We start from the raw sequence: 55,853 nt of genomic DNA, 5'->3' as shown, positions 1-55,853 counted from the left end.
CCCAGGCGCTGTTTAAACCGGCGATGAAGCAGAAAGCGCAGGGGGCGATCGATTCGGCCACCTGCACTATTGCCGCAAGTGCCGAAACCGGCTTTTCATGGGAGATAAGCACGACGGCGGCAAATCTACAGATACTGGATCCACTGCTCGCCCAGGCGGCCTACTTTTATACCCATCAGAATGAAGCCTATGAATATCTGCGATTTAAGCAGGCGGGCGAGTACAGATTCCGTCAGCATATTGAGCCGTGCCTGTTGAAACGAGAGCAGAACGATAAAATCAGCGGGCTGATCACTCTGTATGATAACTATATCCATGATTCCCGGGCCTGGTTTATGCACTCGGAAAGCGGCGTCAGAGAGCCTTTTGGCAGCTACTTTTTATCCAGAATGATCTATTTTGGCGATAAGTGGAGCAAGGCCGTCCAGCTGCGCTTTGATGGGCAAACGATGTCAGGTATTAGCGAGGCGCTGCAGGATAAGGCCATTTTTGCTCATGTGCCAACCTACGGTGTAAAGGTCTTTAACCGTGATACCGGGCAAGAAATTCCCGTTGACGAAAGCAGTCTGCCAGCGCCCACGCATGAGTTTATCGCGCAGCTTAAACCCCTGGTTAAACAGCGCCAGCAGGCAACGGAAACGGCCAGGCGCGAGCGCATCGCAAATGCGCTCAACGCCTTATGGGACTCCGAAATACTCCATTCACCTCAGGTGTAATTTGACAGAGGTGAGAGGTCAGTGGTGGCGTATTTGTTATCTGAACAGGTTCGGGGCAGCGTTTTTTCAGCTCCCCAGATATAGACCTGGCTGTCGGCGATGGAGCGCATGCTGACAGCCAGTAGCAGGAACAACGGTATTAAAGCATCATGGCGACAGTCCTTGTTGCCGCATTTTATCGTTAGTCTATTTTGAGGCGGGTTTCTTCTCCGCCTTCGCCAGCTCTTTCACCAGCGGCAGCATAACCCTCATCACATCGCGGCTGCGCTGAGCAATACGGCCCGGCAGGGCTTTATCAATATACTGCTGGTTATCCAGCTGAACGTTGTGCCAGCTGGTACCGTCCGGGAACGAACGAGATTTGGCGCGCTGCTGGTAGCCATCTTTGCGTCCCAGAGACCAGTTGGTGGCTTCGACGGTTAATACCGGGATCCCGGCTTCGTCAAATACGCTGGCATCATTACAGCAGCCGGTCCCTTTTGGATAGTCAGGATTCAGGCCAGGATTGCTGGCGGCGCTAATACCTTTACTACGAGCGATAGCCAGCGCCCGGTCGCGGGTGAGCTTGCGCACCGAGGATGGCGTGCTGCGGCCGCTATTAAAATAGAGCTTATCGCCCACCACCAGATTATCGAGGTTAATGACCAATAGGGTATTTTTCTTCTCCGCGTCGCTCATACGCTTAAGCATATTCTGCGCACCCAGACGACCCTCTTCTTCACCGCTGGTGGCGACGAAGCGAATACCATAACGCGTAGGGATATTCTTTAACTGCTCAGCAAGTTCCAGCATGACCCCCAGACCGAGGGCGTTATCATCGATGCCCTGCAGCGTCAGGCCGCCGAGGTTATTTTCTATGTCGGCATCGGTCTGCGGCGCGTAGGTATCTAGATGGGCCATGATGATGATTTGCTGGCGATCTTTCCCCTCATGCGCGGCGATAACCGTGCTGCCGGTGACGTTTTGCCAGTTTTTGCGATTATCGTTGTTGGTGTAAATGTATCGGGTATTAAAACTGCGAATATCGCTCTCGTAGCCCATTTGCGTGAACTGCTGACGCAAATAATCAGCCGACAGCATCTCGGCGGGCGAACCGGTCATTCTTCCGGGAAAAAAGGTAGCGATGTGACGAGCCTGAGCATTGGTGGTGTCGCCCAGAGCGCTTATTGCCGGGGCGGCGGTGAAGACAAAACCTGCGCTCAACGCCAGGGGAAGCAGGCGACGGCACAATGCGGAAAACATAGGGGGGGTCCTTTAGCACTTAAAACAATTTCACCCGCGTAGTATGAAACTGTGATCGGGGTTAAACAATTTCAATCGCTCTTAAATGGTGGAAAAACCGCGTGTTAAGCACTTTTTGATATTAGCTTTTCCAGGCCGTTATTCTTTTGAGTCACAACTCATTCCATTTCGTAATTTCATTTGCTCTAAACCGCACCCTATAGTCGCTCTATTGCTGATTGTAAGAGAGTTGTTGCGCAGTGGAATACTTGCCGATATTTGCCGAAGTGAAAGAGAGACCCGTACTGGTGATCGGCGGCGGCGAGATTGCCGCGCGCAAGATTACCTTTCTGCTGCGTGCTGAAGCGAAGGTACAGATTGTCGCCGACGCGCTAATTCCGGAACTTGCCGGCAAGGTTGAGCGTCAGGAAATTCAGTGGCGGGCCACCGAATTTGAAGAGCAGCAGCTTGATAACGTATTCCTGGTGATTGCCGCTACCGAAGATGACGCGCTGAACCTGCGCGTTTATGCCGCGGCCAACGCGCGCTACCGGCTGGTCAACGTGGTTGATAATCAGGCGCTGTGCTCGTTTGTTTTCCCGTCAATCGTCGATCGTTCTCCGCTGCTGGTGGCTATCTCTTCCAGCGGCAAAGCGCCGGTGCTGTCGCGAATTTTGCGCGAAAAAATCGAAGCGCTGCTGCCCACCAACCTGGGGCGGCTGGCCGAAACGGCGAGCTACTGGCGTCATCATATTAAAACCCATCTGAAAACCACTGCCGAACGCCGTCGTTTTTGGGAACGCGTGTTTACCGGCCGCTTTGCCAGCCTGATGCTGGCGGGCAATAAAGCCGAAGCGGAAAAGGCGCTGGAAGATGAGCTCCGACAGCCGGAAAAGCGGCTCGGTGAAATTATCCTCGTCGGCGCGGGGCCTGGCGATGCCGGACTGCTGACCCTGCGCGGCCTGCAGGCTATCCAGCAGGCGGATGTGGTGTTTTACGACAATCTGGTCACGCCGGAAGTCCGCGAGCTGGTGCGTCGCGACGCGGAGACAATCTGCGTGGGTAAAAGCGCCGCCGGCGTCTCCGTACCGCAGCAGGACATTAACCGCATGCTGGTAGAGGCGGCGAAAGCGGGCAATACGGTGATTCGCCTGAAAGGCGGCGACCCGTTTATTTTCGGGCGCGGCGGCGAAGAGCTGCAGGCTGCAGCTGAAGCCGGTATTCCGTTTCAGGTTGTCCCGGGCGTGACGGCAGCGGCTGGCGCCACGGCTTATGCCGGGATCCCGCTGACCCACCGCGATTACGCGCAAAGCGCAACTTTTATTACCGGGCACTTCGGTGCGGAAAACTCCCCGCTCAACTGGACTCGGCTGGCGCAAAGCGGCCAGACCCTGGCGATTTATATGGGCAGCCTGAAAGCGGCGGAAATCAGCGCTCAGCTGATCGCTAACGGTCGCGCGGGCGACACCCCGGTGGCGGTGATCTCGCGGGGTACTCGCGCCGATCAGCAAACCCGGACCGGCACATTACAACAACTCGAAAACCTGGCGAAAGATGCCCCGATGCCCGCGCTGCTGGTAGTGGGCGAAGTGGTGCGATTACATCATCAGCTTGCCTGGTTTCAACACACCTCATCCTCAGATGCCTTTAAGGCTTCTGTAGTAAATCTGGCTTAAGGAACGGTTATGGACCAAAAACGACTTACTCACCTGCGGCAACTGGAGGCGGAAAGCATCCATATTATTCGTGAGGTGGCCGCCGAATTCTCTAACCCGGTGATGATGTACTCCATCGGTAAAGACTCCAGCGTAATGCTGCATCTGGCGCGTAAAGCGTTTTATCCAGGAACTCTGCCGTTCCCGCTGCTGCACGTTGATACCGGCTGGAAATTCCGCGAAATGTACGAGTTCCGCGACCGTACCGCTAAAGCCTACGGCTGCGAACTGCTGGTGCATAAAAATCCGGAAGGGGTGGCGATGGGGATTAACCCGTTCGTTCACGGCAGCGCCAAACATACCGATATCATGAAAACCGAAGGCCTTAAGCAGGCGCTGAACAAATACGGCTTCGATGCCGCGTTCGGCGGCGCGCGTCGCGATGAAGAGAAATCTCGCGCCAAGGAGCGTATTTACTCCTTCCGCGACCGCTTCCATCGCTGGGACCCAAAAAACCAGCGCCCGGAACTGTGGCACAACTATAACGGCCAGATTAACAAAGGTGAAAGCATCCGCGTGTTCCCGCTCTCCAACTGGACCGAGCTGGATATCTGGCAGTACATCTATCTGGAAAATATTGAAATTGTTCCGCTGTACCTGGCGGCAGAGCGTCCGGTGCTGGAGCGCGACGGGATGCTGATGATGATCGATGACGATCGCATTAATCTGCAGCCCGGCGAGATGATCAAAAAACAGATGGTGCGCTTCCGTACCCTTGGCTGCTGGCCGCTGACCGGCGCGGTGGAGTCCAATGCGCAAACGCTGCCGGAGATCATCGAAGAGATGCTGGTGTCGACCACCAGCGAACGACAGGGGCGCGTGATTGACCGCGACCAGGCAGGCTCCATGGAGCTGAAGAAACGTCAGGGTTATTTCTAAGGAGCCGCCATGAACACTACGATTGCACAACAAATTGCTGATGAAGGCGGCGTAGAAGCCTATCTGCACGCCCAGCAGCACAAAAGCCTGCTGCGCTTTCTGACCTGCGGCAGCGTTGATGACGGTAAAAGCACGCTGATTGGTCGATTGCTGCACGATACCCGACAGATTTACGAAGATCAGCTCTCATCTCTGCATAATGACAGCAAACGTCACGGTACGCAGGGCGAAAAATTGGATCTGGCGCTGCTGGTGGATGGCCTGCAGGCCGAGCGCGAGCAGGGCATCACCATCGACGTCGCCTATCGCTATTTCTCTACCGAGAAGCGCAAGTTTATTATCGCCGATACGCCGGGGCACGAGCAGTACACCCGTAATATGGCGACCGGTGCATCAACCTGCGAACTGGCGATCCTGCTGATCGACGCCCGCAAAGGCGTGCTCGATCAAACCCGTCGTCACAGCTTTATTTCGACACTGCTGGGGATCAAACACCTGGTGGTGGCGGTGAACAAAATGGATCTCGTCGAGTTTAGCGAAGAGACTTTCAACACCATCCGCGAAGCGTATCTGACCTTTGCGGAGCAGCTGCCTGGCGATCTCGACATTCGCTTTGTTCCGCTTTCTGCCCTGGAAGGGGACAACGTCGCCAGCCAGAGTGAGAAAATGCCGTGGTACAGCGGTCCGACGCTGCTGGAAGTGCTGGAAACCGTTGAGATTCAGCGCGTGGTGGAAAGCCAGCCGCTGCGCTTCCCGGTACAGTACGTAAACCGCCCGAACCTCGACTTCCGCGGATTTTCCGGGACGGTGGCCTCCGGTAGCGTGAGGGTAGGGCAGCGTCTTAAGGTGCTCCCGTCCGGAGTGGAATCCACCGTTGCGCGCATCGTCACCTTCGACGGCGATCTGCCAGAAGCGGCGGCCGGGGAAGCGATCACCCTCGTGCTGAAGGATGAAATTGATATCAGCCGTGGCGATCTGCTGGTCGATGCGGCAGTTTCTCTGCCCGCAGTACAAAGCGCCAGCATTGATGTTGTATGGATGGCGGAGCAGGCGCTGACCCCGGGCCAAAGCTACGACATTAAAATCGCCGGTAAGAAAACTCGCGCCCGCGTTGATAGCGTTCGCTACCAGGTGGATATCAACAACCTGACCCAGCGCGAAGTGGAAACGCTGCCCCTGAACGGCATCGGGCTGATCGATCTCACTTTTGACGAGCCGCTGGTGCTGGATAAATACCAGGATAACCCGGTTACCGGGGGCCTGATCTTTATCGACCGTTTGACCAACGTCACCGTTGGCGCAGGTATGGTTCATGAACCCCATGAACGGGTTCAGGCGAGCGCTTCACAGTACAGCGCGTTTGAGCTTGAGCTGAACCAGCTTATTCGCAAGCACTTCCCGCACTGGGACGCTCGCGACCTGCTGGGAGGCAAGTAATGGCCCGACATGACGAAAACGTCGTCTGGCATGACCATAAGGTAACACGTAAAGATCGAGAAGCGCTGCATGGGCATAAAGGCGCAGTGGTCTGGTTTACGGGACTTTCCGGTTCGGGAAAATCAACCATTGCCGGCGCGCTGGAAGAGGAGCTGCATCGGCTCGGCGTGAGCACCTGGTTACTGGATGGCGATAATGTGCGTCACGGCCTGTGCAGCGATCTTGGCTTCAGCGACGACGACCGCAAAGAAAACATTCGCCGCGTGGGGGAAGTGGCGAAGCTGATGGTCGATGCCGGGCTGGTTGTATTGACGGCGTTTATATCTCCGCATCGCGCAGAGCGACAAATGGTGCGCGAACGTATAGGGGAAGGGCGCTTTATCGAAGTGTTTGTCGATACGCCGTTAGCGATCTGCGAAGCGCGGGATCCGAAGGGCCTGTACAAGAAGGCGCGGGCCGGGGAATTGCGCAACTTTACCGGGATCGATTCAGTGTATGAATCCCCGGAGAGGGCAGAAATTCACCTCGACGGTGAACAATTGGTAACAAATTTGGTGCACCAACTATTAGACCTGCTACGACAGAGCGATATTATCAGATCCTGAAACGGCGGCGGCATCAGCGAATGATGCCGGTCGCCAGGTCAACAGGATTCGATATGCGCAATACCCAGAACCTCAGTATTATTCGTTCAGAACCGCCGCCGGCCGCCAGCGACGAGACCACGTGGTCTCTGTCGGGTGCGGCCGTGGGCTTTATTTCATGGCTGCTGGCGCTGGGTATTCCCTTCCTGATCTATGGCAGTAACACGCTATTTTTTCTCCTCTACACCTGGCCGTTCTTCCTGGCGCTGATGCCGGTTGCCGTTGTGGTTGGCATCGCGCTGCATTCGCTGCTGGACGGCAAACTTCAGTACAGCGTCTGCGCGACGATTCTGACCGTCGGGCTGATGTTCGGTCTGCTGTTCCTCTGGCTACTGGGGTAGTCTTTTCACGAATGAATCTGGCCTGGGTATCAACGGTAAAAATGTGGTACAGTCCCCGCGTTACGCGGCGTCGTCCGCGCGCCAGAGTAGAGAACTCGGGCGAGTTATGGGATGATGATGCCGTTTTTCAGGGGGCAGGATGGGTAAACTAACGCTGCTGTTATTGGCTTTGCTGGTCTGGCTACAGTACTCGCTGTGGTTCGGCAAAAATGGTCTGCATGACTATAGCCGGGTTAATGACGATGTCTCCGCGCAGCAGGCAACTAACGCTAAATTAAAAGCACGCAACGATCAGCTGTTCGCCGAAATTGACGATCTCAACGGCGGCCAGGAAGCTATCGAAGAGCGCGCGCGCAATGAACTCAGTATGACCCGCCCGGGCGAAACGTTTTATCGTCTGGTGCCGGATGCGTCGAAACGCAACCAGGCCGCGGGGCAACAGCAGAATAATCGATAAACAGGCCCAGGATTACAACATGGCAGCCACTTTTCCGGGCGTTTGCGCCGTGGTGCCGGCAGCCGGTTTTGGCCGCCGCATGCAAACGGAATGCCCGAAACAATATCTCTCTATCGGTAACAAAACGATTCTCGAACACGCGGTCGCCGCGCTGTTGGCAAACTCGCGTATACAGCGGGTGGTGATTGCCGTCAGCCCGGGAGACGAGCGCTTTAGCCAGCTGTCGTTGGCGAATCATCCTCAGATCACCGTTGTTGATGGCGGTACAGAACGTGCGGACTCCGTCCTTGCGGGCCTGAAGGCTCTTAGCGAGGCCGATTGGGTGCTGGTACACGATGCCGCGCGCCCCTGCCTGCACCAGGACGATCTCAGCCGCCTGCTTCAACTCTGTGAGACCAGCCGAACGGGCGGCATTCTGGCCGCTCCGGTTCGCGATACCATGAAACGCGCGGAGCCGGGCAGGGCGGCTATTGCCCATACCGTCGAACGCAACGATTTATGGCATGCGCTGACGCCACAATTTTTTCCTCGCGAACTGCTTGTTGATTGCCTGACGCGGGCGCTTAATGAAGGGGCGAGCATCACCGATGAAGCCTCGGCGCTGGAGTACTGCGGCTTTCATCCTGAGCTGGTCGCCGGACGAGCTGATAATATTAAAGTGACGCGCCCGGAAGACCTGGCGCTGGCCGAATTTTACCTTACCCGTTCCCGACACCAGGAGAAGGCTTAATGCGAATTGGACACGGTTTTGACGTACACGCTTTTGGCGGTGAAGGCCCCATTATCATCGGCGGCGTGCGCGTACCTTATGAAAAAGGGCTGCTGGCGCATTCCGACGGCGACGTCGCGCTGCACGCGCTGACCGATGCGCTGTTGGGCGCGGCGGCACTGGGCGATATCGGCAAGCTGTTCCCGGATACCGACCCGGCCTTTAAGGGGGCCGATAGCCGCGAACTGCTGCGCGAAGCGTGGCGGCGCATCCAGGCAAAAGGCTTTACCCTTGGCAACGTTGACGTCACTATCATCGCCCAGGCGCCGAAAATGCTGCCGCATATTCCCCAGATGCGCATCTTTATTGCTGAAGACCTCGGCTGCCATATGGACGATGTAAACGTCAAAGCCACCACCACTGAAAAGCTGGGCTTTACCGGCCGTGGCGAAGGTATTGCCTGTGAAGCGGTGGCGCTGCTGCGTAAGGCGGAGAAATGATCGCTTTTGACGAACTCACTTATCTGCATGGAAAACCGCTGAGCCAGGGGCTGCTAAAAGCCAATCCGGAAGACTTTGTGGTGGTTGAGGATCTCGGCTTTGCGCCCGATGGCGAAGGCGAACATGTGCTGGTGCGTATTCTGAAAAACGGCTGCAATACCCGTTTTGTCGCTGACGCGTTGGCCAAATTCCTTAAAATTCATGCGCGCGAAGTGAGCTTTGCCGGGCAGAAAGACAAACATGCGGTGACTGAACAGTGGCTGTGCGCCCGAGTGCCGGGCAAAGAGATGCCCGACCTGAGCAAATTCCAGCTTGAAGGCTGTCAGGTACTGGAGTACGCGCGCCATAAGCGCAAGCTGCGCCTCGGGGCGCTGAAGGGGAACCAGTTTACGCTGGTGCTGCGCGAAATCAGCGATCGCGACGATGTCGAAACGCGTTTACAGGCGATTGCTGAGCATGGCGTACCCAACTATTTTGGCGCCCAGCGCTTCGGTATCGGCGGCAGTAACCTGCTGGGGGCGCTGCGCTGGGCCGAGAGCGGCGCGCCGGTGCGCGATCGCAATAAACGCAGTTTTTGGTTGTCGGCGGCCCGCAGCGCATTGTTTAATCAACAGGTTGGTATTAGATTAAAAAAACCGGAATTTAATCAGGTTGTTGATGGCGATGCGCTACAATTAGCGGGGCGCGGAAGCTGGTTCGTTGCGACTTCTGAAGAACTGACGGAGCTCCAGGCGCGGGTAAATAATCGCGAACTGATGATTACCGCTGCGCTTGTAGGCAGCGGCGACTGGGGCAGCCAGCGGGACGCGCTGGCCGCCGAACAGGCGGCCGTCGTTGAAGAGACGCAGCTACAGACGCTGCTGGTGCGTGAAAAAGTAGAGGCCGCCCGCCGGGCGATGCTGCTTTATCCCCAGCAGATGAGCTGGAACTGGTGGGATGACGTTACCGTTGAACTGCGTTTCTGGCTGCCCGCAGGCAGCTTCGCCACCAGCGTAGTAAGGGAGCTTATCAATACAACGGGTGACTATGCGAATATTGCTGAGTAACGATGACGGGATCCACGCGCCGGGCATTCAGATCCTGGCGAAGGCCTTACGGGAATTCGCTGAGGTTCAGATAGTTGCACCCGATCGTAACCGCAGCGGGGCGTCGAATTCCCTGACGCTGGAGTCTTCGCTACGCACTTTCACTTTCGACAACGGCGATATCGCCGTGCAAATGGGCACGCCAACGGACTGTGTCTACCTCGGCGTCAACGCCCTGATGCGGCCGCGTCCGGATATTGTGGTCTCTGGCATTAACGCCGGGCCCAACCTTGGCGACGACGTCATCTATTCCGGCACCGTTGCCGCCGCCATGGAAGGCCGTCATCTGGGCTTTCCGGCGCTGGCCGTTTCGCTAAACGGCTACCAACACTATGAGACCGCCGCTGCGGTCACCAGCTCGATTCTCCGGGCATTAAGCCGCGAACCGCTGCGTACCGGGCGCATTCTCAATATCAATGTGCCGGATCTTCCGCTTGATCAGATAAAAGGTATTCGCGTTACCCGCTGCGGCAGCCGCCATCCTTCCGATCAGGTCATTCCGCAGAAAGATCCGCGCGGCAATACGCTGTACTGGATCGGTCCTCCGGGGGAAAAGTACGACGCCGGTCCGGATACCGACTTTGCCGCGGTGGATGAAGGCTATGTCTCGGTCACGCCGCTCCATGTCGATTTAACCGCCCACAGCGCGCATGAGGTGGTTAGCGGCTGGCTCGATCGCGTTGGGGTTGATACACAATGGTAAGCAAACGTGTTGAAAGTCTTCTCAATCAGCTTCGCACTCAGGGCATTGTCGACGAGCGCGTGCTGGACGCTATCGCGCAGGTGCCGCGAGAAAAGTTTGTTGATGAAGCCTTTGAACATAAGGCGTGGGAAAACACGGCATTGCCGATTGGCCAGGGGCAAACTATTTCGCAGCCCTATATGGTGGCGAGGATGACCGAGCTTCTGACGCTTACGCCGGAGTCAAGGGTGCTGGAAATCGGCACCGGCTCTGGTTATCAGACGGCAATTCTGGCGCACCTCGTGCACCACGTTTGCTCGGTCGAGCGTATTAAGAGCCTGCAGTGGCACGCGCGCCGTCGTCTGAAACAACTTGATTTACATAATGTTTCAACCCGTCACGGTGATGGATGGCAGGGTTGGCAGGCACGCGCGCCGTTTGACGCGATTATCGTGACCGCAGCGCCGCCGGAAATCCCGGCCGCACTGCTGGCGCAATTAGACGATGGCGGCGTGCTGGTGCTGCCGGTAGGCGAAGAGCACCAGTTTTTAAAGCGCATCCGTCGACGCGGCAATGAGTTTGTCATTGACACCGTCGAGGCCGTGCGCTTTGTTCCCCTCGTTAAAGGGGAGCTGGCCTGAACCGGATTATTCCAGGTTTTTTTGCCTGCATTTAGGCATAGGGTGGACGCATTTTTCGTGTCCTGGCCGGGCACCGTCCGGTGAGCAAGATATTGGTAGTTAACATATTCCTGGGGGATAAATGAGCGCGGGAAGCCCAAAATTTACCTTAAGCCGCATTGCGGCTTTGTCACTGGTGTCACTCTGGCTGGCAGGCTGCAGCAGTTCCAACAATCCGCCTGCGCCGGTCAGCACGGCTGGCGGGGCTTCGTCTTCGGGCACCAATTCCGGGATGCTGATCACGCCTCCGACCAATACCGCGCCGCAGGCTCGTCCGGTACAAACTCAGCCGGTACAGACGCAGCCTGTGCAGATCCAGCCGATGGCTCAGGAGCCTGTGCAAACGGTAAACGGCAAAATCGTCTACAACCGTAAGTATGGGGATATTCCGAAAGGTAGCTATACCGGCGGCAGCACCTATACTGTTAAACGCGGCGACACGCTATTCTACATTGCGTGGGTTACCGGGAACGATTTCCGCGACCTGGCGCAGCGCAATAATATCCCGGCACCGTACGCTTTGAACGTCGGTCAGACGTTGCAGGTTGGCAATGCATCCGGCCAGCCGATTACCGGTGATAATCCTGTTGCCCAGGCGAGCGTGAAGGCCAGTAATGGTGGAATGTTGAGCGCAAATTCTGCACAAAAATCCACCGCGGTAGTTGCGTCACAACCAACTATTACGTATTCTGAATCTTCAGGTGAACAGAGTGCTAATAAGATGTTGCCGAACAACAAGCCCGCGACGACGACAACCGTCGCGCCAGTTACGGCTCCAGCTGTCAGCACCACCCAATCGACTGCAAGCAGTACGTCTACCAGTTCGCCGATCTCTTCATGGCGCTGGCCGACTGATGGCAAGGTTATCGAGAACTTTAGTGGGGCCGAAGGTGGCAATAAAGGTATTGATATTGCAGGCAGTAAAGGACAGGCTATTGTCGCGACCGCAGATGGGCGCGTCGTCTATGCCGGTAACGCACTGCGCGGTTACGGTAATCTTATTATCATCAAACATAACGATGATTACCTGAGCGCCTACGCCCATAACGATACGATGCTGGTAAAAGAGCAACAAGATATCAAGGCGGGGCAGAAGATCGCTACCATGGGTAGCACAGGTACTAGTTCGACACGATTGCATTTTGAAATTCGTTACAAGGGGAAATCCGTCAACCCGCTGCAGTATTTACCGCAGCGATAATTTGGCAAAGTACGGATAGCTCAGTATTGCTAAGAAAGGCGCCAGGGCGGCAACGATGTCTTCTTTAACGGGGCATAAAGGTTATCGTCCGGGCGTCCTTCGAGTGATATTTAGCCAAAGTGCTTTGCTCAGGGATCACGGGTAGGAGCCATCTTTATGAGTCAGAATACGCTGAAAGTTCATGATTTAAATGAAGACGCGGAATTTGATGAGAACGGAGTCGAGGTTTTTGACGAGAAAGCCTTAGTTGAAGAGGAACCCAGTGATAGCGATCTGGCTGAGGAAGAGCTTCTTTCGCAGGGAGCAACCCAACGGGTGCTTGATGCGACGCAGCTTTATCTCGGAGAGATTGGTTATTCCCCACTGCTGACTGCCGAAGAAGAGGTTTATTTTGCCCGTCGCGCGCTGCGTGGTGACGTTGCGTCACGCCGCCGGATGATCGAAAGTAACCTGCGTCTGGTTGTCAAGATTGCCCGCCGTTACGGCAATCGTGGTCTGGCTCTGCTGGACCTGATTGAAGAAGGTAACCTGGGGCTGATTCGCGCAGTTGAGAAGTTTGACCCGGAACGTGGGTTCCGTTTTTCAACTTACGCGACCTGGTGGATTCGCCAAACGATTGAGCGGGCAATTATGAACCAAACCCGTACCATTCGTTTACCTATCCACATCGTCAAAGAGCTGAACGTCTATCTGCGTACCGCGCGCGAGTTGTCCCACAAGCTGGACCATGAGCCGAGCGCCGAAGAGATAGCCGAACAGCTGGATAAGCCAGTTGATGACGTAAGCCGCATGCTGCGTCTGAACGAGCGCATTACCTCAGTGGATACTCCGCTGGGTGGCGACTCGGAAAAAGCGCTGCTGGACATCCTGGCCGATGAAAAAGACAACGGCCCGGAAGACACCACGCAGGACGATGATATGAAACAAAGCATCGTCAAATGGCTGTTCGAACTGAACGCCAAGCAGCGTGAAGTGCTGGCTCGTCGCTTTGGCCTGCTGGGCTATGAAGCCGCGACGCTTGAGGATGTTGGCCGTGAAATTGGCCTGACCCGCGAACGCGTGCGTCAGATCCAGGTTGAAGGTCTCCGCCGTCTGCGGGAGATTCTGCAAAGCCAGGGGCTGAACATCGAAGCGCTGTTCCGCGAGTAAGACACCTTTCGTTAAAAAGGCTCAATCGTTTTTCGATTGGGCCTTTTTCTTTTTCAGCGTCTGCTCTCTATATCCGGGCCGTTTCGTGGAGATGCAGCCAGCTTATCTGCCCCTCCTGCTGGCGGAAAAGCGCCGTTGACCAGCGCGCTGTATCCGCTTTGCCGGGTAAAACGTGCGTTTCCCGATATATCACCGCGGCCCCATCGTGCCATTCGGCAAGCATCGCGGCGCTATCAATGACGATTTTTAAGCCGGGGCGGCTGGCGCGTGACCCTTGAAAAAAAGCGCTGACCGCCTGCTGGTCCATGCGTGTCCCGTTAATCGGGATCATGGTAAATTCCGCGCTGAAGCGCTGCATTAACCCTTCGATGCTGCCAGTTCCCTGATTCAGCCAGGCTTCAATGGCCACATGGGCGGCAATGACTTCTTCAATATAGCGACTCATTTGTTCTCCGTTTTACCGTGCAGGCGCATGATTATCGCCCGGTTATCAAATCTAAGGCAGCGCAGCAGCGGCAGCAGCGTAAAAATAGCGGCGGCGATAAACACGCCACGCCAGGCCTGCGGTGCTGGCCAGTAAAGCAAAAATGCGCTCAATAACCCCGCCAGCAGCGCAGCGCCAATCAGGAAACTCAGCTGACGATTGAGGTTCCACAGCGCGCTGGCGTCCGGCATATCGCAGTTAGCCACATTAAGAAACGCGCTGCTTTGGGCCGTACTGCTGCACAGACTGCCGCCTGCGCCCATTAAGACAAATGCCGCGATCAGCGTGCTGCTGGCGGTTGGTGAATTAACGCTGGCCAGCGCGACGATCCCGGCGGCCTGAAGCAGGCAGCCGGCCGCAATCAGAGGGCGGGGGCCAAGACGATTAAAATAGCGACCGGTCGTGACGATCGCCACGAAAGAGGCCAGCGACCAGGGCAGCATCAGGGCGCCGATAGCGGAGGGCGACAACCCCGTTACGCTTTGCAAATAAAACATCCCGACGACGTTAATTCCGATAAACGTCCCCGGCACGCAGAGATACACCAGCATAGAAAAACGCAGCAGCGGGTCACGCAGTAAAGCGAGCGGTAATAAACCTCCCGCTCGCACAACGCTTCTCTCTTCTTTTAGCCACAACGCTGCCAGCGCTAACGTCAGAAGGGCTATCGGCAGGCTGGCAAGGAAGACCCAGCGCCAGCTAAATGATTGCACCAGAAGACCTCCCAGCGCCGGGGAGCACGCCGGCGCCAGCAGCCCGACCAGCATCACCGCGGCAGAGAGCTTTGCCCGCTCGTGAGGCTTAAACTGCTGCCAGGTTAATGCCTGACCTATTGGAATCAACAGTCCACCGCCCATTCCCTGCAGGACGCGCCACAGAACCAGATTTAGCAATGAGTCGGCCATCCCTGTTGCCAGCGCGCCGATGCTAAACAGGCTGAGCGAAAGCAGAAACACCCGTCGGGCGCCAAACCGCTGGCTGAGCCTGGCGCTAAACGGCAGCACCAGGGTGAGTCCTGCAATATAGCCATTGCTGACCCACGCCAGTTCGCCTGGCGACGCGTGCAGCGTCCGGCTCATCGCCGGAAAAGCGACGCTGGCGATAAACATATTGATTAAGTCGAGAAAGAAACCCAGCAGAAAAAGGGTTGCGACCTTGTTGCGATACGTCATTGAATACTCTCCCCATGAAGGCCGCTACTGTAAACCTCAGCATCAGGGCGAATAAACGCGACATTCGGATATATACTGTCTGAAATTTTTTGACAGTGAGCGATATGATGCTGAACCTGCAGCGGATGACCATGTTTGTGGCGGTGGTGGAGAGCGGCAGTTTTACCGCGGCGGCGGCGGCCCTCGGGCAAACCAAGGCCGTGGTCAGTTTTAACGTCAGGCAGCTGGAGAGCGAGCTGGGCGTTACGCTGCTGTTGCGATCGACCCGACGGCTTACGCTGACTGAAGCCGGGTCGCTGTTTTATCAGCGTGGCCTCGCGCTGCTGAAGGCAGCGGAAAATCTGCAGGACGACGTCCGGGGCAGCCATGTGGGATTGAGCGGCGAACTGCGGGTCGCGACCACGGCAGAATATGGTGCCCAGGTGATTGTTCCGGCGCTGGCGGCGTTCAGCCTGCCGCATCCAGCGCTCCGCGTGCGGCACGTTTCTTCTTCTCACCACGCGGATTTAATCTCAGATCGTGTTGATGTGGCGATTCGTCTCGGGACGCTGGCGGATTCACGTTACCGCGCGGCGCTGATCTCGCGCTTTGCTATCGTACCAGTCGCCTCTCCGGCGTGGCTGGCGCAGCATCCGGTGAAGACGCTAGAGGATCTGGCCCATGCCGCGTGGATTATTCATGAACGTTTGACGACGCCGCTGCGCTGGCAGCTCAGCGGGCCGCAGGAACGGTGTATCCCGTTTGAAATTAAAAAGGCGCCAAGGATATCGGCGGATAGCGCCAGCGCGCTGATGGCTTTTGCGTTGGCGGGGAGCGGCGTCGCGCTGCTCCCCGAATGGCTGGCGGCCGCTGCGCTGGCGGATAACGCCCTCGTGCGGATTATGCCAGAATTCCGCTTCCCGTCTCAGGGAGTGTATGCGGTTTATCCGGACGCGCAGCATGTTCCCGCCAGGGTTCGGGCGTTTATTGATTTTCTCCGCGAGCGTTTGGGTTAGCGCTCTTGCGCCATCAGCTTATGGATGAGTTGCGAAAACTGGCGGCGCTCTTCATCACTGAGACGGCCTAAAAACTCTTCATCAACGGCGTTACCCAACGGCATAGAGCTTGCCAGCAGCGCTTCGCCTTCGGCGGTTAAATAGACAAACCGCCGGCGTTTGTCCGCCGGATCGTGTTCGCGACGAACCAACCCCCGGCTTTCCATACGGCTCAGCATTTCCGCCAGCGTCGCTTTGGTGCTGACCGCCGCTTCCGTTAACGTCACCTGTTCGATGCCGGGATGCTCGGCAATTGAACGCATTACCGCATACTGCGGTTTGGTCAGGTCCGGCAGTTCGTGCTGCCAGCGAGCGGTGTGCTGCTGAAAAAGCTGGCGCAACAGGTGGAACGCCTCGTTTCTTAACTCCATGACAACTCCGTAATCAAACCGTCGATTCTATGATAGCCGTTCGCACGGGGATTTAGCATTTTTCCTTTTTTGATTAAAAATGCGGCCGTATACGAACGAACTTGCATGGATAGCCCTACAAGAGTAGCTTTAATAAAAACGTTCGTATACGAACAAAGTATGAGGCGATGATGAAGCTAATTGTTGGGATGACCGGAGCGACAGGCGCTCCGTTGGGGGTTGCGCTACTTAAAGCGCTGCGTGAGATGCCGGAAGTGGAAACGCATCTGGTGATGTCAAAGTGGGCCAAAACGACCATTGAGCTGGAAACGCCTTACAGCGCCCGTGAAGTCGCCGCACTGGCCGATTTCTCCCATAGCCCGGCGGATCAGGCTGCCGTCATCTCATCAGGTTCATTTCGCACCGACGGCATGATTGTTATTCCCTGCAGTATGAAAACGCTGGCGGGTATTCGTGCCGGTTATGCCGAGGGGCTGGTTGGCCGGGCCGCGGACGTGGTGCTGAAAGAGGGGCGTAAGCTGGTACTGGTACCGCGCGAAATGCCGTTAAGCACCATCCATCTGGAAAACATGCTGGCCCTGTCACGCATGGGGGTGGCAATGGTGCCGCCCATGCCCGCTTATTACAACCATCCTAAAACCATTGAGGACGTCACGGACCACGTTGTCACGCGAGTGCTGGATCAGTTCGGTCTGGAGTATCACAAAGCGCGCCGCTGGAGCGGGTTACGGGCGGTAGAGAATGTTTCACAGGAGAATGAATAATGGCTTTTGATGATTTGCGCAGCTTTTTGCAGGCGCTGGACGACCAGGGGCAACTGCTGAAAATTAGCGAAGAGGTTAACGCGGAACCGGATCTGGCCGCCGCGGCGAACGCCACCGGACGCATCGGCGATGGCGCGCCGGCGCTTTGGTTCGATAATATTCGCGGATTTACCGATGCTCGCGTAGCAATGAATACTATCGGTTCCTGGCAGAACCACGCTATCTCGCTGGGCTTGCCGCCGAATACGCCGGTGAAAAAGCAGATCGACGAGTTTATTCGCCGTTGGGATAAGTTTCCGGTAACGCCGGAGCGGCGGGCAAATCCGGCGTGGGCGGAAAATAGCGTCGACGGTGAAGACATTAATCTGTTTGATATTCTGCCCTTGTTCCGTCTTAACGACGGCGACGGTGGTTTTTATCTCGACAAAGCCTGCGTGGTTTCGCGCGATCCCCTCGACCCGGAGAATTTTGGCAAGCAAAACGTCGGCATTTACCGTATGGAGGTGAAGGGTAAACGTAAGCTCGGCCTCCAGCCGGTGCCTATGCATGATATCGCCTTACATCTGCACAAAGCGGAAGAGCGCGGTGAAGATCTGCCGATCGCCATTACCCTGGGCAACGATCCGATTATTACTCTGATGGGCGCTACGCCGTTGAAATACGATCAGTCGGAATATGAGATGGCGGGCGCGCTGCGGGAAAGCCCGTACCCTATCGCCACCGCGCCGCTGACCGGCTTTGACGTGCCGTGGGGCTCAGAGGTCATCCTCGAAGGGGTGATTGAGAGCCGCAAGCGTGAAATTGAAGGTCCGTTCGGTGAATTTACCGGCCACTATTCTGGCGGCCGTAATATGACGGTGGTGCGTATCGATAAGGTTTCATACCGTAGCAAACCGATTTTTGAGTCGCTCTATCTTGGTATGCCGTGGACCGAAATTGACTACCTGATGGGCCCGGCCACCTGCGTGCCGCTGTATCAGCAGCTGAAGGCCGAATTCCCCGAAGTGCAGGCGGTCAACGCAATGTACACCCACGGCCTGCTGGCGATTATCTCCACCAAAAAACGCTACGGCGGCTTTGCCCGCGCGGTTGGCCTGCGCGCGATGACCACCCCGCACGGCCTGGGCTACGTGAAGATGGTGATTATGGTTGATGAAGATGTGGATCCGTTCAACCTGCCGCAGGTGATGTGGGCGCTCTCTTCAAAGGTCAACCCGGCGGGGGACCTGGTGCAGTTACCGAATATGTCGGTACTTGAGCTTGATCCCGGCTCCAGCCCGGCGGGAATTACCGACAAATTAATTATCGACGCCACCACGCCGGTTGCGCCGGATCTCCGCGGCCACTACAGCCAGCCGGTACAGGATCTTCCTGAAACCAAAGCCTGGGCTGAAAAACTGACCGCCATGCTGGCCAACCGTAAATAAGGAGGAAAAGATGATTTGTCCACGTTGCGCCGATGAACATATTGAAGTGCTGGCAAAATCGCCGGTAAAAGATGTCTGGACGGTATTTCAGTGCCAGCACTGTTTCTACACCTGGCGCGATACTGAACCGCTACGCCGCACCAGCCGCGAACATTATCCGGAAGCGTTTCGCATGACGCAGAAGGATATTGATGAATCGCCGATGGTGCCGAGTATTCCGCCGCTGCTGGCGGAAGATAAACGATAAAATAAACGGGCCCGCTCAGTCGGGCCTTTTTTATTTGTTTGGTTAATCAATGCAAAATATTTATTAATTAATCTTTCAAATGTCAAAATGGTTGATAGAGCAGATACGTTTGCGAGCCTTCTTCCAGTTTATAATAAAATCAACGGGTTTGATAAATTACCGATAAGTTTTGCGGCCGGGGAAATATAGAATAGCGGCGGGTGCTTGAGGCTATCTGGCTTTGAGCATTGACAAGGATTCAGATAGACGAAAGCCCCAGGAGATATTTCTATCAACTGAGGCTGACGGATGAACCTGAACAATTCAGATGTTAGTCTCTTCTTTGCAGGGAGGCAAGACATGCTGACAAAATATGCCCTTGTGGCAATCGTCGTACTGTGTATTACGGTACTGGGATTTACGCTGTTGGTGCGCAGCTCGCTGTGCGAACTCAGTATTAAAGAGCGTAGTATGGAGTTTAAAGCTGTTCTCGCTTACGAATCGAAGAAATAGCATCAGCGCGGGGGCAACCCCGCGTATTGGTTGTCAGGATGCATCCTCTCGCACCCAGTTTGCATTTGTTAAAACGGCAGCACCGCAAAGTGCTGCCGTTTTTTCACTTTAAAAGGAACTACACCAGGCTTTTCAGACGATAGAGCCACTCCAGCGCCTGGCGCGGAGTCAGCGAGTCCGGGTCAAGATTCTCCAGCGCTTCAACCGCGGGCGAGGCCTCTTCCGGAGCAGAAAGCAGCGACATCTGGGTACCGTCCACCTGCGTGGCGGCAGCGCTCGGCGCGATGCTCTCCAGTTCGCGCAGCTTCTGCCGCGCGCGTTTAATCACCTCTTTCGGTACACCGGCCAGCGCGGCAACCGCCAGGCCATAGCTCTTACTCGCCGCACCATCCTGCACGCTGTGCATAAAGGCAATGGTATCTCCGTGCTCCAGCGCATCAAGATGGACGTTGGCCACGCCTTCCATTTTCTCCGGCAGCTGGGTTAGCTCGAAGTAGTGGGTGGCAAACAGGGTCAAGGCCTTGATCTTATTCGCCAGATTTTCCGCGCAGGCCCACGCCAGCGACAGGCCATCGTAGGTCGAGGTGCCACGACCGATTTCATCCATCAGCACCAGACTATGCTCGGTGGCGTTATGCAGAATATTGGCGGTTTCGGTCATCTCTACCATAAAGGTTGAGCGGCCGCTGGCCAGGTCATCCGCCGCACCGACACGGGTGAAAATACGATCGATAGGGCCGATTTCGACTTTATCCGCCGGAACGTAGCTGCCGATATACGCCAGCAGGGCGATCAGCGCGGTCTGACGCATATAGGTACTTTTACCGCCCATATTCGGGCCGGTGATAATCAACATTCTCCGCTGCGGAGCGAGGTGCAGCGGGTTAGCGATAAAGGGCTCTTTCAGTACCTGCTCAACCACCGGATGGCGGCCTTCGCTAATACGAATGCCCGGTTTATCGCTGAAGGTCGGGCAGCAGTAGTTGAGGGTCTCGGCGCGCTCGGCAAGGTTCACCAGCACATCGAGCTCCGCCAGCGCGCTGGCGCTCTGCTGCAGGTCGCCAAGATGCGGTAGCAGTAAATCGAAAAGCTCATCGTACAGCTGCTTTTCCAGCGCCAGCGCTTTCCCTTTGGAGGTCAGAACCTTATCTTCATACTCCTTCAGCTCAGGAATAATATAGCGCTCGGCATTCTTAAGGGTCTGGCGACGGACGTAATGGATCGGCGCATGCTGGCTCTGACCGCGGCTAATCTGGATGTAGTAGCCGTGAACGGCGTTGTAGCCGACCTTCAGCGTATCCAGCCCCAGACGCTCGCGCTCGCGAATTTCCAGCTTGTCGAGGTAATCGGTCGCGCCATCGGCCAGACCACGCCACTCATCCAGCTCCGCGTTGTAGCCGGGGGCGATAACGCCGCCGTCGCGAACCAGCACCGGCGGCGCATCGATAATCGCCCGTTCAAGCAGGTCGCGTAGTTCGTTAAACTCGCCCATTTTCTCGCGAAGCCGCTGTACCGGCGCGCAGTCGACGTCTGCCAGCATCGCACGCAGCGCAGGCAGCTGCTGGAATGCGTGACGCATGCGGGCTAAATCTCGTGGACGAGCGGTGCGCAGCGCCAGGCGAGCCAGTATACGTTCAAGGTCGCCAACCTGACGGAGTATCGGCTGCAGTTCAGTGTAATGCTCCTGCAGCGCGCCAATGGTCTGCTGGCGCTCTACCAGTACTGCGGTGTCGCGCGCCGGCATATGCAGCCAGCGCTTAAGCATACGGCTGCCCATCGGAGTGACGGTGCAGTCGAGTACCGAAGCCAGAGTATTATCAAAGCCGCCGGCCAGGTTCTGGGTTATCTCCAGGTTGCGGCGAGTAGCGGCATCCATAATGATGCTGTCCTGCTGGCGTTCCATGGTGATGGAACGGATGTGCGGCAATGACGTACGCTGGGTGTCTTTGACGTATTGCAGCAGGCAGCCGGCGGCACACAGGCCGCGCGGGGCGTTTTCAACGCCGAATCCGACCAGATCGCGCGTACCGAACTGGAGATTGAGCTGCTGGCGCGCGGTGTCGATTTCGAATTCCCACAGCGGACGACGGCGCAAGCCGCGGCGCCCCTCAATCAGCGAGGATTCGGCAAAGTCTTCCGCGTACAGCAGTTCGGCGGGGTTGGTGCGCTGGAGCTCCGCCGCCATTGTCTCGCGGTCAGCGGGTTCGCTCAGGCGAAAACGTCCTGAGCTAATATCGAGGGTGGCGTAGCCAAAACCTTTACTATCCTGCCAGATGGCGGCCAGCAGATTATCCTGACGTTCCTGCAGCAACGCTTCATCGCTGATAGTTCCGGGGGTCACAATGCGAACGACTTTGCGTTCAACCGGCCCTTTAGTGGTCGCCGGATCGCCAATCTGTTCGCAAATGGCCACCGACTCCCCCTGATTAACCAGCTTGGCGAGATAGTTCTCCACCGCATGATGCGGGATCCCGGCCATCGGAATCGGTTCGCCTGCGGAAGCGCCGCGTTTGGTCAGCGAGATATCAAGCAGCTGCGATGCGCGTTTCGCATCGTCATAGAAGAGTTCGTAAAAATCACCCATCCGGTAAAACAGCAGGATCTCCGGATGCTGGGCTTTCAGCTTGAGATACTGCTGCATCATGGGCGTATGGGCGTCAAGATTCTCTAGTGTACTCATCAGTTTTGATGTCCATTTACTTAAGTTTTAATGAGTTAGCGGATTTTATTGTTTTCATGACGTCACGCTGCGGCTCATTGGTTCCCGTGAAATTGTGCTTTTCTTTTCATTGACTCATGAGCCGCATGATAACGGAGTCTTCTGGCCAGGAAAACAAGAAGCGGCAACGGCGTGGTGCGGAAAGATTCTCCGGTTGTGTCTACGTATGACCCGCAGAAAGAGCTGATAACTTCTTTGTTAAAAAATTGTGATCTATGTTAAAATTATTTTACGGTGAATTCATGGCATCTATAATTTATTAATTACCTGGCGTAATTTGTTTTTAGGATATATCTCAGTGTTCTGCGAGTTAAATTTCTGACGCGGGATTGTTCGCGAGGTTAAATCTTTTTTTAATTCCCTGCTAAATGTATTTCTTTTTACCCCAAAAATGATTTGTTAGTATTTTTGCCGACCAGGGGATCTGGATTTAATTAAATTATTAATATTAATTAATAGTCTAATTATTGAAACGGATTTTTCGGTGATGCGGAGGGCTGCAGATTGTTGTGAGAATATACCGCAGCAATTTTATAGCTCCTTACTCTTTAGGATAAAAATTTATAACGCAGGAATTTTCTATGAAACTGAATAAAGTTGCTATGGCTGTGGCATTAACTGCTGCTCTCGGCTCTATGTCTGCTCTGGCTGCTGATACAACCAACGGGGTTATCGAGCTTCAGGGTGAACTGGTGAACACTGCTTGTGGTTTGGCCCCGTCGTCCAGCCCGGTAACCGTTGATTTTGGTCAGGTTCCAGTTTCCCTGCTGCAGGGCGGTGGTCAGGCAACTGAAGCTAAAAGCATCGAACTGCAGTACTGCGACACCACCATCGCTAGCAGCGCCGTTGTTTCCTACACCCCGACTTCGGTTAACCCGAACGATCCTACTCTGGCTGCATTCACTTCTGGTACCGCATCCGGCGCGGGTATCGGCCTGAAAGACAGCGCTAGCCAGACTGTGACCTGGGGCGCGCAGACGACTCCGGTCACTCTGGTTGATGGCACCAACACCATTCCTTTCGTGGCCTTCCTGAAAGCGGAAGCTGCTGCGAGCGGTTCTACCACTACCGTTACCGCGGGTGCATTCCAGTCAACGATCAACTTCACTATCGATTATCAATAATCGATTTTGAATTATCGCTCGCGGGGAGACTTCTCCCCGCGATATTGGAATGGGTGCCAGATAATATGGAATTCTGAGTATGGTTAAGGATACAGAGAAAAAGAGACTGATGGCGTTATTCGTATCGGTATTACTCTTCTCCGGACATGCTTTGAGTACTAATTTTACGCCCGGACAGTTGGCGCTTTCGGGGGAGCTGGTTGCTGCCGCCTGCGATATCGATCCCAACTCGCGGGAACTGTGGGTGGATTTCGGTAATATCTCGGCTCGCGATATTAATATGGACCAGGAAGGTAAGCTGATCCGACCTTTTCTGGTGCGCTTAGTCGGCTGCGCCTCTTTCGGTAGCGAAAATCCATCAACGCCCGGTGCCTATGCCACCATCACCTTTACCGGAAATGCTTCGTCGCAAGACCCGACGGTATTAATTCCGGATGGCGAGGGAAAAGGCTTTGGGATACAGATTCGCGATCGCCACGGGGAGATTTTAACTTTTGGAGAACCCTCTTCCGGGTATCTTCTGAGTGATGAGAATAATACGCTGAAATTTACCGCTTCGTTGGTTCCGGTTCAGCAACATATTAAGGCTGGAGATTTTTACGCCGTCACTCGTTTCTTTATGGATTACAACTAGAAATAAGCCAGCTATTGCTGTTGTAGCTTGTTTGTCGCGCACGATATTTTACTGAATGATTCGGGATGAATAGTCATGTCAGCAGAACTAAAAATAAAAATAATCCTCTCTCAGATCCTTTTTTTCTGCTGTGCTTCTGTGGCTTGCGCCTCTACTGATGTGGAATTCAACACCGACGTCTTGGATGCCGCCGACCGCGACAATATCGATTTAACGCGTTTCGCCACCGACAACTATGTGCCACCGGGCGAGTACTTATTAGACATTAAAATAAATGGTCAGGCTGTAGGGCAGCAAAAGGTTCGCTATCTGGCTTCCAAAGACGAGAAGCATACTCAGGCCTGCATTAACGGCGAAATTCTTGCAAGATTGGCATTAAAAGAAGAAGCCCAGCAGAAGGTCGCGCAGCCGTTTGCCGATTGTTATGACCTCCTCAGCCTTCCGGGCGCCACGCTCAGTAACTACGCCGGGGTGCTGGATATCACCATTCCGCAAGCGTGGATGAAATATAACGATCCAAACTGGACGCCGCCTGAGCGCTGGGACCAGGGGATCGGCGGATTTTTGCTCGACTATAGCCTCACCGGCCAATATACCCGCCAGCTTGATATGCACAAGGATTACAGCACCCTGAGCGGATATGGCCAGACAGGCTTCAACCTCGGCGGCTGGCGCGTACGCGGCGAATATCAGACCAGCTACTACAGCGCGACGCATCAATTTGATTTCGATATGAATCAGTTCTATGCCTATCGTCCGCTGCCGATGATGGCGGCAAAACTGACGGCAGGGGAGATCTATCTTGATTCGCAGGTTTTCGACACCGTTCGTTTTACCGGGCTGAATCTCGCCAGCGATGAGCGTCAACTGCCGCCAAACCTGCAGGGCTACGCGCCGGAAATCCGCGGTCTGGCAAAGACCAACGCTAAGGTGACGGTGAAGCAGAGCGGACGCATCATTTATGAAACGACGGTGCCAGCCGGGCCGTTTAATATTCAGGATTTACGGAGCTCGGTGCGCGGTACGCTGGATGTTCAGGTGGAAGAGCAGGACGGCTCCATCTCCACATTCCAGGTTAACACTGCCAATATTCCTTATCTTACGCGTCCAGGCTACGTGCGCTACAACGTCGCTATCGGTGCGCCGTCCCGCTATAGCCATAAAATTCAGGGGCCAGGTTTCGCTTCCGGTGATTTCTCCTGGGGGATCACCAATGCCTGGTCGCTCTACGGCGGGTTGCAGAGCGCAGGGGCCGAATATACCGCGGTTTCCGCCGGTATCGGTCGCGATCTCAGCGTCTTCGGCGCGCTCTCGCTGGATGCCACGGAATCTTACAGTCAGCAGTCGAACCAAAAGCGACTGAAAGGAACCTCGTTTAAGCTGAGCTATGCGAAAACCTTCGACGAATATAACAGTTCAATTACCTTCGCCGGATATCGCTTCTCGCAGGAGGACTTCCGTTCTTTCTCGCAGTATCTCAACGAGCGTTATGAGGGGTACGACAGTCTTGGCCGTGAAAAAGAAGTTTATACCATCACCGGTAATAAAACTTTCTGGGCCGATGAGCCAGGTAAGGCGACAACCGTCTTTCTGACCTATACCCACCAGAATTACTGGAACAGAAGCAGCCAGGATCGCTACGGCATCTCGTTAGGACGCTCGTTTAACGTCGGTAATATTCGCGGGATCACCACCAATATTTCGGCCTATCGTTCTGATTATGAAGGTCGGAAGGACGACTCTATTGCTCTCTCACTTTCTATTCCGGTTGGCGATAGTAAATGGAGCGGCCTGGACGTGCAGACCAATAACGGTAAAACCAGCCCGATGCTCTCGTATACCGATAGCAGCGACTATAACAACCTGTGGCGGCTGCGTGCGGGAGCGAGCCAGAGCGGTTATGCCAACGTCGACGGCTATTATCAGCGCCGCTCGCAGTATGCCGAAATCAACAGTAACGCCAGCTATCAGCAGGATAACTATCTCTCCCTGAGCAGCACGCTGCGCGGCGGATTCACCGCCACACGGCACGGCGCGGCGCTCCACAACAGCGGTGCGACGCTCAATACGGCCCGCGTTATGGTGAATACCAACGGTATCGGCGACGTTCCGCTTAATGACGGTAAATCAAGAACCAATAATTTCGGCATCGCCGTTATTCCGGACATCGTGAGCTACAACAGCTTTGACACCCGAGTCGACGTGGATGCGATGTCGGAATCCATCGAACCAGCAAAAGCTATCAGCACCGCCACGCTGACCGAAGGCGCCATTGGCTATCAGACCTTTGGCATGGCGAAGGGCGAAAAAATGATGGGCATTATTCGGCTGGCTGATGGCACCTATCCGCCGTTCGGCGCTGAGGTGATTAACGACGATGGCGTAAGCGTATCCATGATTATGGAGGGCGGGCAGGGATGGCTGGCAGGGGTTAATCCTCAGGAGCTGCTAAGCGTCGTTTGGGGCGGGAAGAAGCAGTGTCAGATCGCTATCCCGCCCACCATAGAGCGTCGTGCGACAGCCGCGCTATTGCCGTGTAAATGACAGTGACAGTAATAAAAGGTCAAAAATGAGCATAACAAGCAACAAACTCTGCTGGATGGGCGCTCTGATGCTGGCGGCGGTAAGCGGTACCGCGCAGGCAGGCGTTTCGTTGGACCGCACTCGGCTGATTATCACCGGTAAAGACAGCTCGGCGAGCGCCAATTTAACCAACACCAGTCCGGATATTCCGTTTCTGGCGCAATCCTGGGTCGAGGACAGCAAGGGCAATAAGATTACCTCTCCGCTGGTGGTGCTACCGCCTTTACAGCGTATCAACGGCGGGCAAAAAGGGGTGGCGCGGGTCACCAAAACGGATGGGATTAACCAATTACCACAGGATCGCGAAAGCCTGTTTTATTTAAGCGTACGCGAAATTCCGCCCAAGCCGGATAAAGCTAATGTCCTGCAGTTAGCCATGCAGTCGCGGATTAAATTATTTTTCCGCCCGACCGCCATTATTCCCAAAAGCAAAAGCGAGATATGGCAGGACCAGGTCGTCTTCCAAAAGAGCGGAAATAAGATGACCGCGCAAAATCCGACGCCCTATTACATCACCATCATTGGCTTATCCCGCGTGAAGGGTGAAAAAATCACCAAATTCCCGGGGATCATGGTTGCGCCGAAGTCCAGCCTGGAATTCAGCGTCACCGATGGCGGCGTGCGAGAGTTTGCCATGATGTATGTGAATGACTATGGCGGTCATCCCGAACTGAAATATCGCTGTGAAGGAAATACCTGTAAAGCTCTGCCGCCATCGCAGCAAGGGTAATTAAAGAGGAACCTGATGATGAAAACGCGTTTATCGCTTTTAGCACTGTTTGTATTCGGTATCAGTATGCCCGCGTTGGCCGAGGCTGATATTCCGCTACAGCCGCAGCACTATAACCGGGATCATCAGGGGGAAGATGGCGGTAACGTCATATTCAACGGCTCCGTCTATGCCTCACCTTGCGTGCTGGCGCCGCAGAGCCGTCTGCAGATAATTGAGATGGGTGAAATTAGCGCCCGTCGTTTTCATCAGGCAGGCGACCGCAGCCAGCCGGTGCTGGTTCGCGTCGAGCTCAGGGATTGTCTGAAGGGCGCATCGCAGGCGCGGGACAGCATCGCATCAAGAACGACGGGCAATAGCAAGCACCTCTACACCACCGGCGAGCAGGCGGTACAGCTGACCTTTATCGGCGAGTCCGATGAGCACAATCGCCAGCTGCTGCGCCTGACCGGCAGTATTTCTGGCGCCGGTATTCGCCTGCTGGATATCAAAGAGCGGGCGCTGGATATTAACCAAACGCAGCCGCCGTTTATTGTGAAAACCGGCGACAGCAGCCTGACGTTTATTGCCGTGCTGGAGTCGACCGCGCGTAACGTGACTGCGGGTAATTTTAGCGGACTGCTGCGTTTAAAAATGGAGTATCTCTGATGGCGAAGCGGGTTATCGGGCGGAAATCTTGCGTCACTATTTTACTCTGCGGCGGTTTATATTCCCTGAACGTCGGTGCGGCGGTTGAAGGGGAAATTACCCCGGTCGGCGGGCCTAAAATGTATAATATTGACGTGGCCAATCAGGATATTACCAATAATAGCCCCGGAGCAACCATTCCTTATGTCTTTTCCCTGGGTGGACAATATTCTGGGGTTGCCAGCTGTACGATTCCGATGGAAAATCAGGCTATATATTACTCGGCTACCGCATCAATACTGCAGCAGGGAAGTACACCAGGGTATTTAAAACTCAATGATTATATGGATGTAAAAATAGAGATTTATATCCGCGGTGAACGGATGGATTATTTTGCCGTTCCTTTTAATAATGAAACGAACGGAGCGTATCAGAACAAATGCGTTCCGCCAACCACCCAGTTTAATAACTTTGAGTCCGGCGCCCAGGGGCGGGTAACGTTTATGATTACCAAGCCGATTGTCAACGGCGTGAACCTGCTGGGTACAGAAATCGCAAAGCTTTATGGGCGTCTGGGGAATTACAGCGCAGGGATGGGCACTACGCCGATGTCGATTATCTCAATTAATTCCGGGGTGATTACCGTCCCGGATAAATGTGTTGTCAATTCGGGCTCACCGATCACCGTTGATTTCAATACTATCCCCAGCGCGGGTTCCCTGCTTAATGGCAACAACTACAGCCAGTCTGTGCCAATCCAGGTGAAATGCGAAGGGGGAAGCTTTGCAACCGGTAATCTGAATATTCGCCTGGGGATCCAGCAGGCCAATACCGCCAGCTTTAATAGCGATTATTTAGGCACGACTGGCGCCGTCGATCGCTCAAATCTTGGCATTATCCTCAAGGATTCGGGCGGCAATTTAGTTGCGGCGAATAGGTTTTATGACGTCCCGGGTTTTACCAATAACCAGGGAACCTGGAATCTGACGGCCGCGCCGATTGCGAATGCAGGAACCAACGTTCTCGAAGGGGATTTCCAGGCATCGGCCACCGTGGTCGCTGAGTTTCAGTAAGGGGACAGCATGCGTCAATTTATCGCATCAATGGTACTCATAGGTTCGCTATCGGCGGCCACCCCGGCACAGGCTATCGGGGAGCTGATCGGCGGCGATTTAAACTTCAAGGGAACCGTCGTTGCCCATGGTTGCAGTATCGTTCCCTCGTCAAAAAATATCGCCGTAGATTTTGGCGAAATTTCCACCCGTACGCTCTATGCGGAGAGAAAATCCCAACCTAAAGCTTTTGTGATTGAGCTTAAGGATTGCAGTACTGATGTGTTTAATTCCGTTACCGTAACATTTAGCGGCACGGAAAATGCCAACATGAGCGACCGCCTGGCGATAACGCCGATAGCGCCTAACTCTGCCAGCGGCATTGGCATTGGTTTTGAAGAGAATGATGGTACGGCGATTTCACTAAATACGCCGACGACCGCGGTTGCCATTTCCAGTGCCTCCATGCAGTTAAATTTTAAAGCTTTTGTGGAAGGGGAACCGGATGCCTTGAGTAACAAAACTTTGCAAACCGGGGCCTTCCAGGCAACTGCGAATTACACCATAAATTACCAGTAGATTAGATCAAGGATGATTAACTATGAGCCGTCATTTCTTTCTCTACGATAAAAACATCTTTTTCGCGGAAGGCGTGCGTTCGGTGGTGGCCGATCTGGCCGCGCATGAAGACGACTGCGCTTTCTCAAGGCTTGACCAATTCTCACAACTGATCAATACCCTGCGTCAGCCAAAGCAAAAAGATGAACTGCGCTGGATCCTCTGCGATGTCGACAGTTTGCCGGATGAGCGTTTTAATGCGCTCTACACCATTAAAGAGTATTACTGCCGGGAAAATCAGCAGCTGGTAATTTTATTGGGAGAAAATAATATCTCTCTGTTTTTTGCGTTGCATTCTTTGCTGCCGGAAGCGAGCTGGCTATTAAAGAATGAATCGCTGGATAATTTTTTTAAATTTATCGAAAGCGCTGATGCCATGGTGGCGAAGAAAATTTTCTTCAGTCGATCCTTAATTAATTATACTCGACAGAAATGGCTAGCCAGGGATTTTAACAACAGCATCTCCAGCGATGACTGGTGGTTAATGGAAGAAATATTCAAAGGGAAAACGCTGTCACAAATTTCCTCTGAGCAAAAAATTGATGTTCGTCGATTGAGCCGCTGTAAACGCGGGCTGATGAAAAAATTAAACGTAAAAAATAACGTGGAACTGTTTAATATTTTCAAATGCATCGTGGCTACCCCCTGCGTTTAATAACGTACCAGCGATGACATCGCAAGAATTACTGGCAGGTATTTAAGCCAGTAGGTAAGTGTAAGAAAATACATTTCAATATAAATAGTTAAGGATCTAACAAATGAAAAAATTAAGCATGATTGAAGCATCAACAATCATTGGCGGGACCTGCAAGGAAACTTGCACCAGCTCTTACGAGACGGTGGTTGTTGGCGGTATCTCTACCTGTAAACAAGTGACTACCTGTACGGATAAGCACGGTAACTCAACCGTGACCTCCAAAGATGCGCCTGACGGTATGTGTGTTGTACCGAATAGCATCCGTCAGTAATTTCTGATGCGGTACATGGAGGGGGAACCCTCCATGTATTTCTCTGCCGTATTCGCGAGCCTGGTATCAAATGAAGATAAAACCTATTACCGCTGTTGGCTATACATTTCTGGTGGCGTTAATTTCGTCGCTAATTACCGTGCTGTGCTATCACATTTTTGTTTTTAATACGTTTTCGCTGGATAGCAGTCAGCCTTCGGCTCTGCGGGAAATTGACAGCGCCACCGTTGCCAGTAGCCCAATCAAGAATGAGAAAAGCATCATTGAAGTGATGTCCTACGGCTGTCACTACTGCGCGTCGAACGAAGAAGAGATTGAAAAATTCGCCGCCACGTTACCGGCGGATAGCGCCTTTGACGTTATCCATATTACGGCCGAAAGAAACGGCCTGGCCATTTATGCGCCGGTTTTCGCCACGCTGGAGGTGATGGGCCTTGAGCGCCAGATGCGCGATCGGGCTTTTAACGCCGTGCTGACCCGCGGTATTAATTTAGCGGATGATGACGCGCTTAATGGCTGGCTGAAAAAAAATGATATCGATGTCGAGAAATACCATCAGATACGACAAAGTCAGGCCGTTGCCGAGCGCCTGAAATATATGGCGAAAATTACCGAACTCTACGACATTAACGCGACGCCGTTGTTTATTGTTAATAAAAAATACGTGGTTGCGAAGGATCGCCAGTTCCCTGAATTTGCCGACTATATGCGCCAGCTGTTAACGCAGGACAAGGAGTAAGCGTGACGCGTTTTCTCATCGTCTGGAGCGTTTTCAGCGTAAGAAAATGGTTCGCGCAGCTGAGCTGGCGCTACCGGCCTTTTACCGGCTATGGCCAAAAGGCGGTGCGCAGGATCATGCGTTTCACCCCCATGCCGCTGCTGTTGATAGCGGTTCGCGCGCTATGTCGGCTACGGTTATTGGGCCGACACTACCGCGGCCGTACCGCCGTGGCGACGCAAAACTACCGCTGCCTGACGGGCGCCGACGGGCGAATCGATGCCGCATGGATAGCCATGCGCCGTCAGTTGCTGGAAATGGGCGCGACCTGGGGACAGCACCCGGCTACGCTGGCCCAGATGCAGGCGTGCACGCGAGAGCTTGATGCCGTTGTCGCGCCTCTGGTGGCGCAAAATACGCCGGTCGTCCTCGCGCCGCTGCACTGCGTTTCCGATATTTTAGCGGCGATGGTCGGGGCCGGCGTGACGCCGGGAAAAGCCAGCGTGGTGGTCTCCTCCAGCGCGGAAAGCTACACCGTCGCCAGCCGAAAAATGGGCGGCGTCGCGCTCTCTTACTGCTCAATCCACCAGGATAATACGTCGCTGGCCAGCGAGCTTATGGCGTTAATGACCAATGTATCGGAAGGGCGGGAAAATATGATTATTTTCCCCGACATTCCTGCCGATTACACCGTGCAGACCCATGAAGCGCAGTCCGGGAAAATAAGCTGCCGACTCTTTGGCCGCCCGGCGAAATTACATAGCGGGGTACAGCGATTTTCTCGCATCGTATCGGCGCAGGTGGTTTTTTATCACCTCTATTATCAGCAGGGGATAAAAATAAAGATCTATTCTCCGCTGAGACCAAAAGAGGTCGCGGCAAAGCTACCGACGATGATTGAAAACACCCTGCGTGACTATCCGCAGGACTGGCTTTTGTGGCACAGCCATTCGCTCTATTTTATTAATCACTGATGCATCATCATGAAAAAGATTATCCCTGATATGGTTTTTCAGGAAGAGACCAATGAATGCGGCCTCTCCTGTATTGCGATGCTGGCGCAGACCCAGAATATTCCGTGCTCTCTCCCGGCATTGCGGGAAATTTTCCCCGCATCCGATCATGGGACATCGTTGAGCGATCTATCCGTTATCCTGCAACAGGTCGGCATTGCCACCGCGCCGGTGTTGTTTGACCACGATGAACTCCATGCGCTGCCGTTCCCTTCCATTCTGCACTATGGCGCCAGCCACTATGTCCTGCTGGCCTGGCGCAAAGGGGATTACGTTTGCGTGATGAATCCGGCGATTGGCCAGCAGTGGCTGCCTTTCTCGGCATTAAAAAAAGAGATTAGCGGCTATGCGCTGATCCTCGAAGAATCTCCCGGCGCGATCGCCAGTCCGGATCCGGTTATTGCCGGGGCGCAGCAGGAGATGCCGCGCGCGATGAGCCTGAAGGAGACCGCGGCGGTACCGGGTATCTATAAACTGATGCTATTAACCTTCCTGGTATCGCTAACGCTGTTTTTAATGCCGACGATGGTCAGTCGGGCGATAAATCAGGCTTTCTCAGACGTTCAGAATACGCAGTTTCCTTATTTATGGTTCATCCTCGCTTTTGTCATATCCACGCTGTTAGCGCTGGGGGTGAGGGTGATTAGCGAGCGCTTTATCCGCCGCTTTGTCCTCCTCAAGAGCGATATCGGTTTTTCCCGCTTGCTGAATAATCCGCTGCGTTTTTTTGAAAAACGCGCGCCGGGGGATGTTTTCAGCCGCTTTATTGCCTGGCAGGGAGGGATGCTGCAAAAAATCGAGCTGGATAACGGGCTCCGCTCGGACTGGATAATCTGCGTTATCGCTATCGGCATTATGTTCTGGATCTCACCGGTGCTGGCGCTCATTTCCGCTGCGGGCATTGTCGTGATGGGGCTGATCAGCGTCTGGGCGATATTCCGCGACCGCTGGTATACGCAGCAGCTGCAGTTGAAAAGCGCGACGCTGAATGACTTTTTCATGGAAACCCTTCAGGGGGTGTTAACCATTAAAACTGCCGGACTGGAAACGCAGCGCAAAGCGCAGTTTGCCCGTTTGTCACACGACCTTTTCACCTGCCTTCAGCGGCAGAAAGTTTACCAGCAGGTAAAAGAAGGTCTGTATCAGCTCACCGGCAGCCTCGAGATGGTGGTCTTTATGCTGGTGGTGCTGCCGCTGGTGAGCGCAAAGCTTATCTCGCTGGGCGACTTTTTTGCCTATAGCTTTTTACGGCAGATTTTTACCTCTTACGTCACGCGGATATTCTATGCCGTGATCCGTAAATCGCAGCTGCACGTGATTGATACCCGCGCGCAGGGCCTGTTTACCCGTGAGGAACCTGCAACTCCTCAGTTATCTCCGCTGCGTGGGGAGGCGGTTCCACAGCTGGCGTTTGAGGCAGTGAGTTTTCATTACGCTCCGCAAAGCCCGGTGCTGAATGCCGTTGATCTCCGGCTGGAACCCGGCGATCGGGTGGCGATTGTCGGCGATTCCGGCGCCGGAAAAAGTACCCTGCTACGGCTGATGGCCGGGCTTTTTACCGCACAGCATGGGCGCATTCTGCTGGACGGTGAAGAGGCGACCGCCCGCCAGCTGGCCTCGCAGGTATGGCTGCAGAGCCAGGAAGATATTTTGTTTAACGCCTCGGTGCTGCAAAACATCACCCTGTTTGACCCGTGGTACAGCGACAGCGATCGCGGGCGAGTGGAGGCGCTGGTCGATAAAATGGCGCTGGGGCCGGTCGTTCAGGCGCTGCCGGGAGGCATGGAGGCGCTGATCCGCGAGAGCCATTCGGCGCTCTCTTTAGGCCAGCGTCAGCGGCTGATGCTGGCGCGGGCGCTCTACAGCGCCCGGCCTATTTTGCTCTGCGATGAACCGACCGCCAATCTTGATGACGAAACCGCGGAAACGGTGATCGCCGCGCTGTGCCAGCACTGTCGTGAACAGGGCAAAACGCTGATCGTGGTAACCCACAGTGCGCCCATTCTGCATCACTTCACGCGGGTATATCGTCTGGATGAAGGCGAGCTGCGCGATCTCGCACAGGGAGCACCGGGCCAATGAGGCGACAATTTTTACGCCGCCGTAAAGCGTGGCTACTTGCGCTGGTCGCGATCCTGGCCATTATCGCCGCCGTTTTTTATCAGCGCTCGCTTCCGGCCCAAGCCGAGTCGCTCTACACCGTTGCGCTCGATCGCGGGGATATCGAAAAAGTAGTGCTGGCGAGCGGGACTATTAAACCTGCCGTCCAGGTGAGCGTCGGCGCGCAGGTCAGCGGCCAGCTACGTAAGCTGTACGTGCGCCAGGGCGAGCGGGTACGTAAGGGGCAGCTGTTAGCCGAAATTGACCCGACGCTGCAGCTTTCCGATTTACGCAACGCCACCGCGCAGCTGGCCAGCGCCAGGGCGCAAAAGCTGGCTTCCGAGGCCACGCTGGTACAGTACCGCAAAGCGCTGGCGCGCGAGCAGGCGATGCAGCGCGATGGTTCGGGAGTGAGTAGCGATCTTGAGCAGGCGCAGGCGCAGTATAGCGCGCAGGTCCAGCAGATTGCGGTTAACGAAGCGCAGATCGTACAGGCGGAAATGAGCGTGCAGACCGCCAACGCCAACCTCGGCTACACCCGCATCCTTGCTCCTGTGGATGGTGAAGTGCTGGGCATCGTCACCCGTGAGGGGCAAACCATCGTCTCCTCACAAATCGCGCCGACGATTCTGGTGCTTGCCGACCTCGATAAAATGCAGGTGCAAACGCGCATTTCCGAAGCCGATATTCAGAAAATCCATCCCGGTCAGCCGCTGTGGTTTTACGTCATCGCCGATCCGCAGACGCGCTATGAAGGGGAGCTGGGCTACGTCCAGCCCGCGCCGCAGGAGGCGCTGGAGGAACAAAACGGCGGAGCTTCTGCCGGTAATCAGCAGAGCAGCGCCATTTACTATAACGGTACCTTCGAAGTCGATAACCACCAGCGCTTGCTGAAAACCTCAATGACCGCCCAGGTGTTTATCCGTATCGCGCAGGTAAAAGACGCGCTGCGCGTGCCGGTCGCCGCGCTGGGGCGTTCGCTCGGTGATGAGCGTTACATTGTGATGGTGCAAACGGCGAACGGTAGCGAGGAGCGCACCGTCCGTATCGGGATTAACGATCGTCAGTACGCGCAGGTGCTGGAAGGATTACGGCCCGATGAGCGGGTGGTGATCCCGCAGGACGCGGGGTCTGTGTGATGGCTGAGCCGCTGATCGTGCTGAACAATGTCACGCGTCATTTTACCGCCGGGACGCAGATTATTCCGGTACTAAAATCCGTCTCTCTGACCATTATGCCCGGCGAAATGGTGGCGATTATGGGCGCTTCCGGCTCGGGTAAATCGACGTTGATGAACATTATTGGTTGCCTGGATAAGCCCAGCAGCGGCGAGGTTTATATCTACGGGATCCCCACTCACCGGGCGGATAGCGCGGCGCTGGCCGAGCTGCGCAGCCGCTGGCTGGGGTTTATTTTTCAGCGCTACCACCTGATGCCTTATCTGACGGCGGAAGAGAATATCGCCATCCCCGCGCTCTATACCGCGATGCCCGCCGCTGAACGCCAGGCGCGCATTGCGCTACTGGCTGAAAAGCTGGGCATTGATGCGCGGTTACAGCACAAACCCGCTCAGCTTTCCGGCGGCCAGCAGCAGCGGGTCAGCGTCTGCCGGGCGTTAATCAACGGCGCGCAGATTATTCTCGCCGATGAGCCCACCGGGGCGTTGGATAGCGTCAGCGGTCGGGCGCTGATGGATGTTCTGCACCAGCTGAACGCCGACGGGCACACGGTCATCATCGTGACTCACGATCGCGAGGTGGCGCGGCAGGCGCAGCGGATCGTCGAGATCAGCGACGGACAGGTGGTTGCCGACAGTACCCACGGCGTTCGTGATAATCGCGGCATTCAGCGCCTTCCCGCAGTACAGGATAATGGTCGGGCCTCGCTGTCGCGCAGTATCGGAGAGTCGGTGCGGATGGCCTGGCGTTCCTTACTGGGACATCGGATGCGCGCCTTTCTGTCGATGCTGGGGATAATCATCGGCATTTCGTCCGTGGTCTCCTCCATGGCGGTGGGGGAAGGCGCCCGGCAGAGCATCATGAACGAGATTGGTAAGCTCGGAAATACCACGCTTGAAATCCGCCCGGGTACCGGCTGGGGCAGCAAGCGTCCGGATATGGAGCGGGCGCTGTCGCTGGATGATATCGCCAGCCTCGGCAGGCAGCCCTGGGTTCTGGGGGTATCGCCGATTGTTTCCAGCATGACCACCGCGGTACGTCAGGGCTTTGATTCTTCGATAATTCTTTCCGGCGTTTCCGCAGACTACTTTTCGCTGCAGGGGATTCGTTTTATTCAGGGCAACGGTTTTACCCGCCGCGATGTCGAGGATCGCGAACCGGTGCTGGTACTGGATGAAACCAGCAGGGAGACGCTGTTTCCCGGCAATGAAGATCCGCTGGGTAAAATTGTGCAGATTGCCGGCGCGCCGTGGCGGGTAATCGGCATTGCCAGCAAGCCCGGGCCAAAGGTGGTCAGCGGGTTTATGTCGGCGTGGATCCCCTATAGTTCGCTATTGCAGCGGATTTCCGGCGATAAGCCGCTGGAGGCGCTGACGCTGCGCTTCCAGGAAACGCTGTCGCCGCAGGAAGCAGCGCGGCGCGCGGAAAGGCACCTTATCCGCGAGCACGGCAAAAAAGATTTCTTTGTCCAGACCGATGAGCAGCTCGCCAAAGCGCTGCAAAAAACCTCCGACTCCATGTCGCTGCTGATCACCGCTATTGCCGCCATCTCGCTGCTGGTCGGCGGCGTGGGGGTGATGAATATCATGCTGGTTTCCGTTACCGAACGCACTCATGAGATTGGCATTCGGCTATCGGTCGGCGCCCGCCCTACCGATATCATGCATCAGTTCTTAATTGAGGCGGTGATGATCTGCGCGCTCGGCGGCTTAACGGGAGTGCTGGGCTCATGGGCCGCCGGTAACCTGTTTGCCCTGTTGACGCAGGAGTTTTCCATGGTCTTTACCTGGCTGCCGGTGGCGATGGCCTGCGGCTTTTCCGCCCTGATAGGCCTGACGTTCGGCTATTTCCCGGCGCGTCGTGCGGCGCGGCTAAACCCGACGGAGGCGCTGGCCCGCGAATGAGATCGCTGACTTTATTATCGTTAATTGTATTGCTGACGGGCTGTGGAAATTTGACCCGCAGCGATTATCAGCGGCCGCTGCTGTCGGTGCCGGAGAACTGGCAGCGAACGGAAGGGCAAAGCGCCGAGCTTGCGTCGGAGAAAGCGGGTCGCTGGTGGGACCGTTTCGGCGATGAACGTCTGTCGCGGGTGATGGGGCAGGTTCTGGAAAGCAATAACGATCTGGCCGCTGCCGCCTTAACCCTTCGGCAGGCGCGCATTTCCGCCGGGCTGGCCCGAACCAATATCTCTCCCGACGCGACGCTTAACGGCGCCGGCAGTAACTCAAAGCCGCTCAATAGCGGAGGTTCGCAGGAGAGCTATAGCGCCTCGTTATCCCTGAGCTATGAGCTGGATCTGTGGGGCAAGCTGGCGCGGGTTCGTGAACAGAGCGAGTGGGAGGCGATTGCCAGCGAACAGGACTATCGGGCGACGATCCTGTCGACGATTGATACTACCGCGCAGCTCTACTGGAATATCGCGCTGCTGAATCAGCAAATGGCTTATCAGGCCGCCAGCCTGGATATCGCCAGGCAGACGCTGGCGCAGATTGAGTCCTGGCAGCGGGCGGGGAAAGTAGGGCTGCTTGACGTTCTGCAGTCCCGGCAGACGGTCATCAGTCGCCAGAATCAGTTGCTAAGCCTGAAACAGCAGCGGGCGATCTCCCGCAACGCGCTGGCGCTGCTGCTCAACAGGCCCCCCGCGCAGCATAGCGATGAAGCACCGGCGCTTGACGTCCATCAGCGTGTCGCCATTGCCAGCGCCACGCCGCTGGCCGCGCTCGCCAGCCGGCCCGATCTGCAGGCGGCGGAGTCGCGGCTGCGCGCGGCGCTGGCGGGTTCCGATGCGGCACGGCTGAGCTTTTATCCCACGCTCTCGCTGCAGGGGACGCTGAGCGCCGGCAGCCAGATCTTTCACCAGTGGTTTAACGACCCGCTGCGTACCGTCGGAAGCAGCGTCGGCGCGCCCTTTATCCAGTGGAACACGGTACAGCTTACCGTGGAGCAGGCCAGCGTAAAGGTGCAGCAGGAGGCGGTGAACTTCCGCCGTACGGCCTACACCGCGCTGTCGGAGGTGGACGATGCGATGGAGAAGCGGCTTAACGCCGACGAGCAGCGCGAGCGCCTGCTGCAATCGCTGCAGCTGGGCCAGCGGCGCCTGACGCTCACCGAAAGCCGCTATCGGGCGGGCGCGGTGGACTACCAGACCCTGCTGAACGCACAGGACGCGCTGCTCGACGTACAGAACAGCCTGGCGCAGAACCAGTACGACTATCTTTATGCCACTTTGCAGCTTTGGCTGGCGCAGGGAGGCAATAACCCGCAACAGAGGATTTCCCAGAATGAGTCACAGTAAACCCCCTTATCGCGTGGTGATAACCGGCTATGGCGCGGTGACTCCCCTTGGCGATAGCGCTGCCGAAAGCTGGCAGGCGATCATGGATTATCGACGCGGTTACCGCTATGTGGATCTCTCCGCTAACGGCATCCACACCCATTTTATCGGTCAGGTAGAGAATGAACCCAGCCTCAAGGGGGTTCCCGCCGCTATTCGTCGGCGTCTGCCGCGTCACGCTCGCCTGGCGCTGGCCGCCGCGCGGGAGGCGGTGGCGATGGCCTTTGCTGGCAAACCACCCACCGATGCTTATGACCCGCTGAGGTGTGGCGCCATTATCGGCTCCGGCTGGGCAGGGCTGGATGAAAGCTATCTGGCGGTACCGGAGTTTGAGAAAACGGGCGTCTCTTCGCCCTTCAGCTGCTTCTTTTCGATGCCGAACGTGACCACCGCGGCCTGTAGTCAGCTGTGGAATCTGCGCGGTTATCAAAATACTCCGGTCGCCGCCTGCGCCACCGGCACTATCGCCATTGGCGAGGCCTATGATGCGATTCGCTTTGGCCGGGCCAGCATGATGCTCGCCGGGGCCGGGGAGTCGTTAAACAGCGTTTGCGCTATCTGGAATATCGATGTGCTTGGCGCGTTGAGCCGGGAAGCGTCATCGCCGGAGCGGGCCAGCTGCCCGTTCAGCCTGCAGCGCAGCGGGTTTGTCCTTTCTGAAGGCGGCGCGGTGCTGTGCCTGGAAGAGCGCGAAAGCGCCCTGGCGAGGGGCGCGACAATTCTCGCGGAGGTCACCGGTTATGCCAATTTCTCCGACGCGGTGGATTTTACCTCACCGGCCGAAGACTGCGTGGCCCGTGAACAGACTATCCGCTGGGCGCTGCGCGACGCGGGCCTGCAGCCTGCCGATCTCGATTATATCAACGCTCACGGCACCTCCACGCCGCTCAACGATATGAATGAAACGCAGTCGCTGAAAAAAGCGCTCGGCGACGAGGCGTACCGGATCCCGGTTTCCAGTACCAAAGCCTACTCCGGACATCTGATCGCCGCCGCGGGGAGCTTCGAGACCATTGTCTGCCTGCAGGCGATGGCGGCGGGGATCATGCCGGCGACGGCGCATCTGACGCAGCCCGATCCGCAGTGCGATCTCGACTATATCGCCGAAGGGCATCGTCAGGGAGAGATCCGTCGGGCGCTGAATCTGAGCTTTGGTTTCGGCGGCGCGAACGCCGCGCTGGTACTGGAGAAACACGCGTGACGCTGCTGCGCTACACCCTTGCCGATGCGCAGCAGTGGGCGGCGTTTTCCGGCGATGAAAACCCCATTCACTTCGACTACGCGGCAGCGCGCGCGATGGGGGCGGGGCAGCTGAGCGTCCACGGAATGCGCGCGCTGCTGGACGTGAAGCGCGATGTCCAGTCGCGGCTGTGCCGCCCGGAGGGATACGTAAAATGCCAGGTCCGCCTGCGCAGGCCGCTATGGTGCGATACCGACTGGCTGTTAACGCCCGGGACGGCGAAACAGCGGATTCTCTCCGCCGCATCGGTTAGCCATCCGCAGAATGGCGAAATCTGTTTGTCATGCCAGATGAGCCTGGCGGCTGAGCCGGAATCGCTTGAGGGTAAGCAGCCCAGCAAACTGGCGTCCACGACGCTGCTCGCGCTGCAATCCCATTTTAACCGCGCCTGGCCCGACCTGGCGCAGTGGCAGTTCCTTGATGCGCTGCTGTTCCGTCAGCTGATTTGCGATGAGGCGCTGCTGCGCCAGGAGAATATTGCCGCCCTGCTCGGACCGGGGGAAACCTCGCTGCAGCAAATTTTTTCCCGCTACCCGGTGCTGCAAACCCATCAGGAAGTGGTTTTTGATGCTCATCTGGCAGGCAAAGGGACGCCGGTCCAACCCGACTCGCTGTCGCTCTGGCTGTTGCCTTCATTGGTGGTCGGCCAGGCTGAGCAGGGCGCGCTGGTGCGTATTGCAGCGGCGGCGCAGCTGGATGATCAGGTCATAACGAATGTGGTTACGCTAAAAGTTGGACCAATTACTAATTGATAATTAAGGATAATTTATGATTCCCTATGATGAAGTTCTGCAAAAAGTGTGTGAAATGATTTGTGACGCCAAGGACCTGGAGCCGGATGAGGTGGATGAGAATACGCCGCTGGTTCGCTTAAAGTTAGATAGTCTGGACTACGTCGAGCTGATGGTGCTGGCAAAACGTGAATTCAATATTACCCTGGAAGCGGACTGGTTTATTCAAAATCCGGGGATCACGCTGGGTGAACTGTGTCAGCACATCAGCAAAGAGTCAGGCAGCTGATATGGCGCAAAAATGGGTGCTGATTACCGGCGGCAGCCGGGGGATAGGCCGGGCGCTGGTCGCCGGCCTGGCGCAAAACGGTAACGTGGTGTTTACCGGGCGCAATGAAGCGGCGATTAACGCCACTCTGGCGGAGTGTGAAAATTCATCGTATCAGGTGCAAGGATACGCCTGCGACGGCAACGACGAGTTGCGGGTTGAAGAACTTGCTCAGGCGCTGCTGGCCGAGCGGGGCGCACCGGAGGCAATTATTCACAATGCCGGAATGGCTCGCGATGGCCTGCATATTCACCAGAACGCCGCGCTATGGCGCGAGGTGCTGGACACCAACGTTATCTCAATGATGAACTGGAACCGGGTGCTGCTGCCGGCGATGTTGATGCAGCGGCGCGGCTCCATCGTGATGATGTCGTCGGTCAGCGCCTTCAAGGGTAACGTCGGGCAGACGGCGTATGCGGCGAGTAAAGCGGCGATGAGCGGCATTGCGCGTTCGCTGGCGCTGGAGATCGGGCGCTTCGGCATTCGGGTAAACTGCCTGGCGCCGGGCCTGATCCGCACGGAGATGCTGGAAGAGATACCCGCGCAAAAATTGAAAGAGATGCGCCAGTCGATACCTCTGCGCAGATTGGGCGAAACGGATGATGTACTGAAGGCCGTGGCGTTTTTAATCGGCGAGGGGAGTGAATATATGACCGGACAAACTCTGATTCTGGACGGCGGATTAAGCGCCTGAGGACGTTCAGGCGGGGTGGCTCTTTACGCGGAGCTGGTGAGTTGCTCAACGCGATTCACCAGCTCTTTTATTTCTCCCGCAGTTGCGCGATAGATCTGAATAATTTGTGAAGCGTGCTGCGCGATAGGCGACAGCATAAACGAGGGAATTTCATTTCCCGGGTTATTTTTAATTAACTGGGCCAGCGATTTTTCTTCTCCCTTCGGCCCGCTCAGGGCATGGACCAGCAGTCGACTAACCGTAATGAGCAGGGCTTCCGTTTGTAGCGATTCAGCGTGCCATTTAGAGGACGCATTACGATTTTGCATGGCTATCCATTCAGTAATATCATCAATTCCTTCAATACTATAGAGAGAGGCTTCTGCTCTGCCTGGCGAAGCGGATCTCGCTGGCGGCGGGCTATGATCCAGGCAGGAGATATTATGCAGCAATCCGCCAATCTCAACTTTTAGCGTTTGCGTCGCGCTCATTTCCATGGTGGTCGCCAGATAGCCGGCAATATGGCCGACGGCCGCAGAGTGCCACGGCGTCTGCTGGCTGAACTGATCGACAATAAAAGAGACCAGTTCAGCAATATCGCGGAGGTTATGTAAAGAGATGGTATCGTTATGCACGCCAGGAATCGCTTTGATGTAATCGCGATAGTCGGTGGAGGCCATGACTGACCAGAAATGTTCATCGGCGGAAAGCGTTCTGAACGCCTGGACGTACTCTTGTTTATAGAGAATATTCGCCCCGGCGGTGACGATGTCGACCAGCTTTTTGCTTAAAAATGCGATATGACCGGTACGGTGCTGGCAATAAAGTACATCCAGCCGGTCGGCGAAGAACAGCAGGTGACTCTCTTCGGGGACCAGTTCTCCTTCAATATAATGCCCAAGACCGTTGCGCCAGTGGGTGTGATGGTAGCGAACAATCCTGTTAAGAGGACGAAACAACGGGATGCGGCTAAGCAATTCGCTGCCGATAAGCGCGTGGTTGTTATGCTCGTTATCGATGTAATTTAGCGGCTCAAGACGTGATTTTTCATTTAACCCACCGACATCGTGAATTAGCGCCGCCAGAATGGTTTTACGCCGCTGGGCCGGAGAGAACTCCACTAAATTAGCCAGATGTGATGCGATAAACGCCGTTCTGACATGGTGCAGGTTCAGCCGGGGGTTAATCATATCAATGATATTGGCGATGCTGGCTAATGTCGGAAGTAAATGTATCGTCATGATATCGTTTTAATTAAAATTAATGAGATGAATCTCAATCAATGATGGTTTTCTGACGGCGACAACCATATTGTGGAAACTTTTGGGTGCCTAACAAAATAGTATCATCATTGACGTGATTTATATAGATGATTTTATCATTAGTTCGGCTTCCAAAGAGATTTTTTTGCGCAATATCTTCTGGCGTATTATCAGCGTGGTGGCGAATGACTTGCGAGTCTTTTATATAAAAAAGATGGCTGGGAACGATGTTTCTTTTTAATGTGATGGCGATAGTGCGTGAGACGATATATTTATCGCCATTGCTGGTGAGTAAACCCTCCAGATTGATTAAAAGATGGTTTTTGAAAAGTTCTGCGGATAGCAATCCTTGGGAGCGAAGAATGTTCTCATTTATATTCTCCGTCAAATCGTAGCGTGATTCACAGGAAAATGAGTCCTCAGAACTGAAGTTTAGGTACAGGGTTGAAAATAGTATCAGCGCGAACGAACAGGCGGAAAATATCAAGGCATATTTACGCATTTTTTATTTCCTTATAGTAATAACTATGGCATTGCTGGTCTTTAATGTCGCACTCAAGCATGAAGATATCCATGTAAATACCTAATCCCTGCTCCTGATTCATTTGTCGGTTAAAGAAGTAGATTTTCTTTGGCGTGGAACAGTCCAGCCCCGAGGTAAAGAGCTTTTTATTCCTGAGTATTTCTGTCACCGGGATAGCTTCGGAACCATAAATAGTGCATTTATCTTGGGTGAACATGAGCTTAGCTGTTTGTTTTTTATAGATAAAAAAATAAGAGAGCAGCATCGCGACTGCTGCGAACGCGATCAGTAACATCGCCGCTTTGCAATGTTGTTGCAGCAAGTTACGCTCAGGCAGCTGTGGAGAAAGGGTTGGCAGTGTGATAGAGGAAGAGTAATCATTGTCGGTAGTGATAATGACATCCTCAGAAATTTTAAAGCCAATTCGCGGTACCGTAATAATCACATTCTTTTCAATACCCAGATCCGCAAGGCTGCGACGCAGCGTTGAGATGTACTGATTAAGATTACTATTAGATGGCCTCGCACCATATTTTTCAAACACCGTCTGGAAAATATCAACCCGCGAAATAATATCCCCCCGGTATTGCAACAGACTAGTAAGAAGGCGAGTCGAAGTGGCGGAGAGTTCAATACAATCGCCGGTCAAGAGATTGACCAGAGAGGCCTCCTCAGTATCAAATGTAATAAATCCCTCTATATCGAACCGCATTTTTATCTCCACACGGAATTAAAAATTCACTCTTTATATCAGGTTTTTTATCATAAAAAAAAGTGAATTTCAGATAAATGTACTGTTTAAGTTGAAATTTAAAGTTAATGTTGCCGTTTTTATGGGGTCATCCCATACTCCCAAGCACTGAATGACAGAAGGAGCTGACTCATGAAGATTGCAATTTCACCCAGTACGCCAGATTCACATCATGGTTCGCTAACCGCAGTTGAGAGTTTAAGAACATTGATGACCACAATGGGCATCAATAAATTCTCCGGGGTGAACGTACCAGAGCAGGAGTATATTCTTTATGTATTGAAAGAACATGAGCCTGAGGGGTTACTTACTCGTGAGTTAGCGGACAGGTGCGAAATGTCAATATATAAGGTCAGACATTTACTACTGCCGTTAGAGAAGTATGGTCAGGTGATCAGAATAAAGGTTAACAAACATCATAAGTGGTATTTTTATAATAAACATATTGACTAAAGGTCATACTAACAAGAGGCTGTGATGTTTGCAATAAATATAGAAATCTTAGGCGTTTTTTGTTTTTTTTAAGGTTTTTTGAGAATCGATATCTCGCAAATAATAGAGAAAGTTCTTAATGCTGATATCTTTTTCTTACTCGTAACAAGTCATTTCGCTATTCAGAGGGTGATAAATTTTTATCAGCGATGATAGATAATTCTTAGAGGGTCATTTGAGCGAAGGACGATGATCGCAGGAGGGCTTTTTTTGTTGATGAAATGACACGCTTGTTTCTGATATGTTAAATTGGCGGCCGGGTTGTCAGATGAGCATAACGACGGAGCGCAATGAGCTAAGGATGCCGGTAGCAAAGGTAGAAAAATGAAAATCCCGATCCTGGCTCTTCTTTATGTACTTCGGTTGAGTGGCGCCCTCATTCCTGGTTTGGCGCTTGCTGATAAAATATCTTTTTTCCCGGGAAGGGATGTTGATCATAGAAAACAAAATAATGTGATCCAGTTCAATAATATTTATCTGAGAATAGTGGTTGGTTGCTGCTTATATTGAGGAGCGAGGCTTATCACTAGATTAAGCGCGGGGAGTCGCTGATGTCCAATATACTGGACTCACTTTGTTGTATATGACCGATACGTGAATTAACTGCGCCAACGTGCAGAGCAATTAGGGTGTTATTTGATATGAAATAATAAAATGGCTGCGTCAGTCACGTTACTGTAGGGCTAAATATTATGGTTATCAAACACTCGAATTGAGGGAGCACAAATGGCTTACAGAATGATTTTAAACGAAACCTCTTATTTTGGCCCAGGTTCGATTCGTTGTATCGTAGATGAAGTTAAAAAACGCGGCTTCAAAAAAGCGCTGGTGGTCACGGATAAGGATCTGATTCGTTTTGATGTAGCAACCAGGGTGTTCGCTATCCTCGACGGCGCCGGATTGCCCTACAGCGTCTTTGATGAAGTGGTCCCGAATCCCACGATTGAGGTTGTGCAGCAGGGCGTAGAGGCGTTTAAACAGTCAGGCGCCGACTACCTGATCGCGATCGGCGGCGGCTCGCCGCAGGATACCTGTAAGGCAATAGGCATTATCATTAATAACCCCGAATTTGCCGACGTTCGCAGTCTCGAAGGCGGGGCGGATACGAAAAACGCCGCCGTACCGATGATTGCCATCCCAACGACCGCCGGTACCGCGGCGGAAGTCACCATCAACTACGTAATAACTGACGTACAGAATCGCCGCAAGTTTGTTTGCTACGACCCGCATGATATCCCGGTGGTAGCGATCATCGACGCCGAAATGATGAGCAGCATGCCTGCCAGCCTGAAGGCGGCCACCGGCGTTGATGCCCTGACCCACGCCATTGAAGGCTATATCACTAAAGGCGCATGGGAATTAACCGACATGCTGCATCTGAAGGCCATCGAGGTGATTGGCCGCTCGCTGCGCGCTTCCGTACAGGGCGACGCGCAGGGCGCGGAAGGGATGGCGCTGGGGCAATATATTGCCGGGATGGGTTTCTCCAACGTCGGTCTGGGGCTGGTTCATGGTATGGCTCATCCGCTGGGCGCTTTTTACGGCACGCCGCACGGTGTGGCTAATGCGGTGCTGCTGCCGCATATTATGGCTTATAACGCCGAATTTACCGGCGAGAAGTATCGCGACATCGCGGTTGCGCTTGGTAACAAGTCGGCGGCAACCCTGCCGATTGCCGAAGCGCGTGCCGCGGCAATTGAGGCGGTGGCGCAGCTGAATCGCGACGTCAATATTCCGGCGCGCCTGCGCGACGTGGGAATGAAAGAAGAAGATATTGATGCTCTGGCCGCCGCGGCCCTGGCGGACGTGTGTACCGGCGGCAACCCGCGCGATACCAATCTGGAAGAGATTAAAGCGCTCTATCGGCAGATCTTCTAATTTGCCAATCACAACGAAGCCGGTAAAGGTATCGGCTTCGTTGTTTATCAAGGAACGTTTTCACAGGACGGGCAGAGCGTTAGCCTACGCCCGGCACAATCATTTCCTCAGCTCACGGCGCCAGATACACCTGCGGAACGGCCGCATCGGGATGTTTGCCCGTGCTGACCTCCGCGCCGTACCAGCGGCTGATAATCGGCTGCTGGATTACCTCCTGCGGCGTGCCCTGAGCCACCAGTTTCCCCTGATGCAGCAGCAGAATCCGATCGGCCCATAGCGCTGCGAGGTTCAGATCGTGCAGTACCACGCAGACGTGCAGGCGGCGGCTGCGGGTCAGGCGTTTGAGCAGGCGCAGCAGGTGCTGCTGGTAATAGAGATCCAGCGCCGAAGTGGGTTCATCAAGGAACAGCCAGCCCTCGGGGGCGCCGTCGCGCCAAAGCTGCGCCAGGCAGCGGGCCAGCTGCACCCGCTGCTGCTCGCCGCCGGAGAGGGTAGGGTAGCGTCTTCCGGCCAGATGATCGCACCCGGTCTCTTTCATTACCTGGCAGATCATCTCCTGGTTTATCGCGCCGCCCCACGGCGAGCGCCCCATAGCGATAATCGTTTCTATCGGCCAGTCTGCGTGCAACTGGGTGCGTTGCAGCATCACCGCCCGGCGGCGCGAAAGCGTTTCTGCCGACCAGCTCTCCAGCGGTCGGCCTTCCACCACCCGTTCGCCCTCGTCGGGCGTTAAATAACCGGTCAACAGGCGCAGCAGGGTCGATTTACCGGCGCCGTTGGGGCCAATCAATGCCGTCATCTCGCCGCCGCAAAGCTGGAGCGAAACATCATGAATAATCAGCCGGTTACCCAGACGCAGCGAAAGCGAACGCGCGCTATAGCGGTTATCCATGAGCCCCTTTCTCCCGACGAAAAATCAGCCACAGAAACCACGGCGCGCCGAGTACGCTGGTCAACAGCCCGACCGGCATCTCGGCGGGAGCGGCAACGGTGCGCGCCAGCGTGTCGGCCAGCAGCAGCAACATGGCGCCGCACAGTAGCGAACCGGGGACCAGGCCGCGGTGGTCCGGCCCCAGCCACATCCGCATCAAATGCGGCACCACCAGTCCGATAAAACCGATAATGCCGCTGATGGCCACCGCCGACGCCACCAGCAATGCGCTGCACAGCAGCAGCAGCCGCTGCAGGGCGCGAACGTTGACGCCGAGATAGTGCGCCTCTTCATCGCCCAGCTGCAGCAGGTTGAGCCGCGAAGCCATCGCCCACACCACCAGCGAGGCCGGGATCATCAGCGTGGCGGCCACCAGCAGCGTCGACCATTCCGCTTGCCCGAGGCTGCCCATCCCCCAGAGGGAAAGCTGGCGCAGCTGGGTATCATTGCTGATCCACGAAAGTACCCCGACCAGCGCGCCGCACAGGGCATTAATGGCGATGCCGACCAGCAGCAGGCGCGAAAGCGAGGCGTCGCCCGCCCGGCTGAGAATAAAAATTACCACCATCACCGCCATGCTGCCGATAAACGCCGCCAGCATCGGGGCGTACAGCGCCACGAGCGCCGGCACCGACAGGGGCAGTACCAGCCAGCAGGCGACCGCCAGCGCCGCGCCGCTACTAATGCCTAGCAGCCCGGGGTCGGCGAGAGGGTTGCGAAACAGCCCCTGCATCACGCAGCCGGAAAGCGCCAGCGCGGCGCCGACCAGCAGCGCCAGCAGCACTCGCGGCAAACGAATGGTCAGCCAGATACTCCTCAGGATTTCATCGCCGGAGGGCAACAGGCTGGCTAATGGCAGGCGCATTGCGCCCAGGGTCGTGGCGAGCAGCGTCAGGACAATCAGCAGCAGCGTCATTAACCACAGATGACGGGCAGGGTGGGTGCGCATCAGGGCAGATGCTCCGCTTTTTGCCGTAACGCGAGCACCGCCTGCGGGGTACGCGGGCCAAAGCCGAGCAGGGCCATATCATCTATCACCAGCACCTGCTTATTGCGCCCCGCTGGCGTCTGCGCCAGTCCCGGCAGTTTCCAGAGCCCGGCTTCGCCGCCCATGCCTTTCAGCCCATCGGCGGAGATCACCACCAGGTCCGGTTTACTGGCGATAACGCCCTCCTGCGACATGCTGCGATAATGGTCGAAGCTTTGCATGGCATTCTCTAACCCGGCCGCCCTGATTGCCCCATCCGCTGCGGTTTGTTTCCCGGCCACCATGGTATTCATGCCGCCGTGGCTGAGGATAAACAGCACCCGCTTGTTTACAGGCTGGGAAGGAATTTGCGCGATCTGCTGAAGAAGCTTGTGGCGCAGAGCTTTTCCTTCGCTCTGCTTACCGAGGGCGTCGGCAATCACGTCAATTTTTGCTTCGATTGCCGGAAGGTCGTAGCCGCCCGGCACGTTGACGACCTTAACCTTATTCTCTGCCACCTTTTTCAGCACCAGCGAGGGCTGCGCCTGGGCGCTGGCCAGCACCAGCGTCGGGCGCAGGGAGAGGATCCCCTCGGCATTCAGCTGGCGGATATAACCCACATCCGGCAGGCTCTGCGCGGCGGCAGGCCAGGTGCTGGTGCTGTCTTTCGCCACCAGCAGCCGCTGGGCGTTGAGGGCGTAAACCACCTCCGTGACGTCGCCGCCGAGTGACACAATGCGCTCGGCGGCGGCGCTGGCCAACAGCGGGAGCGCCGCAAGCAATATCAGCCAGCGCTTCATGCGATGAGTCCTTCGGTAGTCAAACGATCGACCTGCGCACGCCACTGCGTCTGCTCCGGATGGCCTTCGCTGCGTTGACCGAACAGCTGTGCGATCTGCGTGCCGTCTTTGGCGAACAGCTCGACGCTGGTGACGTGGCCGTCAGAGGTCGGTTTGCGGGTCACCCAGATTTCATCCACGCTCTCCTCGCGCAGATGCAGGGTAAAAGCGGTGTTGAAGATATTCAGCCAGCCGCGCATCGGAGCGACTTTTTCCAGCGCGCCGGTGAAGATCTGCACGCAGCCGCGGTTGCCGACAAAAATCATGATCTCGTTGCCGTCCTGGCGGATGGTTTCCAGCAGGCCCGGCAGCGTCTGGTTGTCAATGCGGCAGGCGAGGTCGTCGCTGACCAGGCGGAAAGCCTGCTGGCGCGACAGGTTATATTTTCTCAGCAGGCCGAAGAACTGGTGGACGTCGGTCATGGCGCGCCATTCGTTTTCCAGCGCCTCGCCGTCGGCGGAGTCGGCAAATTTCAGCGGATCGGCCGGGCGAATCGCCAGCGGGGCAGGCGATTGCTGCGTCTGCGCGACAATCAGCGCATCCCAGGCCGCCATGTCGGTATTTTCAGTGGTGTAAACCTTGAGCAGCGCGTCGCCGTGCGGATCAAAGAACTGGATGCTCTGGCGGCCGTTGTCGTTCAGGCGAAAAGCGCTGGCCCACTGGCTCAGAAACAGGCGCAGGTCGAGGGCGCGCGGATTTAGCACCAGTCCGGCGTGGCCGCTTAAATGCTGATGGGTAAATTCGCCGACCTGTTCATGCACCGCGTATTCGTTGCGACAGATGCATTTGGTTTCCCCCACGGCTTCCAGTGCCGTCAGGATGGCGCGGGCGTCGTTCTGCAGACGTACGGCGTCGTAGCCCAGGCGGGCTTCGGTTAGCTCCGCTTCGCTAATCCCCATTTCGGCGGCGATATCGCGGGCGTATTTCGCGGAAGATTGCGCTTTCGTGGTCAGGTAGCGTTGCCACAGCGGGGCATGTTGCGGTTGGGTGTTTTGCATAATTCACATCCTTCTCTACGATGAGTTTCCCCGGCGCGCGGCCGGGGAGCAGGTTTCTTATTATTGGCCGGTCAGAAATCGACGTTCACGCCCAACTGCCAGGTACGGCCAGGCATCACCGCCAGCGCTCTGTCGTTGGCGTCCTGATTCGTCGCCGTTTCGATATTGCGGCTGCTCAGATAATCCCAGTATTTACGATCGGTAATGTTGTAAACGCCGCCGTTCAGGCGCACGTTCTTCGCGACCTGCCAGTACGCGGTCCAGTCCAGCATGCCGTAGCCCGGAACGCGCATATATTCGTTGGTCGAATCGGTAATGGCGGAACCGGTGTTGGTATAGCTTTCACGGTTGGTGGCGGTGGCGCGCTTGCCCTTAACAAAGGTGGCGGTCAGCGCGGTGCCGTACACTTTTGCCGGATCGTCCCACGCCACGCCGACGATAGCCTTCATTGGCGCGACGCTATCGAGGTCAACGTACTTGTCGCCGCTGTAGCTGGATTTCGATTGCCCCTCGCTATAACCGTAAGCGAGAGTGGCGCTCAGGCCGTTAACCTCTTCAAACCAGGTGCCAAAGTTGAATTTAGCGCTGATTTCGCCGCCGTAGATATAGGCTTTATCGCGGTTTTCCGCCTGGTAAATGGTGTAGATGTTCGACGGAACGCTGGCGAACTGCAGCGGGTTATTGGCGCGGGTGTAGCGGGTATAGGCGATAAAGTTCTTATAGGTGTTGTAGAACAGCGCGGTGCGCATGGTGATGCCTTCCGTCACTTCGCCTTTCATCCCCCACTCAACGTTATCGCTGGTTTCGGTTTTCAAATCGGTGTTGCCGATCAGCGCATACTGGGCGCGTCCGGCGTAGCTGGAGCCGAGGTTCCAGGAACCGTACAGCTGGCTGGCGTTAGGGAACTGCGCGCCGCGCTGATACTGCAGATAAGTCATCAGGCGCGGAGTGATATCGTACTGCAAGACCAGCGACGGCAGCGCCTGAGTATCAGCGTTCTTACCGTACAGATTTGACACGTCGGAACCGGTCAGTACGCTGCTGTTGTTGGCCAAATCGGAGACGTTTTCCGGTTTGGTCGACTGATGCATCACACGAATGCCCGGGATCACCGCGAAGTTATGGCCGTCGAGATCGAAGTTAATTTTGTCCTGCAGGAAGCCGGCGACGATATAGCCGCGGCTATCGGCGTCCGGCTGCATAATCTGGCTATAAGCGCTCGGGGTTGGCGACTGGGTTAACGGCCGCTGGGTTTTCGTCGTGCTGGCGTTAAAACCGGCGCTCAGATCGTGGCGGCCTATCGATTTCGCCAGCGCGCTCTGAATACCCCAGGTGTCGGTGTCATAGTCGGAGCTCACCGTTTGCATCGCGCGGGTGATGCTGTCGGGCATATAGGTCCAGTCGTGGGCCTCGGTATGCTGGTAGTAGACTTTAGTCGATACGCTGTCGATATAATCATTCATCGGCGTCCAGTCATCTTTCAGGCTCAGGCCCCAGCGACGGGTCTGACTGGTCTGGTTTGACGTGCCGATAACGCTGTTGCCGCTGGAGTCCCAGGCGTCGTAATGGGTGTGGTTCGTTTTATGGTAATAATCGAAGGTGCTGGTGAACTTATGCTCGTCATTCGGCTGCCAGATCCCGGAGGCCATAAAGGCGTCCGAGTGCCAGTTTGCCGGATAGGAATCAACGGTCCCGCTGTTATTTTCCGTCTCCTGACCGTCGCGACGGCTGTAGACGAAGATCCCGCGCAGGGTCTCGTCGCCGCCGGCAACGGTGACGCCGTTGTGCCAGCTGCGATCGGATGAGTCGTAGCCGCTGCGGTAGCCGAAGGCGCTGGTTTTGCCCGGATGCAGATAGTCATCCGCAGATTTCGGACGGAAAGAGACGTTGCCGCCGATGGCGCTGTTGGCGGTTTCTGTTGATGTCGCCCCGGACTGAATATCAATGCTGCCGTACATATAGGGGTCAATATAGTCGCGACCCATACCGAAGGTATTGAGGCCCGCGCGGCTGGCGTAGCTGCGTCCGGTGGCGTTCGGCTGGGCGATGCCGTCGACGTCGATCCCGACGCGGTTGCTCTCCATGCCGCGAATATTGTAGCCGGTATAGCCGCCGCGATCGAAGCCGCTTTTGCCGTTTCCGGAACCGCCGCTGGCGCCGGTGGCGCTAATCAGCGGCTCGTAGCGCATGATCGAGCCAAAGTCGTTGGCCCCTTTATCCTGCAGCTCCTGAGCGCTGATCGAATGTTCGCTGCCCGCTTTTAGCAACGGCGCCGGCGCGGTAACGGTCATCCGTTCCGAGCTTTCATCAGTCGATGCGCTGCTGGTGGTTTTCGCGGTGGTATCAGCCGCACCGGCGGAAGTCTGATAAATTGCTGTAAGCAAAGAAGTCACCAGCAGGCTTTTCTTGAACCATGCTGTTGATTGAGTGGAGTTATACATAGTAGCCACGCCTTAATCATTATTAGTATTGGCTCACGCGTTACTTCCAGAGTGCAGGTGTGTCCCGTTATTCCGTTACTGGACGTTTTTTCTCCATGCTTGTTGATTGCGAATGGTAATGATAGGTATTATCGTTTGCAACAAAATAATCATGTATTCTTCAATTAATCTGCAAGTTGTTTACAATTTGCCCTTTTACTGACAGCGAGAAGCCGATGAGCCACAAAGCCGCGATTACCATCACCTACTGTTCGCAGTGCAACTGGATGCTGCGCGCCAGCTGGATGGCCCAGGAGCTGCTGCACAGCTTTAGCACCGACATCGCTTCGGTCACGCTGGTGCCGGGGACCGGCGGGATCTTCGTGGTCGCCGTTGATGATGTGCAAATCTGGGAGCGCAAGCAGGACGGAGGTTTCCCCGATGCGGCGGAGCTCAAGCGCCGGGTACGCGATGTATGCTTCCCGGAAAAACCGCTGGGGCACCTGGACAAGCCGGCATAATCCTCAGGGAGTATGGGGCTGCATCGCCCTCTCTGAATGTGTATTATGAATACATCTTTTTCGGGAGGAACAGGCGATGGCGGGCAAACGTATTGCGCGGGAAAAAAAGACCATTAGCAGCATGATCGCGCTCTACCAGCGCCGCTGCCCGGAGGCCCGTGACGATACCGAACACTATCAGGCGCTCAACGCCTATGCCGACAAGCGGCTGGATAGGTGCGTATTTGGCGAAGAAAAGCCGGCCTGCAAGCAGTGCCCGGTGCACTGCTATCAGCCCGCGAAACGCGAAGAGATGAAGCAGATTATGCGCTGGGCGGGGCCGAGGATGCTCTGGCGGCATCCGATCCTGACGATTCGCCACCTGATCGATGATAAACGCCCGGTGCCGGAGTTACCGGAAAAGTATCGACCCAAAAAGCCGCAATAAACTCCCCGGCTTGCGCTGCGCTTAGCCGGGCTACAATTCGTGCGGTCTGTAGCCCGGATAAGGCGTCAGCCGCGATCCGGGGCCTCGCTGGCCTAAAAAATGGCGAATTTTCCCCGGAGGCGATGCTGCGCATCTGTCCGGGCTACGTCCTACGGGAGAGGTAGGCCGGGTAAGGCGTCAGCCGCGACCCGGGGCCTCGCCGGAACGGGCTGTGGTCTGACTATCGCGAACCGACGTCCAGACAAACGCGATAACGAACAGGACGGTAAACAGCACCACAATGGTCGGCGCCGGGGCGCTGTCGAGATAAAACGACAGCCACACGCCGCCCAGCGAACAGCTTAACGCTATCGCCACCGCCAGCAGCAGGGCGCTGACAAAACGTCGCGTCAGCAGCAGAGCGATCGCCCCCGGCGCTATCAGCAGCGAAATCGACAAAATGATCCCCACCGCTTTCAGCGTCGCCACGATGGTCAGCGCAATCATGCACAGTAGCCCATAATGCAGCAGCCCGCAGTGCAATCCGCTGGCCTTCGCTTGCTGCGGGTCAAAGGCGTGCAGCAGAAAGTCACGCCACTTAAACCCGATAATTAGTGCTATTCCCAGTGCGATCAGCGACGTTTGCGCAATATCGCCGGCGGAAATTCCCAGCATATCGCCAAACAGAATATGATCGAGATGCACCTCCGACTGAATCGACACGTACAGCACCAGGCCCGCGCCAAACATCCCGGAAAACACGATGCCCATGATCGTATCGCGTTTAATGCGGCTGTTATCGTCGAGATAGCCGGTGGCGATGGCGCAGAATAACCCGGCGATAAACGCGCCGATGGCGAAGGGGATACCGAGGATATACGCTACCACTACCCCCGGAAAAATCGCGTGGCTCATGGCATCGCCCATCAGCGCCCAGCCTTTGAGCACCAAAAAGACCGACAGCAGCGCGCAGGGAACGGCAACGATCGTCGACACCAGCATGGCGTTGACCATAAAGGAGAACTGAAAAGGTTCAAGCAGCGCGCTCAGCATGAGGCCTCCCTGGCGCGGCGACGGCTGGCGAGCAGGCCGTGCTTCGGCGCGAAAACAAAAGCGGCTAAAAACAGCAGCGTCTGGGCGACGACGATAATCCCGCCGGTCGCCCCGTCCAGATAGTAGCTCAGCCAGGCGCCGAAAAAGCTGGTCAGGCTGCCAATCGCAACGGCAATCGCCAGCAAGCGCGGGAAGCGATCGGTCAACAGCCAGGCGGTGGCACCGGGCGTCACTACCAGACAAATCACCAGAAACGCGCCGACGGTTTGCAGCGCCGCCACGGTACAGGCCGCCAGCAGGGTAAAGAACAGCAGCTTTAACCCGCTGGTGTTGAGGCCAATCGAACGAGCGTGGCTTTCATCGAAAAAGGTCACCATCAGGTCTTTCCACTTCAGCAGCAGAATCGCCATCGAAATAAAGCCAATCGCCGCCAGCTGAATAATATCCTCCGGGGCAATTGCCAGAATATTGCCGAGAATAATGGTCTGGATATTCACCGAGGTCGGATTCAGCGACACCATAAACAGGCCAATACCGAAAAAAGAGGAGAAGATCAGGCCGATAATCGCGTCTTCCTTCAGCTTCGAGCGCTGGTTAAGAAACAGCATGCTGCCCGCGGCCAGCCCGCCGGAAAGAAACGCCCCCAGCGCAAAGGGCAGACCGAGCATATAAGCGCCCGCCACGCCGGGGACAATGGAGTGGGAGAGGGCGTCGCCAATCAGCGACCAGCCTTTGAGCATCAAGTAGCAAGAGAGAAATGCGCACACCCCGCCTACCAGGGCCGAAACCCACATCGCATTCAGCATATAGTGATAACTAAACGGCTCCAGCAGCCAGCTCATCTTTCGCCCCCCGCCGCCCGGCGGCTGATAAATGGCCGCTCATCGTCGGTAATAATCCGCTCTTCCGCGCCGCTCAGCACCACGTGGCGCAGCACGCCGCTAAACGCCAGCTCGAGGTTTTCAGCGGTAAAGGTGCTTTCCGTCGGGCCGCTGGCCAGCACGGTGCCTTTGACCATCACCGTGTAGTCGC

General features: G+C 55.6%; 59 protein-coding genes (2 of these 59 running past the window's edge). 42 read left to right on the top strand and 17 right to left on the bottom strand.

All coding sequences use genetic code 11. The features are described 5' to 3' along the window. Positions 1-716, top strand: the end of a protein-coding gene (locus tag ABLV75_RS09685; RefSeq protein WP_004104986.1) for a DUF2235 domain-containing protein. 1,879 nt of this gene lie to the left of the window's left edge; 716 of the gene's 2,595 nt are visible here — the last part of the coding sequence; the start codon falls outside the window, past its left edge; the stop codon is at positions 714-716. Between the two features lie 186 nt (positions 717-902). Here ABLV75_RS09685 and ABLV75_RS09680 read toward each other — a convergent pair whose 3' ends face one another. Further along, on the bottom strand, positions 903-1,958 hold the full coding sequence (locus ABLV75_RS09680; protein WP_004104984.1) for an aminopeptidase: 1,056 nt from the start codon (positions 1,956-1,958) through the stop codon (positions 903-905). 248 nt (positions 1,959-2,206) lie between these two features. Between ABLV75_RS09680 and cysG the strand changes: the two genes are divergently transcribed. From cysG to ABLV75_RS09625, 11 genes are all read left to right on the top strand, one after another. Further along, entirely contained in the window at positions 2,207-3,613 is a 1,407-nt protein-coding gene (gene cysG / locus ABLV75_RS09675) for a siroheme synthase CysG (protein WP_181554164.1), read from the top strand. Positions 3,614-3,622: 9 nt separating this feature from the next. Continuing rightward, positions 3,623-4,531 (top strand): sulfate adenylyltransferase subunit CysD, encoded by a 909-nt coding sequence (gene cysD, locus ABLV75_RS09670; RefSeq protein WP_004104981.1) that lies wholly within the window; start codon positions 3,623-3,625, stop codon positions 4,529-4,531. 9 nt (positions 4,532-4,540) lie between these two features. Beyond that, on the top strand, positions 4,541-5,968 hold the full coding sequence (cysN, locus tag ABLV75_RS09665) for a sulfate adenylyltransferase subunit CysN (protein WP_004104980.1): 1,428 nt from the start codon (positions 4,541-4,543) through the stop codon (positions 5,966-5,968). Further along, on the top strand, positions 5,968-6,573 hold the full coding sequence (cysC, locus tag ABLV75_RS09660) for an adenylyl-sulfate kinase (protein ID WP_004104979.1): 606 nt from the start codon (positions 5,968-5,970) through the stop codon (positions 6,571-6,573). The genes cysN and cysC overlap by 1 nt, the downstream gene beginning before the upstream one ends. A gap of 53 nt (positions 6,574-6,626) precedes the next feature. Beyond that, positions 6,627-6,953 (top strand): DUF3561 family protein, encoded by a 327-nt coding sequence (locus tag ABLV75_RS09655; RefSeq protein WP_004104978.1) that lies wholly within the window; start codon positions 6,627-6,629, stop codon positions 6,951-6,953. Between the two features lie 139 nt (positions 6,954-7,092). Continuing rightward, positions 7,093-7,410: a cell division protein FtsB gene (ftsB, locus tag ABLV75_RS09650; protein WP_004104977.1), complete on the top strand. Its 318-nt coding sequence runs from the start codon at positions 7,093-7,095 to the stop codon at positions 7,408-7,410. A 19-nt stretch (positions 7,411-7,429) separates the two neighbouring features. Next, entirely contained in the window at positions 7,430-8,140 is a 711-nt protein-coding gene (gene ispD / locus ABLV75_RS09645) for a 2-C-methyl-D-erythritol 4-phosphate cytidylyltransferase (RefSeq protein ID WP_004104975.1), read from the top strand. Then, on the top strand, positions 8,140-8,619 hold the full coding sequence (gene ispF / locus ABLV75_RS09640) for a 2-C-methyl-D-erythritol 2,4-cyclodiphosphate synthase (protein WP_004104972.1): 480 nt from the start codon (positions 8,140-8,142) through the stop codon (positions 8,617-8,619). The genes ispD and ispF overlap by 1 nt, the downstream gene beginning before the upstream one ends. After that, positions 8,616-9,665 carry a tRNA pseudouridine(13) synthase TruD gene (gene truD, locus ABLV75_RS09635; RefSeq protein WP_004104970.1) on the top strand — a complete coding sequence of 350 codons (1,050 nt, stop codon included), beginning with the start codon at positions 8,616-8,618 and terminating at the stop codon, positions 9,663-9,665. Before ispF ends, truD begins: the two co-directional genes overlap by 4 nt. Then, positions 9,646-10,407, top strand: a complete 762-nt coding sequence (gene surE / locus ABLV75_RS09630; RefSeq protein WP_004104968.1) for a 5'/3'-nucleotidase SurE — start codon at positions 9,646-9,648, stop codon at positions 10,405-10,407. The genes truD and surE overlap by 20 nt, the downstream gene beginning before the upstream one ends. Next, a complete protein-coding gene (locus ABLV75_RS09625; RefSeq protein ID WP_004104966.1) occupies positions 10,401-11,027 on the top strand; it encodes a protein-L-isoaspartate(D-aspartate) O-methyltransferase in 627 nt (208 codons plus the stop codon). The genes surE and ABLV75_RS09625 overlap by 7 nt, the downstream gene beginning before the upstream one ends. Positions 11,028-11,126: 99 nt before the next feature. Here the strand turns inward: ABLV75_RS09625 and ABLV75_RS09620 are convergent, their stop codons facing one another. Then, entirely contained in the window at positions 11,127-11,261 is a 135-nt protein-coding gene (locus ABLV75_RS09620; RefSeq protein ID WP_224226457.1) for a peptidase, read from the bottom strand. Between ABLV75_RS09620 and nlpD the strand changes: the two genes are divergently transcribed. Both nlpD and rpoS read left to right on the top strand, forming a co-directional pair. After that, complete coding sequence (gene nlpD / locus ABLV75_RS09615; protein ID WP_230133338.1) at positions 11,203-12,267, top strand: murein hydrolase activator NlpD; 1,065 nt, start codon at positions 11,203-11,205, stop codon at positions 12,265-12,267. The genes ABLV75_RS09620 and nlpD overlap by 59 nt on opposite strands. 156 nt (positions 12,268-12,423) lie before the next feature. Beyond that, positions 12,424-13,416: an RNA polymerase sigma factor RpoS gene (gene rpoS / locus ABLV75_RS09610; RefSeq protein ID WP_004104962.1), complete on the top strand. Its 993-nt coding sequence runs from the start codon at positions 12,424-12,426 to the stop codon at positions 13,414-13,416. Between the two features lie 67 nt (positions 13,417-13,483). Here rpoS and ABLV75_RS09605 read toward each other — a convergent pair whose 3' ends face one another. Next, positions 13,484-13,861, bottom strand: a complete 378-nt coding sequence (locus tag ABLV75_RS09605; protein ID WP_004104960.1) for a DUF4440 domain-containing protein — start codon at positions 13,859-13,861, stop codon at positions 13,484-13,486. Then, positions 13,858-15,072, bottom strand: coding sequence for an MFS transporter (locus tag ABLV75_RS09600; RefSeq protein ID WP_004104959.1), 1,215 nt, complete (start codon positions 15,070-15,072; stop codon positions 13,858-13,860). Before ABLV75_RS09600 ends, ABLV75_RS09605 begins: the two co-directional genes overlap by 4 nt. Positions 15,073-15,179: 107 nt before the next feature. Between ABLV75_RS09600 and ABLV75_RS09595 the strand changes: the two genes are divergently transcribed. Beyond that, complete coding sequence (locus ABLV75_RS09595) at positions 15,180-16,067, top strand: LysR family transcriptional regulator (protein WP_004104958.1); 888 nt, start codon at positions 15,180-15,182, stop codon at positions 16,065-16,067. On the opposite strand, the gene ABLV75_RS09590 is transcribed toward ABLV75_RS09595, so the two are convergent. Then, a complete protein-coding gene (locus ABLV75_RS09590; RefSeq protein ID WP_004104957.1) occupies positions 16,064-16,477 on the bottom strand; it encodes a MarR family transcriptional regulator in 414 nt (137 codons plus the stop codon). The two genes, ABLV75_RS09595 and ABLV75_RS09590, sit on opposite strands and share 4 nt — an antisense overlap. Positions 16,478-16,647: 170 nt before the next feature. Here ABLV75_RS09590 and ABLV75_RS09585 point away from each other — a divergent pair, with 170 nt between their 5' ends. The 4 genes from ABLV75_RS09585 (at position 16,648) to ABLV75_RS09570 (ending at position 19,407) form a co-directional block, all read left to right on the top strand. After that, positions 16,648-17,241, top strand: coding sequence for a non-oxidative hydroxyarylic acid decarboxylases subunit B (locus tag ABLV75_RS09585; protein WP_004104955.1), 594 nt, complete (start codon positions 16,648-16,650; stop codon positions 17,239-17,241). Continuing rightward, positions 17,241-18,668 carry a non-oxidative hydroxyarylic acid decarboxylases subunit C gene (locus ABLV75_RS09580; protein WP_004104953.1) on the top strand — a complete coding sequence of 476 codons (1,428 nt, stop codon included), beginning with the start codon at positions 17,241-17,243 and terminating at the stop codon, positions 18,666-18,668. Before ABLV75_RS09585 ends, ABLV75_RS09580 begins: the two co-directional genes overlap by 1 nt. A gap of 10 nt (positions 18,669-18,678) precedes the next feature. After that, positions 18,679-18,915: a non-oxidative hydroxyarylic acid decarboxylases subunit D gene (locus ABLV75_RS09575; protein WP_004104951.1), complete on the top strand. Its 237-nt coding sequence runs from the start codon at positions 18,679-18,681 to the stop codon at positions 18,913-18,915. 339 nt (positions 18,916-19,254) lie between these two features. After that, positions 19,255-19,407, top strand: a complete 153-nt coding sequence (locus ABLV75_RS09570) for a Hok/Gef family protein (protein WP_009651623.1) — start codon at positions 19,255-19,257, stop codon at positions 19,405-19,407. 118 nt (positions 19,408-19,525) lie between these two features. Here ABLV75_RS09570 and mutS read toward each other — a convergent pair whose 3' ends face one another. Beyond that, positions 19,526-22,087, bottom strand: a complete 2,562-nt coding sequence (gene mutS / locus ABLV75_RS09565; protein ID WP_196090654.1) for a DNA mismatch repair protein MutS — start codon at positions 22,085-22,087, stop codon at positions 19,526-19,528. A 620-nt stretch (positions 22,088-22,707) separates the two neighbouring features. On the opposite strand from mutS, the gene ABLV75_RS09560 reads away from it, so the two are divergent. The 19 genes from ABLV75_RS09560 (at position 22,708) to ABLV75_RS09470 (ending at position 41,801) form a co-directional block, all read left to right on the top strand. After that, positions 22,708-23,250, top strand: coding sequence for a fimbrial protein (locus ABLV75_RS09560; RefSeq protein ID WP_004104944.1), 543 nt, complete (start codon positions 22,708-22,710; stop codon positions 23,248-23,250). A gap of 79 nt (positions 23,251-23,329) precedes the next feature. After that, a complete protein-coding gene (locus ABLV75_RS09555) occupies positions 23,330-23,884 on the top strand; it encodes a fimbrial protein (protein ID WP_004104942.1) in 555 nt (184 codons plus the stop codon). A 75-nt stretch (positions 23,885-23,959) separates the two neighbouring features. Continuing rightward, complete coding sequence (locus ABLV75_RS09550; protein WP_004104940.1) at positions 23,960-26,428, top strand: PapC/FimD family outer membrane usher protein; 2,469 nt, start codon at positions 23,960-23,962, stop codon at positions 26,426-26,428. A 25-nt stretch (positions 26,429-26,453) separates the two neighbouring features. Continuing rightward, the gene (locus ABLV75_RS09545; protein ID WP_004104938.1) at positions 26,454-27,197 is read left to right on the top strand and encodes a molecular chaperone; all 744 of its coding nucleotides are present in this window, start codon (positions 26,454-26,456) and stop codon (positions 27,195-27,197) included. 18 nt (positions 27,198-27,215) lie between these two features. Further along, positions 27,216-27,845 (top strand): fimbrial protein, encoded by a 630-nt coding sequence (locus tag ABLV75_RS09540; protein WP_004104936.1) that lies wholly within the window; start codon positions 27,216-27,218, stop codon positions 27,843-27,845. Next, entirely contained in the window at positions 27,845-28,897 is a 1,053-nt protein-coding gene (locus ABLV75_RS09535) for a fimbrial protein (protein ID WP_023329985.1), read from the top strand. The genes ABLV75_RS09540 and ABLV75_RS09535 overlap by 1 nt, the downstream gene beginning before the upstream one ends. A 9-nt stretch (positions 28,898-28,906) precedes the next feature. Next, complete coding sequence (locus ABLV75_RS09530; protein WP_023321514.1) at positions 28,907-29,455, top strand: fimbrial protein; 549 nt, start codon at positions 28,907-28,909, stop codon at positions 29,453-29,455. Between the two features lie 22 nt (positions 29,456-29,477). After that, positions 29,478-30,149, top strand: coding sequence for a hypothetical protein (locus tag ABLV75_RS09525; RefSeq protein WP_004104924.1), 672 nt, complete (start codon positions 29,478-29,480; stop codon positions 30,147-30,149). A gap of 103 nt (positions 30,150-30,252) precedes the next feature. Further along, on the top strand, positions 30,253-30,462 hold the full coding sequence (locus ABLV75_RS09520; protein WP_004104922.1) for a DUF4762 family protein: 210 nt from the start codon (positions 30,253-30,255) through the stop codon (positions 30,460-30,462). Between the two features lie 70 nt (positions 30,463-30,532). After that, the gene (locus ABLV75_RS09515) at positions 30,533-31,201 is read left to right on the top strand and encodes a DsbA family protein (RefSeq protein ID WP_016809798.1); all 669 of its coding nucleotides are present in this window, start codon (positions 30,533-30,535) and stop codon (positions 31,199-31,201) included. A 2-nt stretch (positions 31,202-31,203) separates the two neighbouring features. Beyond that, positions 31,204-32,154: an ABC transporter gene (locus tag ABLV75_RS09510; protein ID WP_196090249.1), complete on the top strand. Its 951-nt coding sequence runs from the start codon at positions 31,204-31,206 to the stop codon at positions 32,152-32,154. Positions 32,155-32,163: 9 nt separating this feature from the next. Then, a complete protein-coding gene (locus ABLV75_RS09505) occupies positions 32,164-34,275 on the top strand; it encodes an ATP-binding cassette domain-containing protein (protein WP_004104909.1) in 2,112 nt (703 codons plus the stop codon). After that, positions 34,272-35,432, top strand: a complete 1,161-nt coding sequence (locus ABLV75_RS09500) for an efflux RND transporter periplasmic adaptor subunit (protein WP_004104907.1) — start codon at positions 34,272-34,274, stop codon at positions 35,430-35,432. The genes ABLV75_RS09505 and ABLV75_RS09500 overlap by 4 nt, the downstream gene beginning before the upstream one ends. Next, positions 35,432-37,375 carry an ABC transporter permease gene (locus tag ABLV75_RS09495; protein ID WP_348854928.1) on the top strand — a complete coding sequence of 648 codons (1,944 nt, stop codon included), beginning with the start codon at positions 35,432-35,434 and terminating at the stop codon, positions 37,373-37,375. Before ABLV75_RS09500 ends, ABLV75_RS09495 begins: the two co-directional genes overlap by 1 nt. Next, positions 37,372-38,769: a TolC family protein gene (locus ABLV75_RS09490; RefSeq protein WP_004104903.1), complete on the top strand. Its 1,398-nt coding sequence runs from the start codon at positions 37,372-37,374 to the stop codon at positions 38,767-38,769. Before ABLV75_RS09495 ends, ABLV75_RS09490 begins: the two co-directional genes overlap by 4 nt. Further along, positions 38,756-40,009, top strand: coding sequence for a beta-ketoacyl-[acyl-carrier-protein] synthase family protein (locus tag ABLV75_RS09485; protein ID WP_004104902.1), 1,254 nt, complete (start codon positions 38,756-38,758; stop codon positions 40,007-40,009). Before ABLV75_RS09490 ends, ABLV75_RS09485 begins: the two co-directional genes overlap by 14 nt. Next, on the top strand, positions 40,006-40,800 hold the full coding sequence (locus tag ABLV75_RS09480) for a MaoC/PaaZ C-terminal domain-containing protein (protein WP_004104901.1): 795 nt from the start codon (positions 40,006-40,008) through the stop codon (positions 40,798-40,800). Before ABLV75_RS09485 ends, ABLV75_RS09480 begins: the two co-directional genes overlap by 4 nt. A gap of 16 nt (positions 40,801-40,816) precedes the next feature. Next, positions 40,817-41,068 (top strand): acyl carrier protein, encoded by a 252-nt coding sequence (locus tag ABLV75_RS09475; protein ID WP_004104899.1) that lies wholly within the window; start codon positions 40,817-40,819, stop codon positions 41,066-41,068. Position 41,069: 1 nt separating this feature from the next. Then, complete coding sequence (locus ABLV75_RS09470; protein ID WP_004104897.1) at positions 41,070-41,801, top strand: SDR family NAD(P)-dependent oxidoreductase; 732 nt, start codon at positions 41,070-41,072, stop codon at positions 41,799-41,801. A gap of 23 nt (positions 41,802-41,824) precedes the next feature. On the opposite strand, the gene ABLV75_RS09465 is transcribed toward ABLV75_RS09470, so the two are convergent. Genes ABLV75_RS09465 through ABLV75_RS09455 form a run of 3 tightly spaced genes read right to left on the bottom strand, consistent with a single transcriptional unit; the run spans position 41,825 to position 44,277 of the window. Next, entirely contained in the window at positions 41,825-43,021 is a 1,197-nt protein-coding gene (locus tag ABLV75_RS09465) for an HD domain-containing protein (protein ID WP_004104895.1), read from the bottom strand. A gap of 34 nt (positions 43,022-43,055) precedes the next feature. Further along, the gene (locus ABLV75_RS09460) at positions 43,056-43,544 is read right to left on the bottom strand and encodes a hypothetical protein (RefSeq protein ID WP_004104893.1); all 489 of its coding nucleotides are present in this window, start codon (positions 43,542-43,544) and stop codon (positions 43,056-43,058) included. After that, positions 43,537-44,277, bottom strand: coding sequence for a winged helix-turn-helix domain-containing protein (locus ABLV75_RS09455; RefSeq protein ID WP_004104891.1), 741 nt, complete (start codon positions 44,275-44,277; stop codon positions 43,537-43,539). Before ABLV75_RS09455 ends, ABLV75_RS09460 begins: the two co-directional genes overlap by 8 nt. Positions 44,278-44,448: 171 nt before the next feature. On the opposite strand from ABLV75_RS09455, the gene ABLV75_RS09450 reads away from it, so the two are divergent. Next, positions 44,449-44,769 carry a FaeA/PapI family transcriptional regulator gene (locus ABLV75_RS09450; protein ID WP_004104889.1) on the top strand — a complete coding sequence of 107 codons (321 nt, stop codon included), beginning with the start codon at positions 44,449-44,451 and terminating at the stop codon, positions 44,767-44,769. 765 nt (positions 44,770-45,534) lie between these two features. Continuing rightward, positions 45,535-46,686, top strand: a complete 1,152-nt coding sequence (gene fucO, locus ABLV75_RS09445) for a lactaldehyde reductase (protein WP_004104888.1) — start codon at positions 45,535-45,537, stop codon at positions 46,684-46,686. Between the two features lie 112 nt (positions 46,687-46,798). On the opposite strand, the gene ABLV75_RS09440 is transcribed toward fucO, so the two are convergent. The 5 genes from ABLV75_RS09440 to ABLV75_RS09420 form a co-directional block, all read right to left on the bottom strand. Next, complete coding sequence (locus ABLV75_RS09440; RefSeq protein WP_004104886.1) at positions 46,799-47,578, bottom strand: heme ABC transporter ATP-binding protein; 780 nt, start codon at positions 47,576-47,578, stop codon at positions 46,799-46,801. Then, positions 47,571-48,566 carry an iron ABC transporter permease gene (locus ABLV75_RS09435; RefSeq protein WP_004104885.1) on the bottom strand — a complete coding sequence of 332 codons (996 nt, stop codon included), beginning with the start codon at positions 48,564-48,566 and terminating at the stop codon, positions 47,571-47,573. The genes ABLV75_RS09440 and ABLV75_RS09435 overlap by 8 nt, the downstream gene beginning before the upstream one ends. Further along, on the bottom strand, positions 48,566-49,384 hold the full coding sequence (locus tag ABLV75_RS09430; RefSeq protein ID WP_032734376.1) for a hemin ABC transporter substrate-binding protein: 819 nt from the start codon (positions 49,382-49,384) through the stop codon (positions 48,566-48,568). Before ABLV75_RS09430 ends, ABLV75_RS09435 begins: the two co-directional genes overlap by 1 nt. Further along, on the bottom strand, positions 49,381-50,421 hold the full coding sequence (locus ABLV75_RS09425) for a hemin-degrading factor (RefSeq protein WP_004104883.1): 1,041 nt from the start codon (positions 50,419-50,421) through the stop codon (positions 49,381-49,383). Before ABLV75_RS09425 ends, ABLV75_RS09430 begins: the two co-directional genes overlap by 4 nt. 71 nt (positions 50,422-50,492) lie before the next feature. After that, entirely contained in the window at positions 50,493-52,862 is a 2,370-nt protein-coding gene (locus ABLV75_RS09420) for a TonB-dependent receptor (RefSeq protein WP_004104882.1), read from the bottom strand. Between the two features lie 215 nt (positions 52,863-53,077). Here ABLV75_RS09420 and ABLV75_RS09415 point away from each other — a divergent pair, with 215 nt between their 5' ends. After that, positions 53,078-53,362, top strand: a complete 285-nt coding sequence (locus ABLV75_RS09415; RefSeq protein ID WP_004104881.1) for a SelT/SelW/SelH family protein — start codon at positions 53,078-53,080, stop codon at positions 53,360-53,362. A gap of 76 nt (positions 53,363-53,438) precedes the next feature. Beyond that, positions 53,439-53,789 carry a nitrous oxide-stimulated promoter family protein gene (locus tag ABLV75_RS09410; RefSeq protein WP_004104880.1) on the top strand — a complete coding sequence of 117 codons (351 nt, stop codon included), beginning with the start codon at positions 53,439-53,441 and terminating at the stop codon, positions 53,787-53,789. 177 nt (positions 53,790-53,966) lie between these two features. On the opposite strand, the gene sitD is transcribed toward ABLV75_RS09410, so the two are convergent. The 3 genes in view from sitD to ABLV75_RS09395 are tightly spaced (each overlapping or abutting the next) and all read right to left on the bottom strand, a layout consistent with a single transcriptional unit that may run on beyond the window. Continuing rightward, the gene (gene sitD, locus ABLV75_RS09405; protein ID WP_004104879.1) at positions 53,967-54,821 is read right to left on the bottom strand and encodes an iron/manganese ABC transporter permease subunit SitD; all 855 of its coding nucleotides are present in this window, start codon (positions 54,819-54,821) and stop codon (positions 53,967-53,969) included. Then, entirely contained in the window at positions 54,815-55,663 is an 849-nt protein-coding gene (sitC, locus tag ABLV75_RS09400; protein WP_004104878.1) for an iron/manganese ABC transporter permease subunit SitC, read from the bottom strand. Before sitC ends, sitD begins: the two co-directional genes overlap by 7 nt. Next, on the bottom strand, positions 55,660-55,853 hold the final stretch of the coding sequence (locus ABLV75_RS09395) for a manganese/iron ABC transporter ATP-binding protein (protein ID WP_004104877.1). The gene runs 628 nt beyond the window's last position; the window shows 194 of its 822 coding nt (coding positions 629-822); its start codon lies off the right edge, out of view; it ends in the stop codon at positions 55,660-55,662. Before ABLV75_RS09395 ends, sitC begins: the two co-directional genes overlap by 4 nt.

The sequence above is a fragment of the Klebsiella sp. CN_Kp066 genome (assembly GCF_040065135.1).
Lineage (GTDB): Bacteria > Pseudomonadota > Gammaproteobacteria > Enterobacterales > Enterobacteriaceae > Klebsiella > Klebsiella oxytoca.
The sequence above is the reverse complement of the archived record's forward strand: the minus strand, read 5'-3'. Positions and strand labels throughout refer to the sequence as shown.

What these genes read in the sequence shown, in the direction of transcription:
- ABLV75_RS09435 (WP_004104885.1), bottom strand. Translation starts at nt 48,566, where the DNA reads ATGCGCACCCACCCTGCCCGTCATCTGTGGTTAATGACGCTGCTGCTG.
- ABLV75_RS09560 (WP_004104944.1), top strand. Translation starts at nt 22,708, where the DNA reads ATGAAACTGAATAAAGTTGCTATGGCTGTGGCATTAACTGCTGCTCTC.
- ABLV75_RS09460 (WP_004104893.1), bottom strand. Translation starts at nt 43,544, where the DNA reads ATGCGTAAATATGCCTTGATATTTTCCGCCTGTTCGTTCGCGCTGATA.
- ABLV75_RS09410 (WP_004104880.1), top strand. Translation starts at nt 53,439, where the DNA reads ATGGCGGGCAAACGTATTGCGCGGGAAAAAAAGACCATTAGCAGCATG.
- ABLV75_RS09465 (WP_004104895.1), bottom strand. Translation starts at nt 43,021, where the DNA reads ATGACGATACATTTACTTCCGACATTAGCCAGCATCGCCAATATCATT.
- ABLV75_RS09530 (WP_023321514.1), top strand. Translation starts at nt 28,907, where the DNA reads ATGCGTCAATTTATCGCATCAATGGTACTCATAGGTTCGCTATCGGCG.
- rpoS (WP_004104962.1), top strand. Translation starts at nt 12,424, where the DNA reads ATGAGTCAGAATACGCTGAAAGTTCATGATTTAAATGAAGACGCGGAA.
- cysN (WP_004104980.1), top strand. Translation starts at nt 4,541, where the DNA reads ATGAACACTACGATTGCACAACAAATTGCTGATGAAGGCGGCGTAGAA.
- ABLV75_RS09415 (WP_004104881.1), top strand. Translation starts at nt 53,078, where the DNA reads ATGAGCCACAAAGCCGCGATTACCATCACCTACTGTTCGCAGTGCAAC.
- ABLV75_RS09575 (WP_004104951.1), top strand. Translation starts at nt 18,679, where the DNA reads ATGATTTGTCCACGTTGCGCCGATGAACATATTGAAGTGCTGGCAAAA.
- fucO (WP_004104888.1), top strand. Translation starts at nt 45,535, where the DNA reads ATGGCTTACAGAATGATTTTAAACGAAACCTCTTATTTTGGCCCAGGT.
- ABLV75_RS09425 (WP_004104883.1), bottom strand. Translation starts at nt 50,421, where the DNA reads ATGCAAAACACCCAACCGCAACATGCCCCGCTGTGGCAACGCTACCTG.
- sitC (WP_004104878.1), bottom strand. Translation starts at nt 55,663, where the DNA reads ATGAGCTGGCTGCTGGAGCCGTTTAGTTATCACTATATGCTGAATGCG.
- ABLV75_RS09490 (WP_004104903.1), top strand. Translation starts at nt 37,372, where the DNA reads ATGAGATCGCTGACTTTATTATCGTTAATTGTATTGCTGACGGGCTGT.
- ABLV75_RS09505 (WP_004104909.1), top strand. Translation starts at nt 32,164, where the DNA reads ATGAAAAAGATTATCCCTGATATGGTTTTTCAGGAAGAGACCAATGAA.
- ABLV75_RS09515 (WP_016809798.1), top strand. Translation starts at nt 30,533, where the DNA reads ATGAAGATAAAACCTATTACCGCTGTTGGCTATACATTTCTGGTGGCG.
- ABLV75_RS09440 (WP_004104886.1), bottom strand. Translation starts at nt 47,578, where the DNA reads ATGGATAACCGCTATAGCGCGCGTTCGCTTTCGCTGCGTCTGGGTAAC.
- ABLV75_RS09625 (WP_004104966.1), top strand. Translation starts at nt 10,401, where the DNA reads ATGGTAAGCAAACGTGTTGAAAGTCTTCTCAATCAGCTTCGCACTCAG.
- ABLV75_RS09555 (WP_004104942.1), top strand. Translation starts at nt 23,330, where the DNA reads ATGGTTAAGGATACAGAGAAAAAGAGACTGATGGCGTTATTCGTATCG.
- ABLV75_RS09585 (WP_004104955.1), top strand. Translation starts at nt 16,648, where the DNA reads ATGAAGCTAATTGTTGGGATGACCGGAGCGACAGGCGCTCCGTTGGGG.
- ABLV75_RS09600 (WP_004104959.1), bottom strand. Translation starts at nt 15,072, where the DNA reads ATGACGTATCGCAACAAGGTCGCAACCCTTTTTCTGCTGGGTTTCTTT.
- ABLV75_RS09655 (WP_004104978.1), top strand. Translation starts at nt 6,627, where the DNA reads ATGCGCAATACCCAGAACCTCAGTATTATTCGTTCAGAACCGCCGCCG.
- ABLV75_RS09475 (WP_004104899.1), top strand. Translation starts at nt 40,817, where the DNA reads ATGATTCCCTATGATGAAGTTCTGCAAAAAGTGTGTGAAATGATTTGT.
- ABLV75_RS09500 (WP_004104907.1), top strand. Translation starts at nt 34,272, where the DNA reads ATGAGGCGACAATTTTTACGCCGCCGTAAAGCGTGGCTACTTGCGCTG.
- ABLV75_RS09545 (WP_004104938.1), top strand. Translation starts at nt 26,454, where the DNA reads ATGAGCATAACAAGCAACAAACTCTGCTGGATGGGCGCTCTGATGCTG.
- ABLV75_RS09420 (WP_004104882.1), bottom strand. Translation starts at nt 52,862, where the DNA reads ATGTATAACTCCACTCAATCAACAGCATGGTTCAAGAAAAGCCTGCTG.
- ABLV75_RS09590 (WP_004104957.1), bottom strand. Translation starts at nt 16,477, where the DNA reads ATGGAGTTAAGAAACGAGGCGTTCCACCTGTTGCGCCAGCTTTTTCAG.
- ABLV75_RS09450 (WP_004104889.1), top strand. Translation starts at nt 44,449, where the DNA reads ATGAAGATTGCAATTTCACCCAGTACGCCAGATTCACATCATGGTTCG.
- ispD (WP_004104975.1), top strand. Translation starts at nt 7,430, where the DNA reads ATGGCAGCCACTTTTCCGGGCGTTTGCGCCGTGGTGCCGGCAGCCGGT.
- ABLV75_RS09680 (WP_004104984.1), bottom strand. Translation starts at nt 1,958, where the DNA reads ATGTTTTCCGCATTGTGCCGTCGCCTGCTTCCCCTGGCGTTGAGCGCA.
- ABLV75_RS09540 (WP_004104936.1), top strand. Translation starts at nt 27,216, where the DNA reads ATGAAAACGCGTTTATCGCTTTTAGCACTGTTTGTATTCGGTATCAGT.
- surE (WP_004104968.1), top strand. Translation starts at nt 9,646, where the DNA reads ATGCGAATATTGCTGAGTAACGATGACGGGATCCACGCGCCGGGCATT.
- ABLV75_RS09595 (WP_004104958.1), top strand. Translation starts at nt 15,180, where the DNA reads ATGCTGAACCTGCAGCGGATGACCATGTTTGTGGCGGTGGTGGAGAGC.
- cysD (WP_004104981.1), top strand. Translation starts at nt 3,623, where the DNA reads ATGGACCAAAAACGACTTACTCACCTGCGGCAACTGGAGGCGGAAAGC.
- ABLV75_RS09525 (WP_004104924.1), top strand. Translation starts at nt 29,478, where the DNA reads ATGAGCCGTCATTTCTTTCTCTACGATAAAAACATCTTTTTCGCGGAA.
- truD (WP_004104970.1), top strand. Translation starts at nt 8,616, where the DNA reads ATGATCGCTTTTGACGAACTCACTTATCTGCATGGAAAACCGCTGAGC.
- ABLV75_RS09535 (WP_023329985.1), top strand. Translation starts at nt 27,845, where the DNA reads ATGGCGAAGCGGGTTATCGGGCGGAAATCTTGCGTCACTATTTTACTC.
- cysC (WP_004104979.1), top strand. Translation starts at nt 5,968, where the DNA reads ATGGCCCGACATGACGAAAACGTCGTCTGGCATGACCATAAGGTAACA.
- ABLV75_RS09495 (WP_348854928.1), top strand. Translation starts at nt 35,432, where the DNA reads ATGGCTGAGCCGCTGATCGTGCTGAACAATGTCACGCGTCATTTTACC.
- ispF (WP_004104972.1), top strand. Translation starts at nt 8,140, where the DNA reads ATGCGAATTGGACACGGTTTTGACGTACACGCTTTTGGCGGTGAAGGC.
- ftsB (WP_004104977.1), top strand. Translation starts at nt 7,093, where the DNA reads ATGGGTAAACTAACGCTGCTGTTATTGGCTTTGCTGGTCTGGCTACAG.
- ABLV75_RS09470 (WP_004104897.1), top strand. Translation starts at nt 41,070, where the DNA reads ATGGCGCAAAAATGGGTGCTGATTACCGGCGGCAGCCGGGGGATAGGC.
- ABLV75_RS09550 (WP_004104940.1), top strand. Translation starts at nt 23,960, where the DNA reads ATGTCAGCAGAACTAAAAATAAAAATAATCCTCTCTCAGATCCTTTTT.
- ABLV75_RS09520 (WP_004104922.1), top strand. Translation starts at nt 30,253, where the DNA reads ATGAAAAAATTAAGCATGATTGAAGCATCAACAATCATTGGCGGGACC.
- ABLV75_RS09485 (WP_004104902.1), top strand. Translation starts at nt 38,756, where the DNA reads ATGAGTCACAGTAAACCCCCTTATCGCGTGGTGATAACCGGCTATGGC.
- ABLV75_RS09580 (WP_004104953.1), top strand. Translation starts at nt 17,241, where the DNA reads ATGGCTTTTGATGATTTGCGCAGCTTTTTGCAGGCGCTGGACGACCAG.
- ABLV75_RS09430 (WP_032734376.1), bottom strand. Translation starts at nt 49,384, where the DNA reads ATGAAGCGCTGGCTGATATTGCTTGCGGCGCTCCCGCTGTTGGCCAGC.
- ABLV75_RS09455 (WP_004104891.1), bottom strand. Translation starts at nt 44,277, where the DNA reads ATGCGGTTCGATATAGAGGGATTTATTACATTTGATACTGAGGAGGCC.
- sitD (WP_004104879.1), bottom strand. Translation starts at nt 54,821, where the DNA reads ATGCTGAGCGCGCTGCTTGAACCTTTTCAGTTCTCCTTTATGGTCAAC.
- mutS (WP_196090654.1), bottom strand. Translation starts at nt 22,087, where the DNA reads ATGAGTACACTAGAGAATCTTGACGCCCATACGCCCATGATGCAGCAG.
- ABLV75_RS09570 (WP_009651623.1), top strand. Translation starts at nt 19,255, where the DNA reads ATGCTGACAAAATATGCCCTTGTGGCAATCGTCGTACTGTGTATTACG.
- ABLV75_RS09605 (WP_004104960.1), bottom strand. Translation starts at nt 13,861, where the DNA reads ATGAGTCGCTATATTGAAGAAGTCATTGCCGCCCATGTGGCCATTGAA.